This is a genomic window from Streptomyces sp. MA5143a, assembly GCF_900290235.1.
Taxonomy (GTDB): domain Bacteria; phylum Actinomycetota; class Actinomycetes; order Streptomycetales; family Streptomycetaceae; genus Streptomyces.
In genome coordinates, this window is sequence record NZ_OLMK01000013.1 from 1 (window position 1) to 54,482 (window position 54,482).

Genomic DNA, 54,482 nt, shown 5'->3' on the forward strand with positions numbered 1-54,482 from the left:
TTCCCTGTCGGTGGGATTTGCCTTTCGGCTGCCTTTGGGCCTCTCGGTTTCCCTCGCGGCCTTTCGACATTCACTACGTTAGCCGATTCCCCTGGCAACTCATAATTGAGTTCTGCGGACTCGAATCAGGGCATGCCTAATTCGCCCCCGCCGAGGGGTTGTCGTAGGTAGTGGGTGGCCGCTTCCGGCTGCTGGCTGACTGCCGTACCCGGTTCAAGCGGCTCGGGCTACGTTACGGACCGCCCGGAGGCGAGTCAAGTTCGGCGGCGGCGGGGGACATGGGCCCGATACGGGCTCACCGTGGGGTCGTCGGCGATCCAGAAGCGCCAGGGGTGGACGCCTCCGTCGCCCGCGACACCGGTACGGGGACCGTTGCGCACCTGGTCGGAGTGGACAGGTGTGCCGGTCAGGACCGTAAGAGGGGGGTCGTCGGGCGAACAGGCGTCCGTGCCGTCGAGTGCGCGGTCCACGTCCAGGGCGGTGGCCAGGCGGGCCGGCCCTTTGGCCAGTTCCTTGTCATTTCGGGCCGAGATTCGACGTTTGCGAGCCAACTCCGCGCCCTCGATCACCTCGCCGGCGCGCAGCAGGACCGCGCTCGCCCGGCCCTCCGGCCCGCACACCAGGTTCATGCAGTGCCACATGCCGTACGTGAAGTACACGTACACATGGCCGGGTGGACCGAACATCACGCCGTTGCGGGCGGTGCGTCCGCGAAACGCGTGCGAACCGGGGTCATTCTGACCGTCGTAGGCCTCGACCTCGGTGATGCGGAGTGCGATCGGACCGTCCGGGGTGGTGCGCACGAGGACACGTCCGAGGAGGTCCGGGGCGACCTCCAGGACGGGGCGGTCGAAGAACTCTCGGGCCAGGGGCGTACGGTCGGGGGTCGCGATCATGGCGTACGAGCGTAGTCCAGACGGGTGCGGGCCGATGGGTGGCGAGGAAGCGTCCTCCTTGGAAGTGTGGGGACCCGGAACCGGTCACCGTCGGTTCGCGTTTGTAGGGATCAAGGATCCACGCCACACAGAGCGATCCACCCATACAGAACTACAGAGCCACACAGATACACAGGCGTTGCCTGACGGGAGGAACAGACATGGGGTTCAAGCGACTGCTCGCGAGCCTGGGGGCCGGTGGCGCTTCGGTCGAGACGGTGCTGACCGAGGTCAATGTGGTGCCGGGCGGTGTCGTCCAGGGTGAGGTGCGGATCCAGGGCGGTTCCGTGGACCAGCAGATCGAGGCGCTGTCGGTCGGTCTTCAGGCCCGGGTCGAGGTCGAGGGCCAGGACGCCGAGTACAAGCAGGACATCGAGTTCCTGAAGCAGCGTCTCGGGGGTGCCTTCGAGCTGAAGGCGCAGGCGGTGCACGTGGTGCCGTTCGGGCTGGAGATCCCGTGGGAGACGCCGGTCACCACCATCCAGGGCCAGACGCTGCCGGGGATGCACATCGGTGTGACCACGGAACTGGAGATCGCGCGTGCGGTCGACTCCGGTGACCTCGACCCGATCAACGTGCACCCGCTGCCGGCGCAGCAGGCGATCCTGGACGCCTTCATCCAGCTGGGCTTCCGCTTCAAGAACGCGGACATGGAGCGCGGCCACATCCGGGGCACGCGGCAGAAGCTGCCCTTCTACCAGGAGATCGAGTTCTTCCCGCCGCAGCAGTACCACGGGCTGAACCAGGTCGAGCTGAGCTTCGTCGCCGACGAGCGCGAGATGGACGTCGTGCTGGAGATGGACAAGAAGCCGGGGCTGTTCAGTGAGGGCAGCGACTCGTTCCGTTCGTTCCGGGTGGGGCTCCAGGACTACGGGAACACGGACTGGGCCGCCTACCTGAACCAGTGGCTGTCGGAGGTCGGCAGCAAGCGCAGCTGGTTCTAGGCTCTGAACCAACCCACAGGATCCACCAGGAGGTACCGAGGTGACCGAGCCGAAGAGGCCGCCGCTCCCCCACGATTTCCATCCGGTCGTGCCGTCCTTCACGGTCACGAGTAAGGACGTCGAGCCGGGGGCGACGCTCAAGGACGCTCAGGTCTACGCGGGCGGGAACACCTCTCCGCAGCTGCGCTGGGAGGGTTTCCCGCCGGAGACCAAGAGCTTCGCCGTGACCTGCTACGACCCGGACGCCCCCACGGGCAGCGGGTTCTGGCACTGGGTCGTGTTCGACATCCCGGTGTCGGTGACCGAGTTGGCGACCGGTGCGGGGTCGGGGAAGTTCGAGGGACTGCCCGAGGGCGCGGTGCACGCGCGCAACGACTACGGGACACGTGACTTCGGTGGGGCCGCCCCGCCGCCCGGTGACCCGGCGCACCGTTATGTGTTCACGGTGTACGCCGTGGATCAGGAGAAGCTCGGTCCGGATTCCGACGCTTCGCCCGCCGTGGTGGGATTCAACCTTCGTTTCCACACGCTGGCGCGCGCCCAGCTCATCGGGGAGTACGCCGCTGTAGCGGAAAAGTAACGAAGCCGGACGTTCATTGAACGTTTGCCCGCCTCTGGTCTTGGAAGTGATCAGAGGCGGGCATTTTTTATTGCGTTGTCCATCTCGGCGTGCCCGGCCACAGTTGATCCAAGCCTGCCGGGGGGTGGGCTGGTGCACAGGAGGTGGGCTGGGATGCGGGACACGCTGGTACTGAACGCGAGCTTCGAGCCGCTGTCGACGGTGACGCTCAACCGGGCCGTCGTTCTGGTGCTGCAGGACAAGGCCGTCGTCGAGCAGACCCACCCCGAACTGCGCATGCGCGGAGCCGCGGTCGACATACCGGCGCCCCGGGTGATCAGGCTCTGCAGGTACGTGAGGGTGCCGTTCCGAAGACAAGCGCCGTGGTCGCGGCGGGGTGTGCTGGTACGGGACAGGCACAGGTGCGCGTACTGCGGCAGGCGGGCGACGACCGTGGACCATGTGGTGCCGCGGTCCAAGGGTGGCTCCGACAGCTGGCTGAACACGGTCGCGTCGTGCGCGGAGGACAACCACCGCAAGGCGAACAGGACTCCGGACGAGGCGGGGATGCCGCTGCTGCGGCAGCCGTTCGAGCCGACTCCGGCGGACGCGATGCTGCTGTCCCTGGGACATGACGACTTCGACGCGCTGCCGGGCTGGCTGTCGAAGGGTGCCGCGTAACCGGCGTCACCGACTGCCGTCGTACGGCGAACGGGCCCGCCCTTCCTGGTGGAAGGGCGGGCCCGTTCGCCGTGTTCAGTCGATGGCCGGCTTCTCGCGGCGGTCGGCGTTGCCGTCGGCTGGCTTGGGGACGGTGGGGCCGCCGCCCAGGTTGCCGAAGTTGCCCATGGCGCCGGAGAGGCCCTTCAGGGCGTCGCCGATCTCGCTGGGGACGATCCAGAGCTTGTTGGCGTCGCCCTCGGCGATCTTCGGGAGCATCTGGAGGTACTGGTAGGAGAGGAGCTTCTGGTCCGGGTCACCGGCGTGGATGGCCTCGAAGACCGTACGGACGGCCTGGGCCTCGCCCTCGGCGCGCAGGGCGGCGGCCTTGGCCTCACCCTCGGCGCGCAGGATCTGGGACTGCTTCTCACCCTCGGCGGTCAGGATCGCCGCCTGGCGCGTACCTTCGGCGGTGAGGATCGCCGCGCGCTTGTCACGGTCGGCGCGCATCTGCTTCTCCATCGAGTCCTGGATGGAGGTGGGCGGCTCGATCGCCTTGAGCTCGACGCGGTTGACGCGGATGCCCCACTTGCCGGTCGCCTCGTCGAGGACCCCGCGCAGGGCCGCGTTGATCTCCTCGCGGGAGGTCAGGGTCCGCTCCAGGTCCATGCCACCGATGATGTTGCGGAGCGTGGTGACGGTGAGCTGTTCGATCGCCTGGATGTAGCTGGCGACCTCGTAGGTCGCGGCGCGGGCGTCGGTGACCTGGTAGTAGATGACCGTGTCGATGTTCACGACCAGGTTGTCCTGGGTGATCACCGGCTGGGGCGGGAACGGCACGACCTGTTCGCGGAGGTCGATGCGGTTGCGGATGGAGTCGATGAACGGGACCACGATGTTGAGGCCCGCGTTGAGCGTGCGCGTGTAGCGGCCGAAGCGCTCCACGATGGCGGCGCTCGCCTGTGGGATGACCTGGATGGTCTTGATCAGGGCGATGAAGACCAACACCACCAGAATGATCAGGACGATGATGATCGGTTCCATCGTTCGCTCCCCGTGCCCTTCTCCGCCGCGGCGCCTGTGGAAGATCTTATGCCTGTTTGCCTGTTGAGGATCTTGCTCGTCGAGTCTGGCAGAACAGCGCCTGCCAGGTGGGACGTTCGGTGCATTGCGTGATCGCGTCGTGACCGCGTCGTGCGAGGTCACATGACGATCGCGGTGGCTCCTTCGATCTCCACGACGTCGACTTCCTGGCCCACCTCGAAGGTGAGTCCGGAGTCGAGGGAGCGGGCGGACCAGATCTCGCCGCCGAGCTTGATGCGGCCGCCGGAACCGTCGACCCGTTCCAGGACGACGGCGTGCTTGCCCTTCAGGGCGTCGATCCCCGTGGCGAGTTCGGGCCGCCCGGCTCTGTGGCGGGCGGCCACGGGCCGTACGACGGCGATGAGCGCCACGGACACGACGGCGAACACGACCACTTGGAGGACGACACCGCCGCCCAGTCCCGCCGTCACGGCGCCGGCGACGGCGCCCAGGGCGAGCATGCCCAGTTCCGGCATCGCGGTCACGACGAGGGCGATCCCGAGCCCGGCCGCGCCTATCAGCCACCACACCCATGCGTCGATGCTGTCCACATCGTCCATGGTAGGACCGGGATCGCCCCGCCGACAGAGCGCACGGCCGAAGATCGCTTACAGCGGATCCGCCAAGTCGGTCGCGTCCGGCCCGGGTTGTGGAGCGGGGGTGCCCGACCGGCGGATCGGCGGGAGAAGTCGGAGGTCAGGTGAGGGGCAGGCCCTGGGCCGTCCAGCGCTCGCCGACCTGCTCGACGACGAGCGGGAGACCGAAGCAGAGGGAGAGGTTGCGGGAGGTCAGCTCCAGCTCCAGGGGACCCGCCGCGAGAACCTTGCCCTGACGGATCATCAGGACGTGGGTGAAGCCCGGGGGGATCTCCTCGACATGGTGCGTGACCATGATCATGGAGGGGGCGATGGGGTCGCGGGCGAGGCGGCCGAGCCGGCGGACGAGGTCCTCGCGGCCGCCGAGGTCGAGGCCCGCGGCGGGCTCGTCGAGGAGGAGCAGCTCGGGGTCGGCCATCAGGGCGCGGGCGATGAGGGTGCGCTTGCGCTCGCCCTCGGAGAGGGTGCCGAACTTGCGGTCGACGTACTCGGTCATGCCGAGGCGGTCGAGGAAGGCGCGGGCGCGGAGCTCGTCGATCTCCTCGTAGTCCTCGTTCCAGGTGGCCGTCATGCCGTACGCGGCGGTCAGCACGGTCTGCAGGACGGTCTGGCGCTTGGGGAGCTTCTCCGCCATGGCGATGCCGGCCATGCCGATGCGGGGGCGCAGTTCGAAGACGTCGACCCGGCCGAGGGTCTCGCCGAGGATCGTGGCGGTGCCCTTGCTGGGGTAGAGGTAGCTGGACGCGACGTTGAGGAGGGTGGTCTTGCCCGCGCCGTTCGGGCCGAGGATGGCCCAGCGCTCGCCCTCCTTGACCGACCAGGAGACCTGGTCCACCAGAGCCCGGCCCTCGCGGACCACGGATACGTCCTCCAGCTCCAGAACATCGCTCATGAGCGCGCTGTCTCCCCTTGCAGTGTCGGCCTGTCTCGGCTGTCGCGTACGCCTGTGGTTGGAGCCACCGCCGGGTGGGCGCAGCCCTCAGGGAAATCTACGCCACCGGTCGGGCCGTCCATTCCATCGGTCGGTCCTTAGGGTGGGGGCATGCTCTCGGAACCACGTTCAGGACGCCTTGCCGCATGGGGAAACGCCCTTCTTGCCGGACTTGTCTCACCGGATGACGCGGTGCTCGCGATCGTCGGGGAGGACGCGGTGCATCGGGTGGAGGGGTTGCCCGGTGAGTCGGGGCCCGTCGGGCTGACGCTCGCGCTGGGGCGGTTGCGGGCGCTGGGGGTGACGGGGTTGCGGGTGGCCCTGCCCGCGCCGGGGCATCCGTTGGGGCTCAGTGGGCCGCCGGAGTTCAACAAGCGGGCGCTGGAGGCGGAGGAGGCCGTGGTGTGCCACGGGGGTGCGCTGGGTCTGGTGCCTGAGGTGTACACGGCCGGGCCCTCGGGCGACGAGCACGTCGAGGTGGTCTGGCACTGCTTGGAGGTGCGGGAGGCTCCGCCCGCCGATGTGCCGTCCCTCGGGGAGGCCGAACGGGAGCTGGCGGAGGCGCTGCGGGACGCGACGGCCGTGCTGTCCCGGTTGGACGTGGCGGCGTCGGGTCCGGTGGCGGAGGCGGCGATCGACGCGTACCGGGCGCGGGCCGAGCGGGGGCGTGAGGTGCTCGCGCCCGGGTATCCGCCGCGGGCCGTGCGGGTGCTGGAGCTGGCGCAGCGGGTGGGGCTGCTGATCTCGCTGGCGTACGAGAACGGGCACGGGGGTGCGGTGAGCGCGTCCGAGATGGGCTCCCGGGTGGCCGCGTTGCGACCGGTGGAGCGGACGGCCCGGCGGGCGCAGGTGGCGGCGTACAACGCGTTCGTGGAGGAGCGGGAGCGAGGGTAGTGCGGACATGGCTGACCGGCCTTCCGGAGGGGTCCGGAAGGCCGGTGGTCACTGGTGCTCCGGGGCGGAACGTCAGTGGTTGACACCCAGGTTGCCGAAGGCCGGGTTCAGGACGCCCACGACGTTGACGCTGTTGCCGACCACGTTGACCGGGATGTCGACGGGGGCCTGGATGAGGTTCCCCGAGATGACGCCCGGCGAGCCGACGGCCTTGCCGCCCGCGTGCGCCCCGCCGTCGGTGGCGGAGGCCATGCCCGCACCGGCGGCGACGAGGCCACCGGCCACCATCGTGACAGCGGCGGCCTTCTTCAGGTTCTTCACTTCTGAGCCCTTCCTCGCGATCACTGCGGCGGTCGCACGCAGCACGCACTGAAGAACGGCGGGGCCCCGCCGAGGATGCGCCATCCGGGGGACATACACCCGACGGTATGAATCTCAGATCGGAGGGGAACCTTCCGGGTTTCCGGACAATCGGCACATCATCCGGTCACACCGTGGCGCACCGCCCACAGCGCGGCCTGGGTCCGGTCCGCCAGGTCGAGCTTCATCAGGATGTTGGAGACGTGGGTCTTGACCGTCTTCTCGGACAGGACCAGGGCGCGGGCGATCTCCCGGTTGGAGCGGCCGTCGGCGATCAGACCGAGCACCTCCCGCTCCCGCTCGGTGAGCGAACCGCCTCTCCCCTGACCGGAGTTGGCCTCCTCCTGGGAGAGGAGCACCCCGGCGACCTCCGGCTGGAGCAGGATGTGTCCGGCGTGCACGGAGCGGATGGCGCCGGCGAGGGCGTCGGGGTCCACGTCCTTGTAGACGTACCCGGCGGCGCCGGCGCGCAGGGCCGGGACGACGGTGCGCTGCTCGGTGAAGCTGGTGACGATGAGCACGCGCGCGGGGTTGTCGAGTTCGCGGAGTCTGCGGAGCGCGTCGATGCCGTCCATGCCCGGCATCTTGACGTCCATGAGGACGACGTCGGGCCGGAGCTCCTCCGCGCGGGCGACGCCCTCGGCGCCGTCGGCGGCCTCCCCCACGACCTCTATGTCGTCCTGCACCTCGAGGAAGGTGCGCAGGCCCCGGCGGACCACCTGGTGGTCGTCGACGAGCAGCACCTTGATTGCGTCAGCCACCGGGGACCTCCATCTCGATCGTGGTGCCCTTGCCGGGCGCCGATTCCACGGTCAGGGTGCCGCCGACCCCGCTCGCCCGGTCACGCATGGAGACGAGGCCGAGGTGGCGTCCCGCGCGGCGTATGGCCTGCGGGTCGAAGCCGGTGCCGTCGTCGGTGATCCGCAGCACCGCGCCGGTGCCCCGGCGCTCCAGGGCGACGTCGACGTGCTCGGCGCCCGAGTGGCGCAGGGCGTTGTGCAGGGCCTCCTGGGCGACGCGGAGCATGGCCTCCTCCTGGGCCGCCGGCAGCGCGCGGGCGCCGCGGGCGGAGAAGGTGACGCGGGCCGTGTGGGCGCGGTCGAGGACGTGGACCTGGGTGCGCAGGGTGGCGGCCAGGCCGTCCTCGTCCAGCCCGGCGGGGCGCAGTTCGACGACGGCGGCGCGCAGCTCGTCCGCGGCCTCGGCGGCGAGGGCGGCCACCTGCTGGAGCTCGCCCTTGGCGCGTGAGGGGTCGCGGTCGACCAGGGCGGCGGCCGCCTGGGCGGTCAGCCGCAGGGAGAACAGCTTCTGGCTGACCGCGTCGTGCAGCTCGTGGGCGAGGCGGGAGCGTTCCTCGGCGATGGTCAGCTCGCGGCTGCGCTCGTAGAGGCGGGCGTTGGTCAGGGCGATCGCGGCGTGCTGGGCGAGGATCGACAGCAGTTCCTCGTCGTCCTCGGTGAAACCGCAGCCGCCCTCCGGGCGGGGGCAGCGCTTGTTGGCGAGGAAGAGGGCACCGATGACCTCGTCGCCGTCGCGGATGGGCAGGCCGAGGAAGTCGACCAGGTTGGGGTGGGCGGTGGGCCAGCCCTCGAAGCGCGGGTCCTCGCGGACGTCTGCGAGGCGCTCGGGGGTGGCCTCGTGGAGCATCGCGGCGAGGATGCCGTGCTGGCGCGGGAGGGGGCCGATGGCCTTCCACTGCGCGTCGGTGACGCCGTCGACGACGAACTGGGCGAAGCCGCCGTGGTCGTCGGGGACGCCGAGGGCGGCGTACTCGGCGTCGAGCAGCTCTCGGGCGGAGGCGACGATCGTCTTCAGGACGTCCCTCATCTCCAGGTGTCTGCTCATGGCCAGCAGCGCGGAACTCACCGCCGCGAGGCCCGACCGGGGACCTTGACTCATGAGCTCACCGTACCGGCGGGTCCAACAGCGCGGATCGGACCGCGGGCGGCGCCGCCCCGGCCGTCGGACCTAGGTTCCGGGCCTACGACCGGTCCTAGGTCCCGGGGCCCCGACCGGTGGCCTAGGGCGAAGGGCCTTGGCGTACCGGGGCCCGCGTACGAGGCGGTGGGGAGGGCCGGGTTCCTACGTTGGGATCACCGCCGACCGGAGCGGGAGGCGGCGGGCGACGAGGGGACGATGTCATGCCGGTGGCGATCATCACGGGGGCTTCCAAGGGCCTGGGACGGGCGCTGGGGGAAGCGCTGGCCGCACGGGGATGGGACCTGGTGCTCGACGCGCGGACCGAGGAGGTCCTGCGGGGCACGGCGAAGGAGCTGGTGGCGCACGGGACGCGGGTCGAGGCGCTGGCGGGGGATGTGACGGACGCGGCGCACCGGTCCGCGCTGGTCGCGGCGGCCCGTGCGCTGGGCGGGCTGGACCTGCTGGTGAACAACGCGAGCGCGCTGGGCGCCGAGCCGCTCGTCCGGCTGGAGGAGCTGGCCCTGGAGGGGCTGCGGTGGGCCCTTGAGGTGAATGTGGTCGCGGCGCTGGGGCTGGTCCAGGAGGCGCTGCCGCTGCTGCGGGCGTCCGGCGCGGGCACGGTGATCGACGTCAGCTCGGACGCGGCGGCGGAGGCGTACGAGACGTGGGGCGGGTACGGGGCGTCGAAGGCGGCGCTGGACCATCTGTCGGCGGTGCTGGCGGTTGAGGAGCCGGGGCTGCGGGTGTGGGCGGTGGATCCCGGGGACATGGGCACCGATCTGTACGCGGCGGCGGTGCCGGACGACGACGGTCCGCGGCCGCGTCCGGAGAGTGTGGTGCCGGCGTTCCTGCGGCTGATCGAGAGGCGGCCCGCCAGCGGCCGGTACGGGGCGCCGTCCCTGCTGGAGGCGTGATGGCGACGGCGCTGAAGGTGCCCGGGAACCGGTCGGCGCGGGTGCCGGTCGAGCAGCGCGGGCCGGGGCTCGACCGGGACTCCGTACGGCTGCTGGTGTCGCACGGTACGGAGGTGTCGCACCACGCGTTCGTGGAGCTGCCCCGGCTGCTGCGGGCCGGGGACCTGCTGGTGGTGAACACGTCGTCGACGTTGGCGGCGGCCGTCGACGGAATGATCGGGCACACGCGCGTGGTGGTGCATTTCTCCACGCGGGGCGATGACGGGCGGTGGGCCGTAGAGCTGCGGGACCCCGACGGCAGGGGCACCACGCGCGCGCGTGCGGGTGGTCCCGCGGGGGCGGCGGTGCGGCTTCCCGGGGGTGCGGGGCTGGTTCTGGAGGAGGCGCTGAGCGGGCGGGGCGGGCGGCTGTGGTGGGCGCGGGTGTCGTCGCCGGACGTCCTGGGGCTGCTGCGGGAGCACGGGAGGCCCATCCGGTACTCCTACACGGAGCGGGACCAGCCGCTGTCCGTGTACCAGACGGTGTTCGCGCTGCCGTCCGAGGACGGGGAGGGCAGCGCGGAGATGCCGAGTGCGGCGCGGCCCTTCACTCCGCGGCTGGTGGCGGAGCTGGTGAGCCGGGGGGTGCAGTTCGCGCCCGTCACCCTGCACACGGGGGTCGCGTCGGCGGAGGCGCACGAGCCGCCGTATCCGGAGCGGTTCGCGGTGCCGGAGGCGTCGGCGCGGCTGATCAACGCGGTCGGGGCGGGCGACGGGCGGGTGGTCGCGGTGGGGACGACGGCCGTGCGGGCCGTGGAGTCCGCGGCCGGCGCCGACGGTGTCGTACGGGCCGGTGGGGGGTGGACGGACCTGGTGGTCACTCCGGAGCGGGGGGTGCGGGTGGTCGACGGGCTGGTGACCGGGCTGCACGAGCCGGAGGCGTCGCATGTGCTGATGCTGGAGGCGGTCGCGGGGCGGGCGGCGGTGGAGCGGGCGTACGACGAGGCGCTGGCGGGGGACTACCTGTGGCACGAGTTCGGCGACGTGCATCTCATTCTTCCTCCGGAGATACCTCACCCTGCGCATTGCGACAGCAACTGCATGTGAAGACACGGCGTCGCCGATGTGAGGCCGGGCATAGGGTCCACATCACGTACGAAGCTGCCTAGGAGATGGATACGCCCGGTTTGAACGGGACAGACGGGCTGTTCTGTCCCGTTTTGCCGCTTCCGCGTCCACTAAGCAGCATCGTACGTCACACCTTTGCCACCGGATTTTGCGGCCGCTAAGAATTGCTTTCGTCGCTCGGCGCCGTGGGTTTCCGCCCACGGCGCTTGTGCTGGAAACGCAAGGTCCCCACCCGGCCGAGAGCGACCTCCGCGCTATTCGAAGAGGTCCATCACTCATGTCGCTGAACGCCAAGAACCCCGGTAACCGTCCCGTGCTGTCCAAGGCCCACAAGCTCTCGTTCGCCGGAGTGGCCGCCGTCGGCGCCGCCGCCGTCGCGTTCTCGCTGGTGCCGGCCGAGGCTCAGACCGCCACGAAGACGGTTTCCGCGGCGCCGGTGGCGTTCAGCCAGAACCCGGTCCAGACGGTCAAGGCGAGCGTCGTCGACCAGGCGGCCGACGCCGGGAAGAAGGCCGCCGTGGTCGCCGCGCAGCAGAAGGCCGCGCAGGAGCGTGCGAAGAAGGAGGCCGCGAGCCGGTCCGCCAAGCGCGTCGCGCAGGTCAAGGCCGCCGCTGCCAAGAGCTACCCGAACAACCTCGACGGCTGGATCCGCGAGGCCCTCGACATCATGAAGAAGCACAAGATCCCGGGCACGTACCAGGGTCTGCACAAGAACATCATGCGGGAGTCCTCGGGCAACCCGAGGGCCATCAACAACTGGGACATCAACGCCCAGAACGGCGTCCCGTCGATCGGTCTGCTCCAGGTCATCAAGCCGACCTTCGACGCCTACCACGTCCCGGGCACCGCGTGGAGCCAGTACGACCCGGTCGCCAACCTGACGGCCGCCGCGAACTACGCGGCCGACCGCTACGGGTCGATCGACAACGTCAACAGCGCTTACTGAGGTCGGCGCGGACCCCGGTGAAGCGTCGAAGGGCGGCACCCCCTGGTGGGGTGCCGCCCTTCGGCGTGTGTGCCGGTGCCCTCGGTTACTTCCGCATGACCTCGGGCTCGTGGCGGCGCAGGAAGCGGGCCACGAGGATGCCGCAGACGACGCCGATCAGGACCAGGGCGACCATGTCGAAGGCGTAGACGCCGGCCGTGTGGTCCCACAGCGGGTCCGTGTCGCCGGCCTCCTTGGGCGGGCTGATGTTGTTGAAGTCCAGCGTGGCACCGGCGGCGGCGACCGCCCAGCGCGACGGCATCAGGTACGAGAACTCGTTGACGCCGGGGCTGCCGTGCAGGGCGAAGAGGCACCCGGTGAAGACGACCTGGACGATCGCGAACATCACCAGAAGCGGCATGGTCTTCTCGGCGGTCTTCACCAGCGAGGAGATGACCAGGCCGAACATCATCGACGTGAAGCCGAGGCCCATGATCGGGATGGAGAGTTCGAGCATCACGGCGACCTTGCCCTCGCCGAGGATCAGGGCCTCGTCGGGGATGGTCCGGCTGGCGAAGCCGATCGCGCCGACCATGGCGCCCTGGAGGACGGTGACCGTGCCGAGGACGATGACCTTCGACATCAGGTACGCCGAGCGCGACAGACCGGTCGCCCGCTCCCGCTCGTAGATCACCCGTTCCTTGATCAGCTCACGGACGGAGTTGGCGGCGCCCGCGAAGCACGCGCCGACCGCGAGGATCAGCAGCACCGTGGTGGCGGTGCCGTTCGGGATGGGCAGGTTGGTCGCCGGGTTCACCTTTCTGACCAGCAGGTCCTTGTCCGGGTCGATGAGCAGGCTCACCGCGCCGAGGACGGCCGGCAGGATCACCGTCAGCGCCAGGAAGCCCTTGTCCGACACGATCACCGCGAGGTAGCGGCGGACGAGGGTGCCGAGCTGGGAGAACCAGCTCTGCGGCTTCGGCGGGCGCATCGACTGCGGCGGCGGCATGTGCACCGACTGCGGGGCGACGGCGTCGATGTCCGCGGCGTACATCTGGTAGTGCTGCGAGCCCTTCCAGCGGCCCGCCCAGTCGTAGTCGCGGTAGTTCTCGAAGGCGGAGAAGACGTCGGCCCAGGTCTCGTAGCCGAAGAAGTTCAGGGCCTCCTCGGGCGGGCCGAAGTACGCCACCGAGCCGCCCGGCGCCATGACCAGCAGCTTGTCGCAGATCGCGAGCTCGGCCACCGAGTGGGTGACCACGAGGACCGTGCGGCCGTCGTCGGCGAGGCCGCGCAGCAGCTGCATGACGTCGCGGTCCATGCCCGGGTCGAGGCCGGAGGTCGGCTCGTCCAGGAAGATCAGCGACGGCTTGGTCAGCAGCTCCAGGGCGACCGAGACGCGCTTGCGCTGGCCGCCGGAGAGGGACGTGACCTTCTTGTCCTTGTGGATGTCGAGCTTCAGCTCGCGCAGCACCTCGTCGATGCGGGCCTCGCGCTCGGCGGCCGTGGTGTCGGCCGGGAAGCGGAGCTTGGCCGCGTACTTGAGGGCCTTCTTGACGGTCAGCTCCTTGTGCAGGATGTCGTCCTGCGGGACCAGACCGATGCGCTGGCGCAGCTCGGCGAACTGCTTGTACAGGTTCCGGTTGTCGTAGAGGACGTCGCCCTGGTTGGCGGGGCGGTAGCCCGTGAGCGCCTTGAGCAGGGTGGACTTGCCGGAGCCGGAGGGGCCGATGACCGCGATGAGCGACTTCTCCGGGACGCCGAAGGAGACGTCCTTGAGGATCTGCTTGCCGCCGTCGACGGTGACCGTCAGATGGCGCGCGGAGAAGGAGACCTCACCGGTGTCGACGAACTCCTCGAGACGGTCCCCGATGATGCGGAACGTCGAGTGGCCGACGCCGACGATGTCGTTCGGACCGAGGAGTGCCGTGCCGCCCTTGGCGATCGGCATACCGTTGACGAACGTGCCGTTGTGGGACCCGAGGTCACGGATCTCGAAGCGGCCGTCGGGCGTCGCGTGGAACTCGGCGTGGTTCCGGGAGACCTGGAGGTCGGAGACGACCAGGTCGTTCTCCAGGGCACGACCGATGCGCATCACCCGGCCGAGGGCCAGCTGGTGGAACGTGGTCGGGCTGCGGTCGCCGTACACCGGCGGCGCCCCCGCGCCACCACCGGGGCCCTGCTGCGGATGGCCCTGCTGATGCGGGACCTGGGGCTGCTGCGGCTGTTGCCAGCCCGCCTGCGGTGCCTGCTGCTGCGGCGCCTGCTGGGCGGCGTATCCGGCGCTCGCGCCCTGCGCGGCGTACGGCTGCTGCTGCGGCTGCGACACCGCCGCGGCCGTGCCGGAGAGGCTGACTCTCGGGCCGTCGGTCGCGTTGCCCAGGTGCACGGCCGAGCCGGGGCCGATCTCCAACTGGTGGATCCGCTGGCCCTGCACGAATGTGCCGTTGGTGCTGCCGTGGTCCTCGATCACCCAACTACGGCCGCTGAAGCTGATCGTGGCGTGGCGCCAGGAGACCCTGGCGTCGTCGAACACGATATCCCCCTGCGGATCACGTCCGAGGGTGTATGCCCTGGACGGATCGAGCGTCCAGGTTTGTCCGTTCAATTCCAGTACGAGTTCCGGCACTCCATGCCCCACTGAGTTGTCCCCCGAGTTACCCCCATCACAGGGAGTCTAGGGATGTCGAACATCGGGGGGAACTATTTCAGGCTCGACCCCTTGACCGAAAGTCGGGCCTTGTGAAGAGAACGTACGGGGGCGTCGCCCCGTCCCGTTGACGGGGTTGAAACCGGGCCGGAGAGTGGTAATCCCACGCGAGGGGGACATCAGCGGTGCAACGCCGCGATGCGGATCGGGGGGTCCGACCATGAGCAACCGGAGTGCCGGCCAGGGCGGGAGCGTGCGCTGGGGGGACGTCGTGTTCTCCGCGATCGCCGCCGTGAGCTGGTCGTTGATCGGCATGGCGGGCACGGCGGCGCTCGGTCTGCATCTGCTGGGGGCCGACTCCGCGGGTGAACTCGGGCCCATGACCGCGGCGCTCGTGGCGCTCGGTGCGGGTGGGTCGGTGACCCCGTCCGGCGATGTGTCCGTCTTTGGCCTGGAAGGAGCCCGGGCCACGACCGCCATCGAGATCACGCCACTGGGTGTCGGCCTCGTGGGGGCGCTCCTGCTGGCCTGGTTCTTCCTGCGCTCGTTGCGCGGCGCGGGAGTTGTCCTCACCGCGGCCGAACTCCTCGCGCGTGTGGGCGCGGTGGTCGTCCTCTTCGCGGCACTGATGGGCGGCCTGGCCTACGCCGGCCAGGCCGTGATCACCCTGGACGGCGGCGACCTGGGCCTCGACGAGTTGCCCGGCGGCGGTGACCTCGGCGGCGTCGAGATCCCCGGGCTCGGCGACATCCGGGACATCGGCGGCGGGCTGCTCCCGGACCGGCTCGGCGACCTCGCCGGCGCCGACGCGCAGGTGGGGTTCACCGTCGACGCGGCGCCCACGGTGCTGGGCGGCCTGCTGTGGTGCCTCGGGGTGCTGCTGGTCGCCCTGCTGGCCTCGCGCCACACTCCCCTGCCGCGCGGCCTGGAGGCCGTGCACCGGGTGGCGCGGCCCGCCGTGTCCGCGGTGGTGACCGTGCTGCTGGTGGCGGTCGCGGCGGGGCTCGCGGCGGCGGCGTACGCGGCGGCCGGCGACCCCCACCCGAGGCGGATCGCGGGCGCGGCCCTGCTCGGAGCGCCCAACGGCGTCTGGCTCGGCGTGCCCCTCGGCCTCTTCGTCCCCTGGGACGGCAGGGCCACGGGAGCGCTCGCGAACCTGCTGCCCGACCCGCTCGACGCCCTGCTGCGCGTCGACGCGAACGAACCCGTCACCCTCGGCCGCCTGGCCGAACTGGACTCCAGGGTGTGGCTGTTGGGCGTGGCGGCCGCCCTGACGATGCTGTACGCGGGCGCGCTGACCGCCGTGCGTACGCCTTTCGCCGGGCGGGTGTCTCCCCCGACCGCCGGGGCCGCGGATGGTGCGGGTGCACGAGGCGGGGGCGCGCTCGGGTTCGCGGGGCACTGCGCACTTCGGCTGGGCGTCGCGACGGCGGTGGCACTCCCCCTTCTTGTGCTGCTGACGGAGGTGTCGGTGGACGCCTCGCTGGCCGTGCTCGGCATCGACGCGTTCGGCGCGGGGATCGAGCTGCACGGGCGGGCGGCGACGGCTCTCGTGCTGGGCGCGGTGTGGGGTGCGGGCGCGGGCGCCGCCGGGGCGCTGCTGGCGTGCGCCACGGGCGCGGCGGGGCGGCGGGCCGCTCCGCAGGCCCTCGGTGCGGGGCGGGCCCCGGCCGCCGGGTCTCCCTCGTTGGTCTCCCCGTGGGGCCCGTACACGCCGGGTACGCCGTACCGGCCGCCGAACCCGGACACCAACCCTTATCTGCGGGTGCCGGAGGAGCTGCTGCGGCCCGGGCAGGGCGAGGGGCGACAGGACCAGGGTGGGGGGCGAGGAGAGGGGCGGGGGGCTCCGGAGGGGCCGGGATCGGGTGGGAGCGGGCGGAGGGCTGCCGGGCGGGGCGAGGAGGACAGCCGCACGGGAGGTGGGCGAGGGGCGCCCGGGGAGGGCCGGGGTGCGGGGAGCGGCGGTCCGGGGCCCGACGGGCGACGGCCGCCCGATGTGTACGGCGCGCCCACCGTGGCGAGGCGGTTCACGCCGCCGCCTCGCCGACCGGGCATGGGGACAGGGACAGGGTCGGGCGTGGGAGCGGGGTCCGGGTCGGGCGCCGGTAGCCGTTCGGGGTCGGGTAGCGGTTCGGGGGCCGGGCGGTGGCCGGCTCCGCCGCCGCCACCGGACGACGGGCCCCCTCCGCCTCCACCGCCTCCACCGCCCCCTCCGCCTCCACCGCCCCCTCCGGCGCCGGGGGCGGGGCCGCGGGGTCGATGAGAGGCTCCGCGCGGAGGGCTCCCGCGGCTGTGGAAGGGGGGATTCCGGTGCCGCCCCCGCGCTTCGTACACGATCCGGGCCCCCTTCAGCCGCTGGTAACCCAGAGTTCTCCGTCCGCTGGGCGGACCTCAGGGGCGCAAGGCGGGGGGTCCCGGATACGGTTGGACCATCATGAGCGCTTCGCAGACCTCCTCTGACGTCCCCACTCTCCTCGTCAAGATCTTCGGCAAGGACAGGCCGGGCATCACCGCCGGGCTGTTCGACACCCTGGCCGCGTACGCAGTCGACGTGGTCGACATCGAGCAGGTCGTCACCCGTGGCCGCATCGTGCTGTGCGCCCTGGTGACCGTGCCGCCGGCCGGTCAGGAGGGCGATCTGCGGGCCACCGTCCACGGCTGGGCGGAGTCCATGAAGATGCAGGCGGAGATCATCTCCGGCCTGGGCGACAACCGGCCCCGCGGTCTCGGCCGCTCGCACGTCACCGTGCTGGGACACCCGCTGACCGCCGAGTCCACGGCCCGGATCGCCGCACGGATCACCGCGACCGGCGGCAACATCGACCGTATCTTCCGGCTCGCCAAGTACCCGGTGACGGCGGTGGAGTTCGCCGTGTCGGGCACCGAGCCGGAGACGCTGCGGACGGCGCTGGTGACCGAGTCGGTGACACTCGGCGTGGATGTCGCCGTGGTCGCGGCGGGGCTGCACCGGCGGGCCCAGCGGCTGGTGGTCATGGACGTGGACTCCACGCTCATCCAGGACGAGGTGATCGAACTCTTCGCGGCGCACGCCGGGTGCGAGAAGGAGGTCGCCGAGGTGACGGCGGCCGCGATGCGCGGTGAGCTGGACTTCGAGCAGTCGCTGCACGCGCGTGTGGCGCTGCTGGAGGGGCTCGACGCCTCGGTGGTGGACAAGGTACGCAGCGAGGTGCGGCTCACGCCGGGGGCGCGCACCCTGATCCGCACGCTGAAGCGGCTCGGTTTCCAGGTCGGTGTCGTCTCGGGTGGCTTCACCCAGGTCACGGACGATCTGAAGGACCGGCTGGGGCTGGACTTCGCGCAGGCCAACACCTTGGAGATCGTCGACGGCAAGCTGACCGGCAGGGTCGTCGGGGAGATCGTGGACCGCGCGGGCAAGGCGCGGCTGCTGCGCCGGTTCGCCGCCGAGGCGGGGGTGCCGCTGGCGCAGACCGTGGCGATCGGCGACGGGGCGAACGACCTCGACATGCTCAACGCGGCCGGTCTCGGCGTCGCCTTCAACGCAAAGCCGGTCGTACGGGAGGCCGCGCACACCGCGGTGAACTTCCCGTTTCTCGACACCGTGCTCTACCTCCTGGGTGTCACACGGGAAGAGGTCGAGGCGGCGGACACCCACGACGAGCAGTGAGCGCCGGCGGCGGCGTGTGACGACGCGGGAAGGCCCGGCAGCGCTGCGCTGCCGGGCCTTCGTCGTGCCGAATGCCGTGCGGGCGTGCCCAGGGTGCCCCTGGTGCCGGGGTGGCCTGGCCGGTTACTCCGTGGGCGCCCAGTAGTCGACGAGGGTGCCGACGCCCGGTTCCAGGCTCTTCCAGGAACCCTCGAAGGAGATGACGGCGTAGGCGGCGGCCGGGAAGTCGCGTCGGCTCATGCGCTCGCGGGCGTCGCCCTCGGCCTGGCCGGCGAGGATCTCGGCGAGCGCCTGGACGCCGGGGTTGTGGCCGACCAGGAGGACGGTCTGCGCGTCGTCCGGGGTCTCGTTGAGCAGGGCGATCAGATCGCCGGGAGAGGCCTCGTAGATCCGCTCCTCGTAGACGGTTTTCGGTCGCTCGGGCAGCTCGTGGACGGCCAGCTTCCAGGTCTCACGGGTCCGGACGGCGGTGGAGCAGAGGGCAAGGTCGAAGGAGATGCCGCTGTCGGCGAGCTTGCGTCCGGCGACGGCGGCGTCCATTCGGCCCCGGTCGGCGAGGGGCCGCTCATGGTCGGACACCTGTGGCCAGTCGGCTTTCGCATGCCGGAAGAGGACAATCCTGCGGGGTTCTGCGACGCTCATGGGTCCCAGCTTCGCACGAAACAGGCCATGGGGCGCAGGGAGTTGAAGTGCGGATATCCGCGACCTGTGTTCGTGCCGCCGTGGGCTCGGCCGAGCGTCACGGGACGAGGGCCGTCAGGAGCCTCTGTATGCGCTCGAAGACGTGGGCGACCAGCGGGTCGCCGCTCGCGGCGTGGGCGTCCGCGGGGTCGAGGATCAGCAGCAGGAGGGTGACGAAGCCGAGGGCGGGCAGGGCGAGGGCCCACCAGGGGAGGCGGATGTCCATGCCGCCCGTGGGCGCCGGGGCCACCGGGTGGGGTCGCGTGTGCGTACGGGCCGACATGCCGCCTCCGAGGTCTTCGCGTCGTCGGTGGCCGCTCCTCCGTAGGGTCCTCGCGAGTCCCCCGCGGCCACACTTCGAAGCTACGGAATCCGGGCGGCACGGCCTATCCGGTGATCCACCCACTTCACCCTGAGACTCACCCCCTAGGGGATGGGGGGTTAGCCCCACCATGAGGGTCGCGCGTGGTGACGTTGTGGCGCGCGGCCTGGCAAACTCCCGGCGCTGGGCGGCACCGCGGCCCGCCGGGGCGTGGAGCCCTCGGCGTCGGCCGCCCGGGGGTCACGGGGAGGCGATCGCCGCGATGATGCCGATGACGATGAAGATGGCGAGGAACGAGCCGAAGACCACGAGCATCTTCTTCTGGCCGTTCTGGGGATTCGGGTCGAGCACGGGCATGCGCCCAGTCTCGCACCCCGCCCCTCCGCGCGGCGCAGGGGGTGGGCCGGACGCCCTCTCCCCGCTGCCCGTCGGTCCGCCGCCTCAGCAGGCCGTCGCGGCCGTCTCGTCCTCGATCATGCGGTCGCGGCCCGCCAGGGCGCCCACCGCTATCTGCGGGACCATCAGGGCCGCCATGAGGGCCAGGGGCAGGCCCCAGCCGCCGCTGTGCTGGTAGAGGACGCCGACGAGGAGCGGGCCCGGGATCGAGATCAGGTAGCCCGTGCTCTGCGCGAACGCGGACAGCTTGGCGACGCCCTCTCCGGTCCGGGCCCGCATACCGACCAGGGTGAGCGCCAGCGGGAAGGAGCAGTTGGAGACGCCGAGCAGCAGCGCCCACACCCAGGCGCCGCCGGCCGGGGCGAGGTACAGACCGGCGTACGAGAGGAGCCCGCAGAGGCCGAGGGCGACCGCGATGGGCCCCTGGTGGGGCAGCCGGGTGGCGAGCCGGGGGATCACGAAGGCCAGCGGTACGCCCATCACCATCGTCACGGCGAGCAGTACACCGGCCGTGTCCGCGGGGACCCCGGCGTCCCGGAAGATCTGCGGCATCCAGCCCATCGTGATGTAGGCGGCGGTCGCCTGGAGCCCGAAGAACACGGCGAGCGCCCAGGCGGTACGGCTCCGTGTGACACGCGGCGCGGCACCGTCGTCCGGCACGGCCCCGGGCTCCCCGGGTACCTCCCGGCGCGCGGGGCCCGCGCCCACGACCGCGTCCCGACGCGCGGGCCCCGAGCCGCCGGCCGCGTCCCGTCCGACACCCTCGGCCGCACGCCCCGCGCCCCGCGTGCCCCCTGTCCGTACGAACGGCAGCCACGGCAGTACCGCCACCGCCGCGAGGGTCGCCCAGGCGGTGAGGCCGGTCTGCCAGGTGCCGCCGAGCGCCTCCGTCAGGGGGACGGTGACAGCTGCGGCGGCGGAGGTGCCGAGGGCGAGGGCCATGGAGTACAGGCCGGTCATGGAGCCCACCCGGTCGGGGAACCAGCTCTTGACGATGACCGGCATGAGGACGTTGCTGACGGCGATGCCCATCAGGGCCAGGGCGCTGGCGGCCACGAATCCGGCGGTGGTGCCGGCGTAGGGCCGGACGACCAGCCCGGTGGCGATCGCGGCCATGCCGGCGCACACCACGGCGGCGGGACCGAAGCGGCGGGCCAGCCGTGGGGCGAGACTCCCGAACACGGCGAAGCAGAGGGGCGGCACGGAGGTGAGGAGTCCGGCGACGCTGCCGCTCATGCCGAGTCCGTCGCGCACCTCTTCGAGAAGGGCGCCGAGGCTGGTGATGGCGGGCCGGAGGTTGAGGGCGGTCAGAACGATGCCCAGGATCATCAGCCGGGTCGTCCACGCGCGCGTGCCCGGTCGCACCCGTGCGCCGGGCGACTCGATCCGGTCGGGTGTGCGGGTGGACACGGACGTCGTCCTCAGGGTTTCCTCGCTCGCCATGCCTTACATCATAGAATCATAGGATGATTGGTTGTCGAGTCTCTCGACGGGGCGGCCACGCCCTTCGTCCCGGACCGTGCGAAGGTGTGTCATGCCCTTGAGTCATCCCCGCCGTTCGGCGCTGTCCGAGCAGGTCATCGCGGCGCTGCGGAACCAGATCACCTCGGGTGAGTGGCCGGTCGGCTCCCGCATCCCGACCGAGCCGGAGCTGGTCGAGCAGCTGGGCGTCGCCCGGAACACGGTCCGTGAGGCCGTCCGTGCCCTCGCGCACAACGGTCTGCTGGACATCCGCCAGGGCTCCGGCACCTTCGTCGTCGCGACGAGCGAGCTGGCGGGGGTCATGCACCGCCGCTTCGCGGACGCCGACCCCCGGCACATCGCCGAGCTGCGTTCCGCCCTCGAGTCGAGCGCCGCGAAGCTGGCGGCCGAGCGGCGCACCGAGAAGGACCTGAAGCAACTGGACGCGCTCCTCGCCCGACGCGAGGAGGCTTGGGCCTCCGGCGACGCGGAGACCTTCGTGTCGGCCGACACGACCTTCCACCTGGCCGTGGTGGCCGCGTCCCACAACGACGTCGTCACCGCCGTCTACGCGGACCTGGGCGAGGTCCTGCGGGACTGGCTGCGCGACGACGTCGGCGCGGAGCTGACGCCGGAGGCCTACATGGACCACGCCCGGCTCGTGGACGCCATCCGCGCGGGCGACGCGGAGTCCGCGGCGACGGAGGCGGCCGGCTATCCGTTCCACTGCCGCCCCTGACGGGTCAGCCGTCCGCGCCCCTGGCGGGTCAGCCGTCCCCGCCCCCGAGGGGTCGGTCGTCCGGCCGCTGGTGGCTGAACCACACGGCGCGGACCTCCTTCCAGCAGCGCCCGGTGAACCGCACGGTCCGCGCGGGACCCGTCTCGACGGGGGCGCCGTCACTGTCGATGTCCCACCAGCGCGCGCACTCGATGTGCAGGCGGACCCGATCGGGGTCCGGGTACGGGTTGAAGCAGTACCCGACCACCCGGGAGCCGACGACCGTGTAGTTGCAGGCCGCCCCGAAAGGGTCGGGACGGTCGGCCGTCACACGCGCGTGCCGTGGTCCGGTCAGGTTCCGGGTCTCCACGCGCGCGTTCGGGATCGCTTCGTACGGAAGGGACAGTACGAGAGCCAGGGCGACGGCCACGGGGGCGGAGCTGCGGGACAGACGCACAAGGGAGACCTCCTCGGCCGAGCGGCTGGGCGGTGTACGTCCAGCGTGCGCGGCACCCGGCCGGGGCGGCCCGTCGGATGGGCCGAACGGGGGATGCGCGAAGGGCCCGTGTCCGGGTGGACACGGGCCCTCGACCCGACCGTCAGGCCACGGGTGGCGTCACGCGCCGATCGCGTGCAGCCCGCCGTCGACGTGGATGATCTCGCCGGTGGTCTTCGGGAACCAGTCGCTGAGCAGGGCGACGACACCGCGGCCGGCCGGCTCCGGGTCCTTGAGGTCCCACTCCAGGGGCGAACGGTGGTCCCACACGGCGGCCAGCTCACCGAAGCCCGGGATGGACTTGGCGGCCATGGAGGCGAGGGGGCCGGCGGAGACCAGGTTGCAGCGGATGTTCTGCTTGCCCAGGTCACGTGCGACGTAACGGCTCGTGGCCTCCAGGGCGGCCTTGGCCGGGCCCATCCAGTCGTACTGCGGCCAGGCGAACTTCGCGTCGAAGGTGAGGCCGACGACCGAACCGCCGTTCTGCATCAGCGGCAGGCAGGCCATCGTCAGCGACTTCAGCGAGTACGCCGAGACGTGCATGGCGGTCGCGACGGACTCGAACGGCGTGTTGAGGAAGTTGCCGCCGAGCGCGTCCTGCGGGGCGAAGCCGATGGAGTGGACGACGCCGTCGAGGCCGCCGAGCTCCTCACCGACGACGTCGGCCAGGCGCCCGAGGTGCTCCTCGTTGGTGACGTCGAGCTCGATGACCTTGGTGGGCTTCGGGAGCTTCTTGGCGATGCGCTCGGTCAGCGTGGGCCGGGGGAAGGCGGTGAGAATGATCTCCGCGCCCTGCTCCTGGGCCAGCTTGGCGGTGTGGAAGGCGATGGAGGACTCCATCAGCACACCGGTGATCAGGACGCGCTTGCCCTCGAGGATTCCGCTCATGGTGATCAGTGACCCATTCCCAGTCCGCCGTCTACGGGGATGACGGCTCCAGTGATGTACGAGGCGTCGTCCGAGGCGAGGAACCGCACCGTCGCGGCGATCTCTTCGGGCTGCGCGTACCGGCCGAGCGGCACCTGCGAGACGATGCCCGCGCGCTGCTCGTCGGTGAGGATCTTGGTCATGTCGGTGTCGACGAAACCGGGCGCGACGACGTTGAAGGTGATGTCGCGCGAGCCCAGCTCACGGGCGAGGGACCGCGCGAAACCGACCAGCGCGGCCTTGGAGGCGGCGTAGTTGGCCTGGCCGGGCGAGCCGTAGAGGCCCACGACCGACGAGATCAGCACGACGCGGCCCTTCTTGGCGCGCAGCATGCCGCGGTTGGCGCGCTTGACGACACGGAAGGTGCCGGTGAGGTTGGTGTCGATGACCGAGGTGAAGTCCTCCTCGGACATCCGCATCAGGAGCTGGTCCTTGGTGACGCCGGCGTTGGCGACGAGGACCTGGACCGGACCGTGCTCGGCCTCGATCTCCTTGTAGGCCTGCTCCACCTGCTCGGAGTCGGTGATGTCGCACTTGACCGCGAGGCAGCCCAACTCCGCGAGGGCGGCCGGCGGCTCGCCCGAGCGGTATGTGTAGGCGACCTTGTCGCCGTTCTCGGCGAACGCGCGGGCGATGGCGAGGCCGATGCCCCGGTTGCCTCCGGTGACGAGAACCGAGCGGCTCAACGGATCACCCTTTCCATAGCGGTCTGCACACCTGCCCGATTGCCTGGACGCAGGCGCCTTCCTCGAAAACCTATCGGTCGGGCCCGTCGCGCGGGCATTCGGGCACTGACAGTGGCGTGAGGGAGTCACTGTGGGGTCCCTACAGAAAACCATCGGGGGCGGCGCGGAAAGATGTGGTCCGGGTGCCCGCGGGCGCGACATGATCGGAACCGACAGGCCACGACAGCAGGGAGACCTCGGTGCCTCATTCCATCGACGAAGCCTTCACGGCACTGCCGCTAAGGGCCCTGGCCGACGCCGCGCTCGCACGCGCGCGTGCGCTCGGGGCCGAGCACGCGGACTTCCGGTTCGAGCGGGTGCGCAGCGCGTCCTGGCGGCTGCGGGACGCCAAGCCCGCCGGGTCGTCGGACACGACCGACCTCGGGTACGCGGTGCGCGTGGTGCACGGCGGGACCTGGGGGTTCGCCTCCGGGGTGGATCTGACGATGGACGCCGCCGCGAAGGTCGCCTCGCAGGCGGTGGCGATGGCGAAGCTGTCGGCGAAGGTCATCGAGGCGGCAGGGTCGGACGAGCGGGTCGAACTGGCGGACGAGCCGGTGCACGCGGAGAAGACGTGGATCTCCTCGTACGGGATCGACCCGTTCACCGTCCCCGACGAGGAGAAGTCCGCGCTGCTCACGGACTGGAGCGCGCGGCTGCTGGCGGCCGCCGGGGTCAACCACGTGGACGCCTCGCTGCTCACCGTGCACGAGAACAAGTTCTACGCGGACACCGCGGGCACCGTGACCACGCAGCAGCGGGTCCGGCTGCACCCGTCGCTGACCGCCGTGTCCGTCGACGAGTCCAGCGGTGAGTTCGACTCGATGCGGACCCTGGCGCCGCCGGTCGGCCGGGGCTGGGAGTATCTGACGGGCACCGGCTGGGACTGGGACGACGAGCTGGCGCGGATCCCCGAGCTGCTCGCCGAGAAGATGCGGGCACCGAGCGTCGAGGCGGGCCTCTACGACCTCGTCGTCGACCCGTCGAACCTGTGGCTGACCATCCACGAGTCCATCGGTCACGCCACCGAGCTGGACCGCGCGCTCGGCTACGAGGCCGCCTACGCCGGCACGTCCTTCGCCACCTTCGACAAGCTCGGCAAGCTGCGGTACGGCTCCGAGCGGATGAACGTCACCGGTGACCGCACCGCCGAACACGGCCTCGCGACCATCGGGTACGACGACGAGGGGGTGAAGTGCCAGAGCTGGGACCTCGTCAAGGACGGCACCCTCGTCGGCTACCAGCTCGACCGCCGTATCGCCAGGCTGACCGGCCTCGGCCGCTCCAACGGCTGCGCCTACGCCGACTCCCCCGGGCACGTCCCGGTCCAGCGCATGGCCAACGTGTCGCTCCAGCCGGATCCTGCCGGGCTGTCCACGGAGGACCTGATCGGCGGTGTCGACCGCGGTATCTACGTCGTCGGGGACCGGTCGTGGTCCATCGACATGCAGCGGTACAACTTCCAGTTCACCGGTCAGCGGTTCTTCAGGATCGAGAACGGGCGGATCACCGGGCAGCTGCGGGACGTCGCCTACCAGGCCACGACGACCGACTTCTGGGGTTCCATGGCGGCCGTGGGCGGGCCGCAGACGTATGTCCTCGGCGGTGCCTTCAACTGCGGCAAGGCCCAGCCGGGCCAGGTCGCCGCGGTCTCGCACGGCTGCCCCTCCGCCCTGTTCAAGGGCGTCAACATTCTGAACACCACGCAGGAGGCAGGTCGATGAGCGCGCCCGTCAACAAGGCACACAAGCCGCACGAGATCGTCGAGCGTGCTCTCGAACTGTCCCGGGCCGACGGGTGCGTGGTCATCGCCGACGAGTACTCGACGGCCAACCTGCGCTGGGCGGGCAACGCGCTGACCACGAACGGGGTCACGCGGGGGCGGTCGGTGACCGTCGTCGCCACGGTCGACGGCAAGGAGGGCACCGCCTCCGGGGTCGTGTCCCGCTCGGCCGTCACCGCCGAGGAACTGGAGCCGCTGGTACGGGCCGCCGAGGAGGCCGCGCGCGGGGCCGGGCCCGCCGAGGACGCCCAGCCGCTCGTCACGGGCGTGCAGCCGTCCCCCGACTTCACGGAGCCGCCCGCGGAGACCTCCTCCGCGGTGTTCGCCGACTTCGCCCCGGCGCTCGGCGAGTCCTTCGCACGCGCGCGTGCGGGCGGCCGCGAGCTGTACGGCTTCGCCAACCACGAGCTGGTCACCAGCTATCTGGGCACCTCGACGGGGCTGCGCCTGCGGCACGACCAGCCGAACGGCACGCTGGAGCTCAACGCCAAGTCCCCGGACCGTACGCGCTCGGCGTGGGCGGGCCGCTCCACGCGGGACTTCAAGGACGTCGACCCGGCGGCCCTGGACGCGGAGCTGGCCGTACGGCTCGGGTGGGCCGAGCGGCGGATCGAGCTGCCCGCCGGACGGTACGAGACGCTGCTGCCGCCGACGGCGGTGGCCGACCTGCTGATCTACCAGATGTGGTCGGCGTCGGCGCGGGACGCCGCCGAGGGCCGGACCGTGTTCAGCAAGCCCGGTGGCGGCACCCGGATCGGCGAGCGGCTCACCGACCTGCCGCTGTCGCTGCGCAGCGACCCCTTCGAGCCGGGGCTGGAGTCGGCGCCCTTCGTGCTCGCCCACTCCTCCGGCGGCGACAGCTCCGTGTTCGACAACGGGCTGCCGCTGGAGGCGACCGACTGGATCCGCGAGGGCGAGATCGCGCATCTGCCCACCACCCGGCACAGCGCGGGCCTGACCGGTCTGCCGGTGGTGCCCGCCATCGGCAACCTCATCCTCGACGGCGGTGAGGACCGCTCCCTGGAGGAGATGGTCGCGAACACCGCACGCGGGCTGCTGCTGACCTGCCTGTGGTACATCCGCGAGGTCGACCCGGCGACGCTGCTGCTGACCGGGCTGACCCGCGACGGCGTCTACCTCGTGGAGAACGGCGAGGTGACGGGCGAGGTCAACAACTTCCGGTTCAACGAGTCGCCGGTGGACCTGCTCGGGCGGGCCACCGAGGCGGGGCGCACGGAGAAGACCCTGCCGAGGGAGTGGAGCGACTACTTCACCAGGGCGGCCACCCCCGCGCTGCGGGTGCCGGATTTCAATATGAGCTCTGTCAGCCAGGGCGTATAACCTCGTAGTCGTTCGTGGTCGGCCGCCCCTCGGCCGCCGGCCACCATCCGAAGATCATCGAGGAGACACGAGAACCGTGACGGACATCGTCGACGAGCTGAAGTGGCGGGGGCTGTTCTCCCTGTCCACCGACGAGGACGCTTTGCGCAAGGCTCTCGCGGACGGTCCCGTCACGTTCTATTGCGGTTTCGACCCGACCGCGCCGTCCCTGCACGTCGGGCACCTGGTGCAGGTGCTCACCGTGCGCCGGCTCCAGCAGGCCGGTCACCGGCCGCTGGCGCTGGTGGGCGGTGCGACGGGTCTGATCGGCGACCCCCGCCCCACGGCGGAGCGCACGCTCAACGACCCGGAGACGGTGGCCGGCTGGGTCGGCAGGCTGCGCGCCCAGATCGAGCCGTTCCTGTCCTTCGAGGGTGAGAACGCGGCCGTCATGGTCAACAACCTCGACTGGACCGAGGGGCTGTCCGCGATCGAGTTCCTGCGGGACATCGGCAAGCACTTCCGCGTCAACAAGATGCTGACGAAGGACTCCGTGGCCCGCCGCCTGGAGTCCGACCAGGGCATCAGCTACACCGAGTTCAGCTACCAGATCCTCCAGGGCATGGACTTCCTCCAGCTCTACCGGAGGTACGGCTGCACGCTCCAGCAGGGCGGCAGCGACCAGTGGGGCAACCTCACGGCCGGCCTGGACCTGATCCACCGGCTGGAGCCGGGCGCCGAGGTGCACGCGCTGGCGACGCCGCTGATGACCAAGGCGGACGGCACCAAGTTCGGCAAGACCGAGGGCGGCGCCGTCTGGCTCGACCCGGAGATGACGACGCCGTACGCGTTCTACCAGTTCTGGCTGAACGTGGACGACCGGGACATCACCCGGTACATGCGCATCCTGTCCTTCAGGTCCCGTGCGGAGCTGGAGGAGCTGGAGCGGCAGACGGAGGAGCGGCCGCAGGCCCGTGCCGCGCAGCGCGCGCTGGCCGAGGAGCTGACGACGCTGGTGCACGGGGCCGATCAGACGGCCGCGGTGATCGCCGCGTCGAAGGCGCTGTTCGGCCAGGGTGAGCTGGCGGAGCTGGACGAGCGGACGCTGGCCGCGGCCCTGTCCGAGGTGCCGCACGTCAAGGTGGCCGAGCTGGCGCCGGTCGTGGACCTCTTCGCCGAGGTCGGCCTGGTGCCCAGCAAGTCCGCGGGGCGGCGCACTGTGAAGGAGGGCGGGGCGTACGTGAACAACGTGAAGGTCACCGCCGAGGACGCCGTGCCGACGGCGGAGGACCTCATCCACGGGCGGTGGCTGGTGCTGCGGCGTGGGAAGAAGAACCTGGCCGCCGTCGAGGTGACCGGGGCCTGAAGCTGAGGGGCGTGGGGGCGGAGCGACCGCGGGGTCGCTCGGCCTTCACGCCCCTTTTCGCGCGGCGGGCGTCTCTCAGGCTTGGTGTTTCCTCTTGCCCACCGTCGACATGTAGAGGCTGTCACCCAGGTACACGATGGCCACCGCGGCGACCACCTGGAAGATGTGGCGGCTCCAGTCGATGCCCTTGGTCTCCTCGACACCGAAGCCCCGCGCGATGGCGTTGCCGACGACGGCGCCCAGCATGCCGAAGATCGTCGTCAGCCAGAGCGGGCTGTGCTGCTTGCCCGGAATGATCGCCTTGGCCAGCAGGCCCAGCACGAGGCCCACGATGATCGCCCACAACCAGCCCATGGCTGCCTCCTCGTACGGCTCGACGTGAGCTGTACGGCCAGTGTCGGCCCGCCTCCTCTACGCCGCATGTCGGGCGGTGCCCTACGCGGGGCGGCGCATTTCGTCCCGTCCTGTCGGCAGGAGACCCGGTCTCCCAGGCGGCGCAGGCGCGGCGTACCGTGGACAGGGACCGGCCCGCCGTGCACCGTGCGGGACCGGCAGGACAACGGGCCGGGGAGCGTCCGATACAGGCGGGTGGTGGAACGCGATGCGGAAGCAGAGCAATGTCGAGGTCTTCCGGATCACCGGCGCCCGGCAGGGACTCGCCGACGACGTCCGGGGCAGGCAGCGGCGCTATGTCATCTCGATGTCGGTCCGCACGCTCGCGGTGATCGCCGCGGCGGTCCTCTGGAACGTCGAACGGCACGTCGCGATCGTCGCACTGGTGCTCGGAATGGTCCTGCCGTACATCGCCGTGGTGATCGCCAACGCGGGCCGGGAGAACGCACCCTCGCTGCCGTCGACGTTCATCGCCCCGCCGGTGCGGCCGATGATCACGCCGCCCCCCGCCGAGGGGTCCGCGGAATCCTTCTCGGAAGACGACCCGGCGGACTCCGCGGGCCGTCACCGCAGTGAGCCGCGCGAGCGGGCCTGAGCACCGGGGAGCCGCTCGAAGCGGAATCCCTCCGACCACGAACCTCAAGAAAAGCTCAGATCAATCATGTAGTTCCTGTGCCGGGCAGAGGCTTACCCGTGACATACTTCGTACGCGCTCCGCATCCCCCGTCGGAGCGACAGACCGACGCCGGGCAGCTCCCCCCGTGGCTGCTCGGCGTCGCCTTTTGTGCGACTAGGGTCGACGGGTGAACATCCTCAATGTCCCCGGTTCCGAACCCACCTCTCCCGTGTGCTCAGCCAAGGGCTGTCGTGCCGACGCGGTCTGGGTGCTCGCCTGGAACAACCCCAAGCTGCACACGCCGGAGCGGCGCAAGACCTGGCTCGCGTGCGAGGAGCACCGGGAGCATCTGTCCCAGTTCCTCGGTGTGCGCGGGTTCCTCAAGGACGTCGTCACGCTGAAGGAGTGGGAGGACCGCGCCTCGTAGGCGCGGAGCGCTCATCCTCCGATCGCGGACATCGGTCGGTCGGGCTGGACGAAGGACGGGTCGTCCAGGCCGGCGCCCGCCTTCTTGCCCCAGGTCGCCAGACGCCAGATGCGGGCGATCTCCTCGTCGGGGGCACCCGAGCGCAGAGCCGCCCGGAGGTCGGTCTCCTCGCGGGCGAACAGACAGGTGCGGACCTGGCCGTCCGCGGTGAGGCGGGTGCGGTCGCAGGCGGAGCAGAACGGGCGGGTGACGGAGGCGATGACGCCCACCCGGTGCGGGCCTCCGTCGACGAGCCAGCGCTCCGCCGGGGCCGAGCCGCGCTCCTCCTGGCCCTCGGGGGTCAGGTCGAAGCGGGTGCGCAGGGAGGTGAGGATGTCGCCGGCGGTGACCATGCCGTCGCGCTTCCAGCCGTGCTGCGCGTCCAGCGGCATCTGCTCGATGAAACGCAGCTCGTAGTCGTGCTCGACGGCCCAGGCGAGCAGGTCCGGGGCCTCGTCGTCGTTGAGGCCGGGCATCAGGACCGAGTTGACCTTGACGGGGGTCAGGCCCGCCTCGCGGGCCGCTTCGAGGCCCTCCAGGACGTCCTTGTGGCGGTCCCGCCGGGTGAGGGTCTTGAAGACGTCGGGGCGCAGGGTGTCCAGGGAGACGTTCACCCGGTCCAGGCCCACCGCCTTCAGGGCCGTCGCCGTGCGCCTCAGGCCGATGCCGTTGGTGGTGAGGGACATCTGAGGGCGGGGCTCCAGCGCCGCCACGCGCTCCACGATGCCGACCAGGCCGGGGCGCAGCAGCGGCTCACCGCCGGTGAAGCGGACCTCGGTGATGCCGAGGGAGGTGACGGCTATGTCGATGAGGCGGACGATCTCGTCGTCCGTGAGCAGGTCGGGCTTGGCGAGCCACTGCAACCCCTCCTCGGGCATGCAGTAGGTGCAGCGCAGATTGCACCGGTCGGTCAGCGAGACCCTGAGGTCGGTGGCCACTCGGCCATAGGTGTCGATGAGCACGTGGGCCCCCTCCCGCGCCGGATCAGTCGTTCCCTGACACCTGCGAGCCTACGTGACACCCGTGAGGACATCACAGGCCCGATCCCACGAGACACGGCGAGGGGCCGCCGTAGATCCCTACGACGACCCCTTCGCGACGCGGGCGCGCACGCGCGGTGCGGTGGCTCCCGGCGGGGCTAGTGCGCGCCGGTGCCGGTGAGGGAGCGGACCTCCAGCTCGGCGTACTTGGCCTCGTCGGGCTTCTCCTTGGAGAGCACGGTGCCGAGGAAGCCCATGAGGAAGCCGAAGGGGATGGAGATGATGCCGGGGTTCTTCAGCGGGAACCAGTGGAAGTCGGCGTCCGGGAACATCGCCTTCGGGTCGCCGGAGACGACGGGCGAGAACAGCACCAGGCCGACGGCGACGATCAGACCGCCGTAGATCGACCACAGCGCGCCCTGGGTGGTGAACCGCTTCCAGAAGAGGCTGTAGAGGATGGTCGGCAGGTTGGCGGAGGCAGCGACCGCGAAGGCGAGGGCGACCAGGCCGGCCACGTTCAGGTCGCGGGCGAGGGCGCCGAGGCCGATGGAGACGATGCCGATGAAGACGGTCGCCCAGCGGGCCGCGCGGACCTCCTCGGCGCCGGACGCCTTCCCCTTGCGGATGACGTTGGCGTAGATGTCGTGCGCGAAGGACGACGACGAGGCGAGGGTGAGGCCGGCGACCACGGCGAGGATCGTCGCGAAGGCGACCGCCGAGATCGTCGCGAGCAGGATCGCGCCCCAGGCCGAGTCGACGCCGCCCAGATGCAGGGCGAGCAGGGGTGCGGCCGTGTTGCCCGACGGGTTGGAGGCGATGATCTCCTTCTGGTCGATCAGCGCGGCGGCGCCGAAGCCGAGGGCGATGGTCATCAGGTAGAAGCCGCCGATGATGCCGATGGCCCAGTTGACGGACTTACGGGCGGCCTTGGCGTTGGGCACCGTGTAGAAGCGGATCAGGATGTGCGGCAGGCCGGCGGTGCCGAGGACGAGGGCGATGCCGAGGGAGATGAAGTCCAGCTTGGAGGTGCCGGTCGCGCCGTACTGGAGGCCGGGCTCCAGGAAGGCGGCGCCCTTGCCGCTGTTCTCGGCGGCGGTGCCGAGCAGATCGGAGATGTTGAAGTTGAACTTCAGCAGCACCAGGAACGTAATGAGGAGCGTGCCACCGATCAGCAGCACGGCCTTCACCATCTGAACCCAGGTGGTGCCCTTCATTCCGCCGATGGAGACGTAGACGATCATCAGGACGCCGACGAGGGCGACGATCAGGATCTTGCCGGCGTCGGAGGTGATGCCGAGGAGCAGGGAGACGAGGACGCCAGCGCCCGCCATCTGGGCCAGCAGATAGAAGATCGACACGACGATCGTGGACGTGCCGGCGGCGGTGCGCACGGGGCGCTGGCGCATGCGGTACGCGAGGACGTCGCCCATGGTGTAGCGGCCGGAGTTCCGCAGGGGCTCGGCGACCAGGAGCAGGGCGACCAGCCAGGCGACCAGGAAGCCGATGGAGTAGAGGAAGCCGTCGTAGCCGAAGAGGGCGATCGCGCCCGCGATGCCGAGGAACGACGCGGCGGACATGTAGTCGCCGGAGACGGCGAGGCCGTTCTGGAAGGCACTGAACTGGCGGCCGCCCGCGTAGAAGTCGGCGGCGTCCTTGGTCTGGCGGCCGGCCCAGACGGTGATGGCGAGCGTCGCGAGGACGAACAGCCCGAACAGGGTGATGATGAGCGGCCGGTGCTCGCTGGCCTCGTTGGCCGCGAGGACTGTCTGCTGAACGGGGCTCATGCGCCGCCCTCCATCCGGGACTTGATCGCCTCGGCCTTGGGGTCGAGCTTCGCGGCGGCGTGCCGCGAGTACCACCAGGCGATGAGGAACGTGGTGACGAACTGGGCGATGCCGAGGACGAAGGCGATGTTGACGTTGCCGAGGAGCCTGGTCCCCATGAAGTCGCCGGCGTAGTTGGAGAGCAGGACGTACAGCAGGTACCAGGCGATGAAGGCGACGGTCAGCGGGAAGGCGAACGACCGGTAGGAGCGGCGCAGTTCACCGAACTCGGCGCTCTCCTGGACCGCGGTGAACTCCTCGGCCGAGGGGAGATGGTGTTCTGCCTTCGCGGGGGGCGGTGCGTCGGTTGCCACGGAGTCTCCTCGCGTATCCGCCGCGGTCGCGACGGTGGATGGGGACGATTTCGCCGTCGGATCGGGGGACGGGTCGATTACGGACATCTGGTCGGCTCTGTTCCTAGCGGTGATGGGGCGCACGATCGTGCTCGGGCTCCCTGCTCAACGTCACGGCGGCACGAGAGGACCGGTTCAACCGTCTGTCGTTCTTTCGAAAATCGATTCGGCGACGGATCGACACAGGCGTGTCGATAAGGGATACCCCTCTACTTCGCCCGGGGTCTCCTCAAGTCATTGCTGGCCAGGGACGGCGGGGGATAGCTTCGGGGCGCACCACCAAGTCATGTACCTGCCCAGGCACTCGTGTGCCCTGGGCCGGTTTCTTTGAGGATGATGTGGAGACCCCATGGCTCATCTGCGCTCCAGCCGTCGGCTCGCGCTCGCGGTACCGGTCGCTCTCTCGCTGACCGCCTCACTTGGCTTCCTGCCGGGTGTCGCCTCGGCGGCGCCGCTCGCCGCACCCGCCACCGCGACCGCGACCGTGGAGGGCCCGAACCTCTCGTACGTCGTGAACACCCGCACCGACCGGCGCACCATCGCCTCGGTGGAGAGGGCGATCGCCGCGGCGGGCGGCAAGGTCGTCGTCACGTACGACCGGATCGGTGTGATCGTCGTCCACTCGACCAACCCCGAGTTCGGCGCGACGATGCGTGCGACGCGCGGTGTGCAGTCGGCCGGTCTCACCCGTACCGCGCCGCTGGCGCCCGCGGGGACGACGGACGAGGGCGCCGTCGACTTCCTGACGGACGCGGAGGCCGCGAAGGTGAAGGCCGCCTCGGCCGACATCCCCGACGCCGAGCCCCTCGAGGCCGACCAGTGGGACCTGCGCTCGATCGGCGCCGACAAGGCCGCGAAGATCAACGACGGCAGCAGGAGGGTCACGGTCGCCGTCATCGACACCGGCGTCGACGACACCCACCCGGACCTCGCGCCGAACTTCTCCAAGTCCCAGTCGGCGAACTGCGACGGGGGTGTCGCGGACACCAGCGAGGGCGCCTGGCGGCCGTACACCGTGGACGACTACCACGGCACGCACGTGGCCGGTGAGATCGCCGCGGCCCGCAACGGCATAGGTGTCGCCGGTGTGGCTCCTGGCGTCAAGGTCTCCGCCATCAACGTGACCGACAGGAAGAGCGGTCTGTTCTACGCGGAGAGCGTCGTCTGCGCGTTCGTGTTCGCCGCCGACCACGGCGTGGAGATCACGAACAACAGCTACTACGTCGACCCGTGGCTCTACAACTGCATGGAGGACCCGGACCAGAAGGCCATCGTCGACGCGGTCAACCGGGCCCAGCTGTACGCCCAGAAGAAGGGCACGCTGAACCTGGCGTCGGCGGGCAACTCCAACCACGACCTGGCCTCCGACGCGATCGCGGACGCCACCAGCCCCAACGACACCACTCCGGTCCCGCGCACGATCGACCCGAGCGAGTGCTTCGACGTGCCCACCCAGCTGCCGGGTGCCGTCACGGTGAGCGCGACGGGCGTGAAGAACGAGAAGTCGTACTACTCGACGTACGGCAACGGCGTGGTCGACATCGCGGCGCCGGGCGGCGACCGCCGTTACCAGCTGCCGGACACCCCGTCGAAGGACGGCCGCATCCTGTCCACGATGCCGGAGGGCAAGTACGGCTTCCTCCAGGGCACGTCGATGGCGGCGCCGCACGCCTCCGCCGTGGCCGCGCTGCTGAAGTCCACGCACCCGTGGGCGTCCCCGAAGCAGTTGCAGTGGCTGATGAAGGCCCAGGCCGACAAGCAGGCCTGCCCGACGACGTACGACCAGAACGGCGACGGCACGCCGGACGCCGTCTGTGAGGGCGGTCCCCGCGCCAACGGCTTCTACGGGCACGGCATCGTCAACGCCCTGAAGGCCGTCAAGTAACCCAGCACCGGGGCGGACCGGCACCCCGAGGGGAACGGTTCCCGCACAGCTCGTACCGCTCATCACGCGAAACGAACTGGAGACAGCATGACAGCGCTCAGTAAGCGCTCGCGTCGCCTGGCGGCGATCCCCCTGGGGATGGCCCTGGCGACGGCGGTGGTCGTCGTACCCGGCGCCACGGCCTCGGCGGCAGAGGTGACCGCCGGGGCCGCGGCCGACGCGACACAGCTCAGCTACGTGGTCAACGTCCGCCCCGGTCACGGACCGTCCGCCAAGGTGAAGAAGGCCATCACCGAGGCGGGCGGCACGATCGTGACGTCGTACGACAGGATCGGCGTCATCGTCGTCCACTCGGCGAACGCCGACTTCGCGCCCGCGATCCGCCGGGTGCGCGGCGTGGAGTCGGCCGGTGCCACACGCACCGCGCCGCTGCCCGCGCAGTCCACCACCGATGTCGGCACCCCCAAGGTGCTGTCCGCCGAGGAGATCGCGGCCGCCGACGCGGCGGAGGGTAAGGACCCGCTGGAGTCGTTGCAGTGGGACCTGCCGGCCATCAAGGCGGACAAGGCCCACGAGGTGTCCCTGGGCAGCCCGGACGTCACGGTCGCCGTCATCGACACCGGCGTCGACGACACCCACCCGGACATCGCGCCGAACTTCGACCGCAAGGCGTCGGTCAACTGTGTCTCGGGCAAGCCCGACACGACCGACGGCGCCTGGCGGCCGGGGCCCACGGAGAGCCCACACGGCACGCATGTGGCCGGAGAGATCGCCGCCGCCAAGAACGGCGTCGGCGTCACCGGTGTGGCACCGGGCGTGAAGGTGTCCGGCATCAAGGTGTCCACGACGGCCGGTTTCTTCTACACGGAGGCCGTGGTCTGCGGCTTCATGTGGGCCGCCGAGCACGGCGTGGACGTCACGAACAACAGCTATTACACCGACCCCTGGTACTTCAACTGCAAGAACGACCCGGACCAGAAGGCGCTCGTCGAGGCCATCACCCGGGCGTCGCGGTACGCGGAGAAGAAGGGCACGGTCAACGTCGCGGCGGCCGGCAACGAGAACTACGACCTCTCGGCCGACGAGATCACCGACCCGACGTCGCCGAACGACACGACGCCGGCGGACCGGGTGATCGACCCGTCGAAGTGCCTGGACATCCCGACCCAGCTGCCCGGTGTCGTCACGGTCGCCGCGACCGGCGCGAAGGGCGTCAAGTCGTCGTTCTCCAACCACGGTCTGGGCGTCATCGACATCGCCGCGCCCGGCGGCGACTCGACCCGTCTGCAGACCCCCGCGCCGCCCGCCACCAGCGGCCTCATCCTGGGCCCGCTGCCCGGCGGCCGGTGGGGGTACATGGCGGGCACGTCGATGGCGTCCCCGCACGTCGCGGGTGTCGCCGCCCTCATCAAGTCGACGCACCCGTACGCTCCGGCGCCGCTCGTGAAGGCCCTGCTGTACGCGCAGGCCGACGCGACCCCGTGCACGGACCCGTACGACCTCGACGGTGACGGCAAGGCCGACGCGGTGTGCGAGGGGCCGAAGAACTACAACGGCTTCTACGGCTTCGGCACGGCGGACGCGCTGGACGCGGTCACCAAGTAGAAGGTCACCAACGAAAGGTCAGCAAGGCGAAGCTCTCCTCCGGGGAGCGTCAGGGCCGGGCGGTCGGGTACCGCCCGGCCCTTCCGCTAGCTGCCCCGATACCCGTGTTGATCCCGTCAACACCGCACAGTGGGCCCATGACAGACATGGGTGCGGGCATGAGCGGGGGCAGAGGTGCGGGCATGGACGTGAGCCTGGCGTCGGCGTGGGCGGCGCTGGGCGGCGAACCCGGCCTGCTGCCACGGGTGTCGACGGTCGTACGGGAGGAGGCGCTGCCCGCGCGCCTCCCGGTACGGGAGCTGGCGCGGGCCTGTGCGGGCGTGTGCGCGCTGGCCGCCGCCGAGCTGGGCGCGCTGCGGGCCGGGCTCACGGAGGTGCCCCGCGTACGGGTGGACGACGGGGCGGTGGCCACGGCCTTCGTCAGCGAGCGGCATCTGCTGATCGACGGGCGGGCACCGGTCGCCTTCGCGCCGCTGTCGCGTTTCTGGCGCACGGCGGACGGCTGGGTGCGGACGCACGCCAACTACCCGCACCACCGGGAGCGCCTGCTGTCCGCGCTGGGGCTGCCCGAGGGTGACGCGGCCGCCGTCGGGGCGGCGCTCGCCGAACGGTCGTCGCTGGAGATCGAGGAGACGGTGTACGCGGCCGGGGGTCTCGCGGTCGCGCTGCGGACGCCGGAACAGTGGGCGGCGCACGACCAGGCCGCGGCGGTGGCGGCCGGGCCGCTCGTCGAGCACGACCGGGCGGACACGGCGGCGGATCTGGCGGTGGCCGCGGTTTCGGTCTCGTCAGGTGGGGCTCCGCTGTTGCCCGCCGCCGGCGTCCGGGTCCTGGACCTGACCCGGGTGATCGCGGGCCCGGTGGCCACCCGCACGCTCGCCCTGCTGGGCGCGGACGTGCTGCGCGTCGACCCGCCGGGGACGCCCGAACTCCCCGACCAGCACATCGACACCGGCTTCGGGAAGCGGTCGACGGCACTGGATCTGACCCGCGCCGCCGACCGGCGCGACTTCGAGGAGCTGTTGGCCGGCGCGGACGTCGTCGTCACCGGGTACCGGCCGGGCGCGCTGGACCGGTTCGGCCTCTCCCCGCAGGCCCTGCTCGCCCGACGCCCCGGCCTCGTCGTGGCGCAGCTGTCGGCGTGGGGTTCGTACGGGCCGTGGGCGGGGCGACGGGGCTTCGACAGCCTCGTCCAGGTGGCGACCGGGATCGCCGTGGTCGAGGGTTCGGCGGAGCGTCCGGGCGCGCTGCCCGCGCAGGCCCTCGACCACGGAACGGGGTATCTGCTGGCGGCGGCCGTGCTGCGGTCGCTCACCGAGGGGTCGGCGGACGGTCATGGGCGGGTCGTCCGGCTGTCGTTGGCGCGGACGGCGGCGTGGCTCCTGGAGAGTGCGGCGCGGCGTGGGGAGGCGCCGCAAGGAGAGGCGCGGCGTGGTGGTGGCGGTGGCGGTGGGAGCGAGGCGTTCGACGCGGCGGAGGGCCGGCTCGCCGAGCGGGACAGTCCCGTCGGACGGCTGCGGTACGCGCTGCCGCCGGTGTCCTTCGAGGGCGGACCCGGTGACTGGGCTCGGCCGCCGGGGCCCTGGGGAGTGGACGGGGCGAGGTGGGGGTGAGGCGCCCGGTGCGGACAGCGGTGGTGTGAGGGCGCGAGGAGACGGCGCGCGTCTGAGGCGGGCGCCGCCCTGGTGCTTCTCTGCGCGTGCGCCGTCCTGAGAGAGCGGCCGCCTCGGGTCGTACGGATGGGTGGAATGTCGAACTGCCGGAGGTTTTCCGGCACTTGCCCAGTTCCGGTGCGACCGGGGGACTTTTCGGGGGTGAGCCTGACGAGACGGAGAGCGGAGGAGAGCGGGGCGGAGGAGACAGGGCGGTTGCCCTCCGCGGGCGCCGGGGAACGGCCCTCCGGTGGAGCCGGAGAACGGCCTTGCGGGTCGCGGTCCGTGGGGTGGATGCCGATGGGGGCCGGTCGGGCGGTCGGGCTGCTTCTCCTGGTGGCCGTGGGCGCGCTCATCCCGCTGTTCGGGCCACGACTCGCACTGGACGGCACCGGTGAGGCGGTGGCTCCCGGGGCGGGCGGGATCGCTCTTCTGCGGACCGTACTGCTGGCCGCGCTGTGCGTACCGGCAGGCGAGCTGTTCGTCGTGTGGCTGGCCCGACGGGTGCCCGGCGGCCCCCCACAGATGCCGCAGGGCTGGGCGGCGGGGGCGGCGACCGCCGGTTGCGTGGCCGCGCTGGGGCTGGCCTCGGTGGTGGCGACCGGCAACCTGGTGCCGGACTCCCCCGCCGACATCGACGTCGGCGGCCTCTACGCCACGCGGGACGGCCGGCTCGCCCTGCTGGAGGTCAACGCGTTCGCGGCGGTGGCCCCGTGCGCCCGGTCCCGCCGCCCGCTCACCCAGGTGGTGCCGCTGACGGCGATCGGCGTCGCGGAGGCGTTGCGGGCGCACCCCACCGTCGAGGACGGCCCGCTCGTCGGCACGGCCCTGACGTTCGCCCATCTGCTGTGCGCGGCCCTGTGGGCGGGCGGGTTGCTGTCCGTCCTGCGCACCCTGGGCACGCGCGCGTGGCGCGCGACGGCGGGGGCGGGCGCGGCGCTGCTGGGCCTGTACGCGCGCGTGGCCGCCGTTCTGCTGGCCGCCGTGACCGCCACCGGGTCGTGGAGCACGCTCCGGCGGATGCCGCCGGGCACGGTCCTCGACCAGCTGACGCAGACGGCGTACGGGCGGGCCCTGCTCGCCAAGGTGCTCCTCATGGCCGCCGTGGCCGCGCTCGCCCTGCGGGCCCGGCTACGGCTGCGCCATGTGACCGACCCGCTGGACGCCTGCGGCCCCGCCCGCGCGGAACTGGTGGTCCTGGGTGCGGTCGTGGCGATGTCGGGCCTGCTCACCGCGCTGCCGGTACCGATCCGCTGGTGAGTGTCGATGCCGGGTGGCAGAGGGTGAGTACCGGCGGTGGGCGAGCGGGCGAGATCGGGCTGCGGGCGACAGCGGGTGCGTACCGGCGGCGGGGTCCACGTCGCTCAGGGCGTCGCCGGAACCGGTCCGCCGCCGGTTGGCGTGGGCAGCGCGGCCTCCGGGGTCCGCAGGACGCCCCGGGCCAGCAGGTACTGGGCGGCGATGTAGGTGAGCATGATCCACAGGTCGGGGCGTGGGAGCTGCGGCCACTCGGCGACCCCGGTCGCGATGAGCATGTCCGACAGCACGAAGAGCGCGCCGCCGGTCCCGGCGACGGCCCCCAGCCGGGCGGCGGAGCACGCCATCGCGGTCAGCAGCGCGCTGTACCCGGCGACGGGCGCACGCAGGTCCGCCGGCAGACCGGGCCACAGGCTCGCCACGGCGACGACGAGGGCGAGCGCGTACCCGGCGGGCAGCCGGAGGGCACGCGCGCGTGACCCCCACTCCCCCACCACGGGCGACCCCTGGTCCGCGGCGCCGTGCGAGGCGCTCGCCCGCCGTGCCCGTTTCCCGAAGAGGACGAGGTAGCAGACGTGGCCCGCCGCGAAGCAGCCCATCCCGGCGAGGAAGGCAGGCTCGGCGTCGGAGAGGAGGAGGACGTCCCCGCCCCAGCCGCAGAGCAGGGCGGCGATCAGCAGCCGCGGGCCACCGTGTGCGTGGACGTACGCGGCGAGCAACGGCATCAGCAGCGGCTTGGCGACCAGGTGCCCGGGGGTGAAGCCGACTGCGAGGGAGCCGAGGTCGACGGCGGTGGCGAGCCCGAAGCCGATGAGGAGGGCCTGTCCGCTCGGCCCTCTCACGCAGCCGTCTCCGTGACGGCCGGCTTCTCCCCGACCGCCGGCTTCTCCCCGACCGCCGGCTTCTCCCCGACCGCCGGCTTCTCCTCGGCGGCCGCGCGCCGCGACGCGGGCCCCCAGCCGGGCCCCCGGAAGACCCGCCCGGCCCGCTCGCTCCAACTCCGCGCCGCCCTGAGGTCCTTGGCGATGGCGACGTACTCGTGTGTGGCGACCCGCAGCGGGTTGTAGGTGCCGATGTTCTTGGTCAGGCCGTAGACCGGCCGCTCGGTCTCGGCGACGAAGGAACCGAACAGCCGGTCCCAGACGATGAGGATGCCGCCGAAGTTACGGTCGAGGTAGCCGCCCTGGGAGGCGTGGTGGACCCGGTGGTGCGAGGGCGTGTTGAACACGAACTCGAACGCCGGGTGCAGCTTGCCGATCCGCTCGGTGTGGATCCAGAACTGGTACACGAGGTTGGCCGACGAGCAGAACGCGAGCGCCGCCGGGTGCACGCCGAGGGCGATGAGCGGGACGTAGAACGGCCAGACGGTCCAGGTGGTCCAGGGCTGCCGCAGCGCGGTGGTGAGGTTGAACTTGCGGCTGGAGTGGTGCACGACGTGGCAGGCCCACAGGATCCGCACGACGTGGTGGCCCCGGTGCGACCAGTAGTAGAAGAAGTCCTGAGCGAGCAGCATCAACGGAACCGTCCACCACAGCACGGGCACACGCAGCGGGGTCAGCTCGTAGATCGCCGTGTAGAGGGCGACGATCGGGATCTTCCAGAGGAAGTCGAACACGAGACTCCCGAGTCCCATGCCGACGCTCGTCGCGGCGTCCTTCGCCTCGTACCCGGCGGCATCCTCGTCCGGATGGAGCCGGTAACTGATCACCTCGATCACGGTGAGCAGCACAAACGCGGGTATCGACCACAGCACGACATCGGGCAGGTTCGGCATGTGGGCACCGTAGAACCGCTGGTGAGCTGGGGCTAGACGTTGTTACTGACAAGTATTCCCGGTGGTACGCGCTTGCTTATTGGCGTCCTCCACCAACCCGGCGTCCGCGCACCGAGCTGCGCGTACCTGGTCGAACAGCTCACCGCGCAGCCTTCGTTCGCGGCCAGGGCCGCGGTGGCACACCCGTCGCTCGGGTCGTACGGAGGGCCTGCCGCGCGACCTGACCGCCGCCCGCCCCGGCCGTGGCCCCGGAATTCGAGCAGCGGTACGCGGAGTTCGTCGCGGCCGGGTCTTCTCTCCTCTGGAGACGCTCCAGGTCATCGATGTGCCCCAGCGGCGCTCGCCGAACTACCGGCTCTTGAACGGCTCGTGCCGTATCGCCGTGGCCCCGTCGACCTGGCGCCTCCGGCCTCCCTGCACCGGCCGCGCGTCCGGATCCTCGACTGTCCGCCGCCCCTCGGCACCGACCTCCTCCCCCGGAACGTCTCACCGTCGAGTAACAAGCTGTCAGTCGTGGCCCGTATCCTCAGGGACCATGCTTGATGACCTTTCGACCGCGGCGTCGCAAGCTCCCTGGCCGGTCGCGTATCCGCAGGGATACGCGGTTGTTGACGTGGAGACGACCGGGCTCGCCCGGGACGACCGGATAATCTCCGCGGCTGTGTACAGACTGGACGCGCGCGGCGAGGTCGAGGACCACTGGTACACGCTGGTCAATCCGGAGCGCGATCCGGGGCCGGTGTGGATCCACGGGCTGACGAGCGACGTGCTCGAAGGGGCGCCACTCTTCCGGGAGATCGCCGAGGAGCTGTCCTCGCGGCTCGCGGACCGCGTGCTCGTCGCGCACAACGCGGTGTTCGACTGGTCGATGCTCGCGCGGGAGTACGCGCGCGCGGAGACCGAGGCGCCGGTGCGGCAGCGGCTGTGCACCATCGCACTGTCGAAGGAGCTGGAACTGCCGCTGCCCAACCACAAGCTGGAGTCGCTCGCGGCGCACTTCGGCGTCGTACAGCAGCGCGCCCACCACGCGTTGGACGACGCGCGGGTGCTCGCGGAGGCGTTCCGGCCCAGTCTGCACGCCGCCGCGAGCCGGGGTGTGCGGTTGCCGCTGCTCGAGTGCCGGCCGCTGACCGAGTGGTCCGCCTCCCCGACGATCGGGCGGCAGGCGTCCGGCGGCTACTCCCCCGGTGGCTACCGGGCGGGCAGTTGGCGGCCCTCGCGCAAGCGGCCCCCGTGCCCGTACCCCAACCCCGGCCGGTACGAAGAGGGCAAACCTCTCAAGCAGGGCATGCGGGTCGCGTTCTCGGGGGACACCTCGGTCGAGCGGGAGCTGCTGGAGGACCGTGCGGTCGAGGCGGGCCTGCATGTGGCGACGAGCCTGTCGCGGGTGACGAGTCTGCTCGTCACCAACGACCCGGACTCCGGCACGTCCAAGACGGTCAAGGCACGGCAGTACGGGACGCCCGTGATCGACGAGGCGGCGTTCGGGCAGCTGCTGCGCGACGTGGAGCCCGCCGTCGAGGAGTGAGACGGGCGTACGGGTGATTGACGGGCGACTCGCCCGTCGTCCGCTCGCCCGTGCCACGTCGGCCCCGCACCCTGTGGCGCATGGCACGTTGCGAAGTCTGCGGAAACGACTACGGCATGACCTTCGAGGTGCACGCGCAGGGCGCGGTGCACGTCTTCGACTGTTTCGCCTGCGCGATCCACCGGATGGCCCCGATCTGCGAGCACTGCCGGGTGCAGATCATCGGCCAGGGAGTCGAGGTCGAGGGCCACTGGTACTGCGGCGCCCATTGCGCGCGGGCCGAGGGGAGGGTGGGCATCGTCGACAAGGTCTGAGCCCGCGGGTGACGGCGGGGCCGGCCCGTCGTCGCCCTGAAGGCAGATGCCGGCCCCCGGCGGGACCCTCCCGTCGGGGGCCGGACCGTGCGAGGTACGGTCAGTGGGTGTACCGCTTCCTGTTGTCCCGGCAGTGGGTGATCCTCACGCTGCTCGCGCTCGTCCTGATCCCGACGATGGTCAGGCTGGGCTTCTGGCAGATGCATCGGTACGAGGAGCGCTCCGCGCGGAACCAGCTCGTCGCCGACGCGCTCGCCGCGAAGCCGGTGCCCGTGGAGCGGTTGACGTCCCCCGGACACACGGTCACCAGCTCCGAGCGCTACCGGACGGTGACCGCGCACGGCCGGTTCGACACCGACGACGAGGTCGTCGTCCGCCGCCGCACCAACGCCGACGACGAGGTCGGCTTCCACGTGCTGACGCCGTTCGTCCTCGACGACGGCAAGGTCCTGCTCGTCAACCGCGGCTGGATCCCCGCGGACGGGCCCAGCCAGACCGCATTCCCCAAGATCCCCGCGCCGCCCGCCGGTGAGGTCACCGTCACCGGGCGGCTGATGCCCGACGAGACGACCGAGGCCAGCGGGATCAAGGACCTCAAGGGACTGCCCGACCGGCAGATCATGCTGATCAACAGCGGGCAGGAGGCCAAGCGCCTCGACGCCCGGGTGCTCGGCGGGTATGTCGCGCAGACGGCGCCCGAGCCCAAGGGCGACACGCCGGAACCCCTCGGCAGCCCCGGCGACGAGAACGCCGCGCTGAACTACGCGTACGCCCTCCAGTGGTGGCTCTTCGCCGCGGCCGTCCCCGTCGGCTACGTCATCCTCGCCCGCCGCGAACGCCGCGACCGTGAGGCGGCGGCGGCCGCCGCCGAGCGGGCGGACGACGAGGAGAAGGAGACGACGCCCTCTCCTGCCTAGTGCTGTGACCGGAAAGGTTTGCCGGGAAGCTCGCGGCGTCCGGTGCCGGGCGTCGCGAGCCGGTGAACCTTTCCGGTCACAGCACTAGCCTCCTCGCCCGGGCAGCCGTGTCAGCGCCCCGTCGCCCTGTCCCGCCAGTAGGTGAACGTCCGCTCCGGCTCCGGCAGCAGGTTCCAGGGGTGGGGGGTCATGTGGCGGCCCAGGCGGCCAAAGACGGGGGCGGCCTCGTCGGGGCGGTGGGCGCGGGTCAGGGCGAAGGCCAGGACGTTGAGGTCGGTGACGGCCTGCGCGTGAGGCGGGGCCGCGGCGTCGAACCAGTTCCGCAGCGCCAGGTCGATCTCGTGGGCCGCCCGCGGTTCGTTCCAGTTGCCGCCCGCTCCCAGCGACCCGATCGGTGTCTCCCCCTGGCGGTGGGCCATGAGTTCCACACGGGCGGCGACGGGGAGCAGGGCGAGCGGTGAGCCGTGCGGGGCGCGGACGGCGGCCTGCCAGGCGAAGTCCATCATGTCGGGGACGGTGCCGTGGCCGCGTGGGGAGAGGTAGCGCAGCAGCCGGTGGTAGGACGTGCGCAGCCAGGGCGCCCGGTTCACCGCCTCCGTCCAGACGGGCACCGCGTCCTTGACCGGTACGGCGCAGGAGTGCATCAGGGCCAGCAGGGCCAGCCAGGGGGCGGGGTCCTCGGGGTACGCCTCGGTGGCGCGGAGGCAGAGGTGTTCGGCGCCGCGGACGGCGGCGTGGTCGTCGGCCGGTGCCCGGTCCGCCTCCACGAAGGCCCGCAGGACGAGGGCGTCGCCGTCGGTCGGGCGGTCGGCGATCCAGCGCTGTGAGACGGCGGCGGGCAGACCCCGGGCCAGTACGGCGATGCGGTGTGTCCGACGGTCCCAGTCCCGGCCGGTGGCGCCCAGCAGCGTGGCGACCGGTTCCCAGACGGGCCGGGTGCGGCCCGCACCGAGACCGTGCAGCTGCCGGGCGGGCCGGAGTTCGGTGAGGGTGGTGTGCAGGGGGTCGTCGTCCAGCGCGGGACGGATCAGCAGGGCGGGGCGGCGTCTCAGCATCGTGGGGCCGGCTCCGGTCGGGGCGGGAAGGTCAGGCAAGGGGGCAAGCGGGGCAAGCGGGCGCGTTGGCGGGTGCGGGTGAATTCGTCGGCGGGTGCGGGTGGGTGGGGGTTTCTCGCGCAGTTCCCCGCGCCCCTGAAATGCGACCGGGGCTGCGCCCCGTGCTTTTCGATGAAGGCTGGGCCGCAGGCCCCTGCCTTCAGGGGCGCGAGGGGCTGCGCGACCAGCCACCCACCCACCCGCACCCGGCACCGAACACCCGCCGGGCGATCCGTCAGCAGCAGCGCCCCTCCGGCCGCTCCTCCCGGCGGCGGGTCCGCAGGACGTCGTACTCCCTGCGGGTCGGGACCGGCGCCCCCGCGTGCCGGCGGCGGTGCCGCTCGCAGTAGCGGTCGTACTCGGCCTCCCCCGTCAGTTCCCGGAGGTACCAGCGCACGGTCCGTGCCCAGTGGCGGACGTCCGGGGCCGTCATCGGCGGGCCCCCACCAGGTCGTCGTCGGACCGCTCGGGCAGGTCGTCGATGCGGGAGACGACGTAGGGCGCCTCGGTCGTCGGGAGCGGGGACGGGGAGCGTACGGCGCGGACGCAGACCACCGCGCAGTTGACGAGGACCGTGAGGACGAGGAGGAGGAAGATCGCCATGATCACGCCGTCGACCGTGTTGTTGAGGACGATGGTGTGCATGTCGTCCATGGTTTTGGCGCCGGGCAGCAGCTCGCCCTCGTCGATGGCGGCCGCGTACTTGTCGCGCAGCGCGAAGAAGCCGATCGCCGGGTTGTCGGAGAAGATCTTCTGCCAGCCGGCGGTGAAGGTGACGGCCACGTCCCAGGCCAGCGGGATACCGGTGACCCAGGCCCAGCGGAGCTTGCCGGACTTGATCAGGACGGTCGTGGTGACGGCGAGGGCGACCGCGGCGAGCAGCTGGTTGGCGATGCCGAAGAGGGGGAACAGCTGCTTGATCCCGCCGAGGGGGTCGGTGACACCGGCGTAGAGGAAGTAGCCCCAGGCGCCGACGACGAGGGCGCTGGTGATCCAGATGCCCGGCTTCCAGGTGACCCGGCCGATCGGCTTCCAGACGTTGCCGAGCATGTCCTGGAGCATGAAGCGGCCCACGCGGGTGCCGGCGTCCACGGTGGTGAGGATGAACAGTGCCTCGAACATGATCGCGAAGTGGTACCAGAAGGCCTTCATCCCGGCGCCGCCGAAGACCCCGGCGAAGATCTCCGACATGCCGACGGCCAGGGTGGGCGCGCCGCCGGAGCGGCCGACGAGGGTCTCCTCCTCGACGGCCTTGGCCGCCGCGGTGAGCTGCTCGGGGGTGATGGTGAAGCCGAGGTTCTTGACCGCCTCGGCGGCGGTGTCGACGGTCGGGCCGAGCAGCGCGGCCGGGGAGTTCATGGCGTAGAAGAGGCCGGGCTCCAGGACGCACGCGGCGATCAGGGCCATCACGGCGACGAAGGACTCCGTGAGCATGGAGCCGTAGCCGATGAGCCGGACCTGGGACTCCTTGCGGATCAGCTTCGGGGTGGTGCCGGAGGAGACCAGGGCGTGGAAGCCGGAGAGGGCGCCGCAGGCGATGGTGATGAAGAGGAACGGGAAGAGGGAGCCGGCGAAGACCGGTCCGGCGCCGGTGTGGGCGAACTCGGTGACCGATTCGGCCCGGAGTTCGGGCGCGGCGATGACCACGCCCACGGCCATCAGGGCGATGGTGCCGACCTTCATGAAGGTGGAGAGGTAGTCGCGGGGGGCGAGCAGCATCCAGACGGGGAGCACGGAGGCGACGAAGCCGTAGCCGACCAGGCAGAAGACCAGGGTCTCGGGGCTCCAGACGAAGTACTCGGCGAGGGAGGAGTCCTGGATCCAGCCGCCGCCGAGGATGGCGAGCAGGAGGAGGGCCACGCCGATGAAGCTGGTCTCGACGACCCGGCCGGGGCGCAGGTAGCGCAGGTAGAAGCCCATGAAGAGGGCGATGGGGATGGTCATGGTGACCGAGAAGGTGCCCCACGCGGACTCGGCGAGGGCGTTGACGACGACCATCGCGAGCACGGCCAGCAGGATGATCATGATGGCGAAGACACCGATCAGGGCGGCGGCTCCGCCCACCTTGCCGATCTCGTCACGGGCCATCTGGCCGAGGCTCTTGCCGTCCCGGCGCATGGAGAGGAACAGGACGATCATGTCCTGGACGGCGCCGGCGAAGATGACGCCCGCGATGATCCAGATGGTGCCCGGCAGATAGCCCATCTGCGCGGCGAGGACGGGGCCGACCAGCGGACCGGCACCCGCTATGGCCGCGAAGTGGTGGCCGAACAGCACCCGCTTGTCGGTGGGGTGGTAGTCGACGCCGTCCTCCAGCCGTTCGGCGGGGGTGGCACGGGTGTCGTCGACCTGGAGGACCCGGCGGGCGATGAACCGGGAGTAGAAGCGGTAGGCGATCGCGTACGAGCCGAGGGCCGCCACGACCAGCCAGACGGCGGAGATCTCCTCGCCCCGGGACAGGGCGAGCACGGCCCAGCCGATGGCGCCCACGAGGGCGACGGTGATCCAGATCGCGAGGGACTTCGGCGACATCCGGGGCTTTTCCGGCACGGTACGACCGGATTCGGGCATGGCTGATGTGGGCATGGCGGCTCCTGACCTCAACGGGTGTGCGGCAAGACAGGCGGAGAGAAGAAAGCGAGAAGGAGGTTGCGGCTCAGCGAGGGCGGTCTCGGCGCCGCTCTCGCTGTCGTTCCGTCAGCGCGTACGCGGCGAGCAGGCAGAGGCCGCATCCCGGCACCCAGGCGAGCTGGTACCAGTAGAAGAACGGCGTCCCGGCCAGTCGCGGCTCGGCACCGGCGTACCAGGGGACCCACAGCAGGCCCGCTGCGGGCGCGAGGAGCAGCACGGCGATCGCGACGCGCCGTAGCCGGTGGTGACCGGTCCGTGGCATGACCTGCGCTCCTCTCCCGCTTCCTGTGGGTCTGTGCAAGAGTTGCCCACCCGCTCGGATCGGTTGACAGCGAATTTCCACGAGATTCCGCGAAATTTCCTCCGGCCCCCGGTCAACCGAAGCGGCGGTCCACGCAACTACCGCGTGAAGGCCCCCGGCGCGCCAAAGGCGGCGCGGCACCCCCGGGACGGTGCGGGGCCAGGCACACCAAGGACGGTGAACCATGGCGGACGCTGCCATGACCGCGACGTTCCTCGCCGTGATCGGCGGAGCGTCGCTGCTCGCCGTGACCGCGCGCCGGCTGCGCCCCACCGACCGGCTGCCGTCCCTGGAGGGGTGGGCGCTGGCCGACCGTTCCCTCGGCCCGGTGTGGACCTGGCTGCTGCTCGGCGGCACCATCTTCACGGCGTACACCTTCACCGCCGTGCCCGGCCTCGCGTACGGCAACGGGGCGCCCGCCTTCTTCGCGGTGCCGTACACGGTGATCGTCTGCCCGCTGGCCTTCGTGCTGCTGACCCGGCTGTGGGAGGTGGCCCGGCGCCACGGCTATGTGACGGCCGGGGACTTCGTGCGCGGCCGGTACGGTTCGGCGCCGCTCGCGCTGGTGGTGGCGCTGACCGGGATCCTCGCCACGATGCCGTATCTGGCGCTTCAGCTGCTCGGCATCCGCGCGGTGCTGACGGCCGGGGGCGTCTACCCGAAGGGCGCGGCCGGTGATCTGGTGATGGTGGCGCTGTTCGCGGGGCTCGCCGTGGCGACGTACCGGCACGGGCTGCGGGCGCCCGCCGTGATCTCGGCGCTGAAGGCGGTGGCCGTCTTCGTGTCGCTGACCGCCGTGTGCTGGCTGGTCCTGCGCCGGTTCGGCGGTCCGGGCCCGGTCTTCGACGGGGCGGCGGAGCGACTCGGCGGACCGGCCCTGCTCCTCTCCCCCGAGCAGCAGCCCGCCTACGCCACGCTCGCGCTGGGCTCGGCGCTCGCCCTGCTGATGTACCCGCACGTCCTGACCGCCGGGTTCGCCGCCGACGGCCCGCGCACCGTCCGCAAGGTCACGGTGGCCCTGCCCGCCTGGACCGGGCTGCTCGCCCTCTTCGGCTTCCTCGGCGTCGCGGCGCTCGCGACCGGGGTGCGCGCACCGGAGGGCGGCGCCGAGGCGGCCGTCCCGATGCTCGTGGACCGGCTCATGCCGGGGCCGCTGGCCGGGCTGGTGTTCGGGGCGATCACCGTGGGCGCGCTGGTCCCGGCGGCGGTGATGTCGATCGCGGCCGCCACCGGCTTCGTCCGCAATGTGTACGTGGAGTACTTCCAGCCCACCGCCACACCGAAGCGGCAGGTGCGGATCGCCAAGGCGGTGTCGCTGACCGCGAAGGTGGGGGCGGTGGCGTTCGTGTTCGGGCTGCGCGACCAGGACGCCATCAACCTCCAGCTGCTGGGCGGGGTGTGGATCCTACAGATCTTCCCGGCGGTGGCGGTCGGCCTCTTCACCGGGCGGCTGCACCCCCGGGCGCTGCTCGCCGGGTGGGCCGTCGGCATGGTGACCGGCACGTTCCTGGTGGTGCGGGAGGGGTTCTCCTCGATCGTGCTGCTGGGCGGCGGCTCACTGGAGATCTACGCCGGTCTGCTCGCCCTCCTGGTGAACCTGACCGTGGCGGTGGCCGCCACCGCGGTCCTCGAACGGCTCGGCGTCCCGCGCGGCGCCGACGCGACCGACCTACCGTCCCGCCTGACCGTCAGGCGGCGCCCCGAGACGGGAGCGAGCAACCCGTGAGACGCAGACACCACACAAGCGTGCCGGTGCCACCGCCGACGGCCCCCGCCGACGGGCCGCGGGGAGGTGGCGGACGGCCCCCGTCGGCCGTCGAACCGCTGGTGCCGCGGCCGGCGCCTCCGGGCGAGCCCCTCGCCCCCGCAGCGAGCGACCCGGTCGACGTGGAGCGCGAGGCCGGTGTCGCCCGGCTGTTCGAGCTGCACTACTCCTCGATGCTGCGGCTCGCGGTCCTGCTGGGAGCCGACGACCCCGAGAACGTGGTGGCCGAGGCGTACTACCAGATCTACCGCAAGTGGCGGCGCCTGAAGGACGCCGAGGCGGCCGAGGCGTATCTGCGCTCCACGGTCTGCAACCTCACCCGGATGCGGATACGGCACCTCCAGGTCGTCCGCAGGCACACGGAGACCCCGCCGGACGAGGCGGTCGCCTCCGCCGAGAGCACGGCCCTGCTCCACGACGACCAACGGGTGCTGATCGGCGCGCTCCAGCAGCTGCCCGCCCGGCAGCGGGAGGCGCTCGTGCTGCGCCACTGGCTGGGGCTGAAGGAGAGCGAGATCGCCGCCGCGATGGGGATCTCCTGCGGCTCGGTCAAGACCCACACCGCGCGCGGCCTCGCCGCCCTGACCCAGGCGATGGAGGCCCGGCGATGAACGACACCACCGGCAACGACACCGGCCGGGACCGCACCGAGCGGGAACTCGAGGAGGCGCTCGCCGCGCTCGCGGGCGGCGTCCACGCGGCCCCCGACGCCTACCGCACGGCCCGCGGAGACTGGCTCCGCCGCGAACGCCGCCGCCGGCTCGTCCTCGCCGTACTGATCATGGTCGTGTTCGCGCTGGCCACCCTGATCGGCCTCTGGGTCCTCAACCAGACCCCGTCGAGCCCCGGCGTGATCTTCTCGGGGGTGGGCGGCACGACGGCGGGCACCGGACCGGGCTGACCGCCGGGGGCCGACGACAGCACCGGGATCCGGCGGGACGCATTCCGCGGGACTGATCATCCCCGGCCCAGGGAACCCGGCTTCCGTGCACCCCCGAATAGAGGACTACGCGCTGATCGGTGACCACCAGACGGCCGCCCTGGTGAGCAACCGGGGCTCGATCGACTGGCTGTGCCTGCCCCGGTTCGACTCGGCGGCCTGCTTCGCCGCACTGCTGGGCACCGAGGAGAACGGCCACTGGCGGATCGCGCCGACCGGCGCCGAAACGTGTACGCGGCGCGCGTACCGCAAGGACACGCTGGTCCTGGACACCGAGTGGGAGACGGACGACGGCGCGGTCCGCGTGACCGACCTGATGCCGCAGCGCGACCGCGCCCCCGACGTCGTCCGCGTCGTCGAGGGCCTGGCGGGCCGGGTGACCGTCCGCTCCACGATCCGCCTCCGCTTCGACTACGGCTCGGCCGTCCCCTGGATGCGCCGGTCCGACGGCCACCGGGTGGCGGTCGCGGGCCCGGACGCGGTCTGGCTGCGCAGCGAGCCCGAGGTGCGCAGCTGGAGCGAGGACCGCGCCACCTACGCCGAGTTCACCGTGGAACCGGGCGAGAAAATCGCGTTCGTCCTCACCTGGCATCCCTCGCACGAGCCACGCCCCCGCCTGGTCGACCCGTACGAGTCGCTGCGCACGAGCGTGCACGACTGGCGGGCCTGGGCGGCGCACTGCCGCTACGACGGGCCGTACCGGGACGAGGTGGTCCGCTCCCTGATCACCCTCAAGGCCCTCACCTACGAACCCACCGGCGGGATCGTCGCGGCCGCCACCACCTCGCTCCCCGAGGAGATCGGCGGGGTGCGCAACTGGGACTACCGCCACTGCTGGCTGCGCGACTCCACCCTCACCCTCGGCGCCCTGCTCGCCTGCGGCTACCAGCAGGAGGCGGAGGCCTGGCGTGACTGGCTGCTGCGCGCGGTCGCCGGCGACCCGGCGGACCTGCGGATCATGTACGGCCTGGCCGGTGAACGGCGCCTGCCCGAGTTCGAACTGCCGTGGCTGACCGGCTACGCGAACTCCCGCCCCGTCCGCATCGGCAACGACGCCATCCAGCAGCGGCAGCTCGACGTGTACGGCGAGGTCATGGACTCCTTGTCCCTGTCCCGGAGTTCGGGCCTGCCCGCGAAGCCCCAGATGTGGCGGATGCAGTGCACCCTGATGGAGTACCTCCGGTCGGTGTGGCGGGAGCCCGACGAGGGGCTGTGGGAGGTGCGCGGGCCGCGCCGGCACTTCACGCACTCCAAGGTGATGTCCTGGGCGGCCGCCGACCGGGCGGTGCGCACCCTGGAGGACGAACCGGAGCTGTCCGGTGACCTCGACGGGTGGCGCGCGCTGCGGGACGAGATCCACCGCGAGGTCTGCGCCCGCGGCTACGACGCCGAACGCAACACGTTCACCCAGTCGTACGGCTCCCGTGAGCTCGACGCGTCACTGCTGCTCATCCCCCGGATGGGGTTCCTGCCGCCGGACGACCCCCGGGTCGTCGGCACCGTCGACGCGATCCGTGAGGAGCTGTGCCACGACGGGTTCGTACGCCGCTACAGCGCCGACCACCTCACCTCGACCGCGTCCGTGGACGGGCTGCCGGGCAGCGAGGGCACCTTCCTGGTGTGTTCGTTCTGGCTCGCCGACGCCCTGCATCTGACCGGCCGCACGAAGGAGGCCCGCGAGCTGTTCGAGCGGCTGCTGGGGCTCACGAACGACGTGGGGCTGCTCGCCGAGGAGTACGACCCGGTCGCGGGCCGGCAGCTGGGGAACTTCCCGCAGGCGTTCAGCCATGTCGGTCTGGTGGGCACCGCCCTCGCCCTGTTCGACGGCGACGAGGCAGGATAGGGCCATGGATCTTGGGCTGAAGGACCGTGTCTACATCGTCACCGGCGCGACCCGCGGGCTGGGCAACGCGGCGGCGCGGGAACTCGTCGCCGACGGCGCGAAGGTCGTCGTGACCGGCCGCGAGGAGGAGAGCGTGGCCGAGGCGGTGGCCGCGCTCGGGCCGAACGCGGTGGGGGTGGCCGCCGACAACGCCGACCCGGAGACCGCCGGCCGTCTCATCGCCGTCGCCCGCGAGCGGTTCGGACGGTTCGACGGCGTCCTCGTCAGCGTGGGCGGCCCCGCGCCCGGTTTCGTCGCGGACAACACGGACGAGCAGTGGACCGCCGCGTTCGAGTCGGTGTTCCTGGGCGCGGTCCGGCTGGCGCGGGCCGCCGCCGAGGAGCTGGGTGAGGGCGGTGTCATCGGGTTCGTGCTGTCCGGTTCGGTGCACGAGCCGATCCCCGGCCTGACGATCTCCAACGGTCTGCGGCCGGGGCTGGCCGGCTTCGCCAAGTCGCTCTCCGACGAGCTGGGGCCGCGCGGGATCCGGGTCGTGGGGCTGCTGCCGGCCCGGATCGACACGGACCGGGTGCGGGAGCTGGACGGGATGTCGGCCGACCCGGAGGCCACGCGCGCCGCGCACGAGTCGCGGATCCCGCTGCGGCGGTACGGGCGGCCGGAGGAGTTCGGGCGGACTGCCGCGTTCCTGCTGTCCCCGGCCGCGTCCTATCTGACGGGCCTCATGCTGCCGGTCGACGGCGGGATGCGCCACGGCTTCTGACTCCCCGTCGCGAGGTGGCGAGTCCTCAGCTCACGCGTTCCGCCCGGTGTTTGACCCCGCGCAGTCTGACCTCCGCCGGCAGCACCGCCAGGCCCGCCGAGTCCTTGGCGTGCGCCACGGCCTCGGTGGTCAGGCGGTGCAGGGTGTCGGCGGGGTGCGCGTGGGGCTGGAGGCGGGCGTGGAGCCGGGCCTCGGGGGCGCCCCGGCGGCCGGTGAGATGGGCGCGGGCCCGTTCGACGCCGTCCAGCCGGGCGGCCTCCGTGGTCAGGACGCCCTCCAGGGCGCGGCCCCGCAGCAGCGCGCCCTCGCCGTCGCCGGTGTCGACGAGGACCTCGGTGAGCCGGTGGCGGCGCAGTACGGCGGTCAGCCACCACAGGGCGAGCAGCACCAGCAGGGCGAGCACGGCGATGACGGTGGGCCACCACCAGCCCTCGTCGCGCCACCGCGTGCGTTCGGCCTGGCTGAGGAGCACGTCGTGCCGCCCGTCGTGGATCCACCAGGAGGGTGGTTCCAGACCGAGCCCGACGGCGAGCACGGCACCCCCGAGCGCGAGGAGCACCAGGCCGACGAGCCCGAGCAGCACCCTGTTCACGGTCCGCAGCATGGTGTCACCCCTTCCGGCCGGGGCGCCGTACGTGCACGGACAGGGCGGGCGGCCGGGCGAGCCCCAGGCCCCGGATGCCGTCGGCGAGCGTGGCGTCGAGGTCTTCCCGGACCTCGTCGAGTTCCCGGAAGTGGGACACCGCGCGGACGTCGACCCGCTTGCGGCCGACGCGGACCCGCACGGACTGCACTCCGGACACCTCCATGGCGCGGTCGCGCAGCACCAGCGCGGCGGCGGCCCGGTACAGACCCGCACGGACGTCGGGGTCGAGGCGGCGCATCGGCAGCACGTCCCGCAGACCGGGGGTGACGGCCAGTACGAGCAGCCAGAGGCCGAGGAGGACGGCGATCCCGGCGCCGGTCAGCACCCAGACGTCGTCGAGGGGGCGTTCGGCGAGTTCCCTGGCCAGGGAGCGGCGCCAGGCCATGGCCGGCCGGTCGGCGCGGACGGCGGCGACGTCGTACAGCAGGAGGCCCGCGCCCGCGAGGAGCAGCAGGGCGAGGATGCCGGCGGGGACGCGGCGCGCGGACCAGAAGCGCCGCTCGCCCCCGTGCCCGTCGTCGACGGCGGGCGGCGGGTCGTAGGCGGCGGCCGACGCGGACTGGTCCGGCCCGTCCGGCCCCTGGCCGGGGGATGTCTCGTCGGTCTTCTCGATGACCGGCAGGC

Annotated in this window: 54 protein-coding genes (1 of these 54 running past the window's edge); 27 read left to right on the forward strand and 27 right to left on the reverse strand. The window is 71.6% G+C overall.

Annotated features, from left to right (window positions below):
- Window positions 1–254: 254 nt before the first annotated feature.
- Window positions 255–896 carry a DNA-3-methyladenine glycosylase gene (locus SMA5143A_RS06360; RefSeq protein ID WP_107461949.1) on the reverse strand — a complete coding sequence of 214 codons (642 nt, stop codon included), beginning with the start codon at window positions 894–896 and terminating at the stop codon, window positions 255–257.
- 200 nt (window positions 897–1,096) lie between these two features.
- Here SMA5143A_RS06360 and SMA5143A_RS06365 point away from each other — a divergent pair, with 200 nt between their 5' ends.
- From SMA5143A_RS06365 to SMA5143A_RS06375, 3 genes are all read left to right on the forward strand, one after another.
- Window positions 1,097–1,879 (forward strand): sporulation protein, encoded by a 783-nt coding sequence (locus SMA5143A_RS06365; protein WP_055517937.1) that lies wholly within the window; start codon window positions 1,097–1,099, stop codon window positions 1,877–1,879.
- 40 nt (window positions 1,880–1,919) lie between these two features.
- Window positions 1,920–2,459: a YbhB/YbcL family Raf kinase inhibitor-like protein gene (locus tag SMA5143A_RS06370; protein WP_107461950.1), complete on the forward strand. Its 540-nt coding sequence runs from the start codon at window positions 1,920–1,922 to the stop codon at window positions 2,457–2,459.
- 153 nt (window positions 2,460–2,612) lie between these two features.
- On the forward strand, window positions 2,613–3,119 hold the full coding sequence (locus SMA5143A_RS06375; RefSeq protein ID WP_107461951.1) for an HNH endonuclease: 507 nt from the start codon (window positions 2,613–2,615) through the stop codon (window positions 3,117–3,119).
- A gap of 75 nt (window positions 3,120–3,194) precedes the next feature.
- Here the strand turns inward: SMA5143A_RS06375 and SMA5143A_RS06380 are convergent, their stop codons facing one another.
- From SMA5143A_RS06380 to SMA5143A_RS06390, 3 genes are all read right to left on the reverse strand, one after another.
- Window positions 3,195–4,142 (reverse strand): SPFH domain-containing protein, encoded by a 948-nt coding sequence (locus SMA5143A_RS06380; protein ID WP_055538597.1) that lies wholly within the window; start codon window positions 4,140–4,142, stop codon window positions 3,195–3,197.
- Between the two features lie 158 nt (window positions 4,143–4,300).
- Window positions 4,301–4,732 (reverse strand): NfeD family protein, encoded by a 432-nt coding sequence (locus tag SMA5143A_RS06385; RefSeq protein WP_055538596.1) that lies wholly within the window; start codon window positions 4,730–4,732, stop codon window positions 4,301–4,303.
- A gap of 145 nt (window positions 4,733–4,877) precedes the next feature.
- The gene (locus tag SMA5143A_RS06390) at window positions 4,878–5,669 is read right to left on the reverse strand and encodes an ABC transporter ATP-binding protein (RefSeq protein ID WP_055538595.1); all 792 of its coding nucleotides are present in this window, start codon (window positions 5,667–5,669) and stop codon (window positions 4,878–4,880) included.
- Window positions 5,670–5,819: 150 nt separating this feature from the next.
- Here SMA5143A_RS06390 and SMA5143A_RS06395 point away from each other — a divergent pair, with 150 nt between their 5' ends.
- Complete coding sequence (locus tag SMA5143A_RS06395) at window positions 5,820–6,602, forward strand: hypothetical protein (RefSeq protein ID WP_099968635.1); 783 nt, start codon at window positions 5,820–5,822, stop codon at window positions 6,600–6,602.
- Between the two features lie 72 nt (window positions 6,603–6,674).
- Here the strand turns inward: SMA5143A_RS06395 and chpE are convergent, their stop codons facing one another.
- The 3 genes from chpE to SMA5143A_RS06410 form a co-directional block, all read right to left on the reverse strand.
- Window positions 6,675–6,923: a chaplin ChpE gene (chpE, locus tag SMA5143A_RS06400; protein ID WP_107461952.1), complete on the reverse strand. Its 249-nt coding sequence runs from the start codon at window positions 6,921–6,923 to the stop codon at window positions 6,675–6,677.
- 158 nt (window positions 6,924–7,081) lie between these two features.
- Complete coding sequence (locus tag SMA5143A_RS06405) at window positions 7,082–7,723, reverse strand: response regulator (protein WP_055517946.1); 642 nt, start codon at window positions 7,721–7,723, stop codon at window positions 7,082–7,084.
- Window positions 7,716–8,861 carry a GAF domain-containing sensor histidine kinase gene (locus tag SMA5143A_RS06410; RefSeq protein ID WP_107461953.1) on the reverse strand — a complete coding sequence of 382 codons (1,146 nt, stop codon included), beginning with the start codon at window positions 8,859–8,861 and terminating at the stop codon, window positions 7,716–7,718. Before SMA5143A_RS06410 ends, SMA5143A_RS06405 begins: the two co-directional genes overlap by 8 nt.
- Before the next feature lie 242 nt (window positions 8,862–9,103).
- Here SMA5143A_RS06410 and SMA5143A_RS06415 point away from each other — a divergent pair, with 242 nt between their 5' ends.
- The 3 genes from SMA5143A_RS06415 to SMA5143A_RS06425 all read left to right on the forward strand — a co-directional run bounded on the left by SMA5143A_RS06415 (window position 9,104) and on the right by SMA5143A_RS06425 (window position 11,848).
- Window positions 9,104–9,796 (forward strand): SDR family NAD(P)-dependent oxidoreductase, encoded by a 693-nt coding sequence (locus SMA5143A_RS06415; protein WP_107461954.1) that lies wholly within the window; start codon window positions 9,104–9,106, stop codon window positions 9,794–9,796.
- Window positions 9,796–10,881, forward strand: a complete 1,086-nt coding sequence (locus tag SMA5143A_RS06420) for an S-adenosylmethionine:tRNA ribosyltransferase-isomerase (protein WP_107461955.1) — start codon at window positions 9,796–9,798, stop codon at window positions 10,879–10,881. The genes SMA5143A_RS06415 and SMA5143A_RS06420 overlap by 1 nt, the downstream gene beginning before the upstream one ends.
- Window positions 10,882–11,179: 298 nt before the next feature.
- Window positions 11,180–11,848 carry a transglycosylase SLT domain-containing protein gene (locus SMA5143A_RS06425; RefSeq protein WP_107461956.1) on the forward strand — a complete coding sequence of 223 codons (669 nt, stop codon included), beginning with the start codon at window positions 11,180–11,182 and terminating at the stop codon, window positions 11,846–11,848.
- A gap of 85 nt (window positions 11,849–11,933) precedes the next feature.
- Here the strand turns inward: SMA5143A_RS06425 and SMA5143A_RS06430 are convergent, their stop codons facing one another.
- Complete coding sequence (locus tag SMA5143A_RS06430; protein ID WP_107461957.1) at window positions 11,934–14,453, reverse strand: ABC transporter ATP-binding protein/permease; 2,520 nt, start codon at window positions 14,451–14,453, stop codon at window positions 11,934–11,936.
- 241 nt (window positions 14,454–14,694) lie between these two features.
- On the opposite strand from SMA5143A_RS06430, the gene SMA5143A_RS42925 reads away from it, so the two are divergent.
- Window positions 14,695–16,737: a streptophobe family protein gene (locus SMA5143A_RS42925; protein ID WP_181361761.1), complete on the forward strand. Its 2,043-nt coding sequence runs from the start codon at window positions 14,695–14,697 to the stop codon at window positions 16,735–16,737.
- Window positions 16,738–16,908: 171 nt separating this feature from the next.
- On the forward strand, window positions 16,909–18,120 hold the full coding sequence (gene serB, locus SMA5143A_RS06440; RefSeq protein ID WP_107461958.1) for a phosphoserine phosphatase SerB: 1,212 nt from the start codon (window positions 16,909–16,911) through the stop codon (window positions 18,118–18,120).
- Window positions 18,121–18,243: 123 nt separating this feature from the next.
- Here the strand turns inward: serB and SMA5143A_RS06445 are convergent, their stop codons facing one another.
- The 4 genes from SMA5143A_RS06445 to SMA5143A_RS06460 form a co-directional block, all read right to left on the reverse strand.
- Window positions 18,244–18,762, reverse strand: coding sequence for a SixA phosphatase family protein (locus SMA5143A_RS06445; RefSeq protein ID WP_107461959.1), 519 nt, complete (start codon window positions 18,760–18,762; stop codon window positions 18,244–18,246).
- 97 nt (window positions 18,763–18,859) lie between these two features.
- The gene (locus SMA5143A_RS06450) at window positions 18,860–19,084 is read right to left on the reverse strand and encodes a hypothetical protein (RefSeq protein ID WP_107461960.1); all 225 of its coding nucleotides are present in this window, start codon (window positions 19,082–19,084) and stop codon (window positions 18,860–18,862) included.
- Between the two features lie 279 nt (window positions 19,085–19,363).
- The gene (locus tag SMA5143A_RS43750) at window positions 19,364–19,480 is read right to left on the reverse strand and encodes an SGM_5486 family transporter-associated protein (RefSeq protein WP_099968646.1); all 117 of its coding nucleotides are present in this window, start codon (window positions 19,478–19,480) and stop codon (window positions 19,364–19,366) included.
- An 84-nt stretch (window positions 19,481–19,564) separates the two neighbouring features.
- Window positions 19,565–20,962 carry a CynX/NimT family MFS transporter gene (locus tag SMA5143A_RS06460; protein WP_107461961.1) on the reverse strand — a complete coding sequence of 466 codons (1,398 nt, stop codon included), beginning with the start codon at window positions 20,960–20,962 and terminating at the stop codon, window positions 19,565–19,567.
- 91 nt (window positions 20,963–21,053) lie between these two features.
- Here SMA5143A_RS06460 and SMA5143A_RS06465 point away from each other — a divergent pair, with 91 nt between their 5' ends.
- A complete protein-coding gene (locus SMA5143A_RS06465) occupies window positions 21,054–21,719 on the forward strand; it encodes a FadR/GntR family transcriptional regulator (RefSeq protein ID WP_107461962.1) in 666 nt (221 codons plus the stop codon).
- Window positions 21,720–21,747: 28 nt separating this feature from the next.
- Here SMA5143A_RS06465 and SMA5143A_RS06470 read toward each other — a convergent pair whose 3' ends face one another.
- The 3 genes from SMA5143A_RS06470 to fabG form a co-directional block, all read right to left on the reverse strand.
- Entirely contained in the window at window positions 21,748–22,155 is a 408-nt protein-coding gene (locus SMA5143A_RS06470; protein WP_107461963.1) for a hypothetical protein, read from the reverse strand.
- Between the two features lie 159 nt (window positions 22,156–22,314).
- Window positions 22,315–23,082, reverse strand: a complete 768-nt coding sequence (gene fabI, locus SMA5143A_RS06475; protein WP_055539939.1) for an enoyl-ACP reductase FabI — start codon at window positions 23,080–23,082, stop codon at window positions 22,315–22,317.
- A gap of 5 nt (window positions 23,083–23,087) precedes the next feature.
- Entirely contained in the window at window positions 23,088–23,807 is a 720-nt protein-coding gene (gene fabG, locus SMA5143A_RS06480; RefSeq protein WP_055515528.1) for a 3-oxoacyl-[acyl-carrier-protein] reductase, read from the reverse strand.
- A gap of 239 nt (window positions 23,808–24,046) precedes the next feature.
- Between fabG and SMA5143A_RS06485 the strand changes: the two genes are divergently transcribed.
- The 3 genes from SMA5143A_RS06485 (at window position 24,047) to tyrS (ending at window position 28,315) form a co-directional block, all read left to right on the forward strand.
- On the forward strand, window positions 24,047–25,570 hold the full coding sequence (locus SMA5143A_RS06485; protein WP_107461964.1) for a TldD/PmbA family protein: 1,524 nt from the start codon (window positions 24,047–24,049) through the stop codon (window positions 25,568–25,570).
- Window positions 25,567–26,970, forward strand: coding sequence for a metallopeptidase TldD-related protein (locus tag SMA5143A_RS06490; protein WP_107461965.1), 1,404 nt, complete (start codon window positions 25,567–25,569; stop codon window positions 26,968–26,970). Before SMA5143A_RS06485 ends, SMA5143A_RS06490 begins: the two co-directional genes overlap by 4 nt.
- A 76-nt stretch (window positions 26,971–27,046) precedes the next feature.
- Window positions 27,047–28,315, forward strand: coding sequence for a tyrosine--tRNA ligase (gene tyrS, locus SMA5143A_RS06495; protein ID WP_107461966.1), 1,269 nt, complete (start codon window positions 27,047–27,049; stop codon window positions 28,313–28,315).
- A 75-nt stretch (window positions 28,316–28,390) separates the two neighbouring features.
- Here tyrS and SMA5143A_RS06500 read toward each other — a convergent pair whose 3' ends face one another.
- Window positions 28,391–28,669, reverse strand: coding sequence for a GlsB/YeaQ/YmgE family stress response membrane protein (locus tag SMA5143A_RS06500; protein ID WP_107461967.1), 279 nt, complete (start codon window positions 28,667–28,669; stop codon window positions 28,391–28,393).
- A 247-nt stretch (window positions 28,670–28,916) separates the two neighbouring features.
- Between SMA5143A_RS06500 and SMA5143A_RS06505 the strand changes: the two genes are divergently transcribed.
- Both SMA5143A_RS06505 and SMA5143A_RS06510 read left to right on the forward strand, forming a co-directional pair.
- Window positions 28,917–29,303, forward strand: coding sequence for a DUF3099 domain-containing protein (locus SMA5143A_RS06505; protein ID WP_099968655.1), 387 nt, complete (start codon window positions 28,917–28,919; stop codon window positions 29,301–29,303).
- A 208-nt stretch (window positions 29,304–29,511) separates the two neighbouring features.
- Window positions 29,512–29,751: a hypothetical protein gene (locus SMA5143A_RS06510; RefSeq protein ID WP_107461968.1), complete on the forward strand. Its 240-nt coding sequence runs from the start codon at window positions 29,512–29,514 to the stop codon at window positions 29,749–29,751.
- Between the two features lie 11 nt (window positions 29,752–29,762).
- Here SMA5143A_RS06510 and moaA read toward each other — a convergent pair whose 3' ends face one another.
- From moaA to SMA5143A_RS06525, 3 genes are all read right to left on the reverse strand, one after another.
- Window positions 29,763–30,752, reverse strand: coding sequence for a GTP 3',8-cyclase MoaA (gene moaA, locus SMA5143A_RS06515; protein ID WP_107461969.1), 990 nt, complete (start codon window positions 30,750–30,752; stop codon window positions 29,763–29,765).
- 176 nt (window positions 30,753–30,928) lie between these two features.
- Window positions 30,929–32,554 (reverse strand): solute symporter family protein, encoded by a 1,626-nt coding sequence (locus SMA5143A_RS06520; protein ID WP_055539948.1) that lies wholly within the window; start codon window positions 32,552–32,554, stop codon window positions 30,929–30,931.
- Complete coding sequence (locus SMA5143A_RS06525; RefSeq protein ID WP_107461970.1) at window positions 32,551–32,907, reverse strand: DUF485 domain-containing protein; 357 nt, start codon at window positions 32,905–32,907, stop codon at window positions 32,551–32,553. Before SMA5143A_RS06525 ends, SMA5143A_RS06520 begins: the two co-directional genes overlap by 4 nt.
- 388 nt (window positions 32,908–33,295) lie before the next feature.
- Here SMA5143A_RS06525 and SMA5143A_RS06530 point away from each other — a divergent pair, with 388 nt between their 5' ends.
- The 4 genes from SMA5143A_RS06530 (at window position 33,296) to SMA5143A_RS06545 (ending at window position 39,348) form a co-directional block, all read left to right on the forward strand.
- Complete coding sequence (locus SMA5143A_RS06530) at window positions 33,296–34,831, forward strand: S8 family serine peptidase (RefSeq protein ID WP_107461971.1); 1,536 nt, start codon at window positions 33,296–33,298, stop codon at window positions 34,829–34,831.
- Window positions 34,832–34,918: 87 nt separating this feature from the next.
- On the forward strand, window positions 34,919–36,436 hold the full coding sequence (locus tag SMA5143A_RS06535; RefSeq protein ID WP_181361762.1) for a S8 family peptidase: 1,518 nt from the start codon (window positions 34,919–34,921) through the stop codon (window positions 36,434–36,436).
- Window positions 36,437–36,582: 146 nt separating this feature from the next.
- Window positions 36,583–38,049: a CoA transferase gene (locus SMA5143A_RS06540; RefSeq protein ID WP_107461973.1), complete on the forward strand. Its 1,467-nt coding sequence runs from the start codon at window positions 36,583–36,585 to the stop codon at window positions 38,047–38,049.
- Between the two features lie 333 nt (window positions 38,050–38,382).
- Window positions 38,383–39,348: a CopD family protein gene (locus SMA5143A_RS06545; protein ID WP_107461974.1), complete on the forward strand. Its 966-nt coding sequence runs from the start codon at window positions 38,383–38,385 to the stop codon at window positions 39,346–39,348.
- 104 nt (window positions 39,349–39,452) lie between these two features.
- Here SMA5143A_RS06545 and SMA5143A_RS06550 read toward each other — a convergent pair whose 3' ends face one another.
- Both SMA5143A_RS06550 and SMA5143A_RS06555 read right to left on the reverse strand, forming a co-directional pair.
- A complete protein-coding gene (locus tag SMA5143A_RS06550; protein ID WP_107461975.1) occupies window positions 39,453–40,187 on the reverse strand; it encodes a lysoplasmalogenase in 735 nt (244 codons plus the stop codon).
- Window positions 40,184–41,119 carry a sterol desaturase family protein gene (locus tag SMA5143A_RS06555; RefSeq protein WP_107461976.1) on the reverse strand — a complete coding sequence of 312 codons (936 nt, stop codon included), beginning with the start codon at window positions 41,117–41,119 and terminating at the stop codon, window positions 40,184–40,186. The genes SMA5143A_RS06550 and SMA5143A_RS06555 overlap by 4 nt, the downstream gene beginning before the upstream one ends.
- 535 nt (window positions 41,120–41,654) lie before the next feature.
- Here SMA5143A_RS06555 and SMA5143A_RS06560 point away from each other — a divergent pair.
- The 3 genes from SMA5143A_RS06560 to SMA5143A_RS06570 all read left to right on the forward strand — a co-directional run bounded on the left by SMA5143A_RS06560 (window position 41,655) and on the right by SMA5143A_RS06570 (window position 43,878).
- Window positions 41,655–42,647, forward strand: coding sequence for a DEDDh family exonuclease (locus SMA5143A_RS06560; protein ID WP_107461977.1), 993 nt, complete (start codon window positions 41,655–41,657; stop codon window positions 42,645–42,647).
- 80 nt (window positions 42,648–42,727) lie between these two features.
- Window positions 42,728–42,961, forward strand: coding sequence for a hypothetical protein (locus SMA5143A_RS06565; RefSeq protein ID WP_079049939.1), 234 nt, complete (start codon window positions 42,728–42,730; stop codon window positions 42,959–42,961).
- A 107-nt stretch (window positions 42,962–43,068) separates the two neighbouring features.
- Entirely contained in the window at window positions 43,069–43,878 is an 810-nt protein-coding gene (locus SMA5143A_RS06570) for an SURF1 family cytochrome oxidase biogenesis protein (RefSeq protein ID WP_107461978.1), read from the forward strand.
- A gap of 110 nt (window positions 43,879–43,988) precedes the next feature.
- Here SMA5143A_RS06570 and SMA5143A_RS06575 read toward each other — a convergent pair whose 3' ends face one another.
- The 4 genes from SMA5143A_RS06575 to SMA5143A_RS06590 all read right to left on the reverse strand — a co-directional run bounded on the left by SMA5143A_RS06575 (window position 43,989) and on the right by SMA5143A_RS06590 (window position 47,865).
- Complete coding sequence (locus tag SMA5143A_RS06575; RefSeq protein ID WP_107461979.1) at window positions 43,989–44,933, reverse strand: hypothetical protein; 945 nt, start codon at window positions 44,931–44,933, stop codon at window positions 43,989–43,991.
- Between the two features lie 274 nt (window positions 44,934–45,207).
- On the reverse strand, window positions 45,208–45,405 hold the full coding sequence (locus SMA5143A_RS06580; RefSeq protein ID WP_107461980.1) for a CstA-like transporter-associated (seleno)protein: 198 nt from the start codon (window positions 45,403–45,405) through the stop codon (window positions 45,208–45,210).
- Window positions 45,402–47,558: a carbon starvation CstA family protein gene (locus tag SMA5143A_RS06585; RefSeq protein WP_107461981.1), complete on the reverse strand. Its 2,157-nt coding sequence runs from the start codon at window positions 47,556–47,558 to the stop codon at window positions 45,402–45,404. Before SMA5143A_RS06585 ends, SMA5143A_RS06580 begins: the two co-directional genes overlap by 4 nt.
- Before the next feature lie 70 nt (window positions 47,559–47,628).
- Entirely contained in the window at window positions 47,629–47,865 is a 237-nt protein-coding gene (locus SMA5143A_RS06590; protein ID WP_107461982.1) for a DUF3311 domain-containing protein, read from the reverse strand.
- 223 nt (window positions 47,866–48,088) lie between these two features.
- Between SMA5143A_RS06590 and SMA5143A_RS06595 the strand changes: the two genes are divergently transcribed.
- From SMA5143A_RS06595 to SMA5143A_RS06615, 5 genes are all read left to right on the forward strand, one after another.
- Window positions 48,089–49,630: a sodium:solute symporter family protein gene (locus SMA5143A_RS06595; protein WP_107461983.1), complete on the forward strand. Its 1,542-nt coding sequence runs from the start codon at window positions 48,089–48,091 to the stop codon at window positions 49,628–49,630.
- Entirely contained in the window at window positions 49,627–50,280 is a 654-nt protein-coding gene (locus SMA5143A_RS06600) for a SigE family RNA polymerase sigma factor (RefSeq protein ID WP_375136464.1), read from the forward strand. The genes SMA5143A_RS06595 and SMA5143A_RS06600 overlap by 4 nt, the downstream gene beginning before the upstream one ends.
- Window positions 50,277–50,570, forward strand: coding sequence for a hypothetical protein (locus tag SMA5143A_RS06605; RefSeq protein WP_055712401.1), 294 nt, complete (start codon window positions 50,277–50,279; stop codon window positions 50,568–50,570). Before SMA5143A_RS06600 ends, SMA5143A_RS06605 begins: the two co-directional genes overlap by 4 nt.
- An 85-nt stretch (window positions 50,571–50,655) precedes the next feature.
- Window positions 50,656–52,452 (forward strand): glycoside hydrolase family 15 protein, encoded by a 1,797-nt coding sequence (locus tag SMA5143A_RS06610; protein ID WP_107461984.1) that lies wholly within the window; start codon window positions 50,656–50,658, stop codon window positions 52,450–52,452.
- Between the two features lie 4 nt (window positions 52,453–52,456).
- Window positions 52,457–53,212: an SDR family oxidoreductase gene (locus tag SMA5143A_RS06615; protein WP_055518372.1), complete on the forward strand. Its 756-nt coding sequence runs from the start codon at window positions 52,457–52,459 to the stop codon at window positions 53,210–53,212.
- Between the two features lie 25 nt (window positions 53,213–53,237).
- On the opposite strand, the gene amaP is transcribed toward SMA5143A_RS06615, so the two are convergent.
- Window positions 53,238–53,816, reverse strand: a complete 579-nt coding sequence (gene amaP, locus SMA5143A_RS06620; RefSeq protein WP_107461985.1) for an alkaline shock response membrane anchor protein AmaP — start codon at window positions 53,814–53,816, stop codon at window positions 53,238–53,240.
- A 4-nt stretch (window positions 53,817–53,820) separates the two neighbouring features.
- Window positions 53,821–54,482, reverse strand: the 3' portion of a protein-coding gene (locus SMA5143A_RS06625; RefSeq protein WP_107461986.1) for a DUF6286 domain-containing protein. It continues 37 nt past the right edge of the window; the window shows 662 of its 699 coding nt (coding positions 38–699); the start codon falls outside the window, past its right edge; it ends in the stop codon at window positions 53,821–53,823.

Excerpts from the sequence above, each read along its gene's own strand:
- SMA5143A_RS06590 (WP_107461982.1), bottom strand. The coding sequence starts at position 47,865 with ATGCCACGGACCGGTCACCACCGGCTACGGCGCGTCGCGATCGCCGTG.
- SMA5143A_RS42925 (WP_181361761.1), top strand. The coding sequence starts at position 14,695 with ATGAGCAACCGGAGTGCCGGCCAGGGCGGGAGCGTGCGCTGGGGGGAC.
- SMA5143A_RS06530 (WP_107461971.1), top strand. The coding sequence starts at position 33,296 with ATGGCTCATCTGCGCTCCAGCCGTCGGCTCGCGCTCGCGGTACCGGTC.
- SMA5143A_RS06360 (WP_107461949.1), bottom strand. The coding sequence starts at position 896 with ATGATCGCGACCCCCGACCGTACGCCCCTGGCCCGAGAGTTCTTCGAC.
- SMA5143A_RS06390 (WP_055538595.1), bottom strand. The coding sequence starts at position 5,669 with ATGAGCGATGTTCTGGAGCTGGAGGACGTATCCGTGGTCCGCGAGGGC.
- SMA5143A_RS06615 (WP_055518372.1), top strand. The coding sequence starts at position 52,457 with ATGGATCTTGGGCTGAAGGACCGTGTCTACATCGTCACCGGCGCGACC.
- SMA5143A_RS06415 (WP_107461954.1), top strand. The coding sequence starts at position 9,104 with ATGCCGGTGGCGATCATCACGGGGGCTTCCAAGGGCCTGGGACGGGCG.
- SMA5143A_RS06560 (WP_107461977.1), top strand. The coding sequence starts at position 41,655 with ATGCTTGATGACCTTTCGACCGCGGCGTCGCAAGCTCCCTGGCCGGTC.
- SMA5143A_RS06580 (WP_107461980.1), bottom strand. The coding sequence starts at position 45,405 with ATGACGGCCCCGGACGTCCGCCACTGGGCACGGACCGTGCGCTGGTAC.
- fabI (WP_055539939.1), bottom strand. The coding sequence starts at position 23,082 with ATGAGCGGAATCCTCGAGGGCAAGCGCGTCCTGATCACCGGTGTGCTG.
- SMA5143A_RS06465 (WP_107461962.1), top strand. The coding sequence starts at position 21,054 with ATGCCCTTGAGTCATCCCCGCCGTTCGGCGCTGTCCGAGCAGGTCATC.
- SMA5143A_RS06505 (WP_099968655.1), top strand. The coding sequence starts at position 28,917 with ATGCGGAAGCAGAGCAATGTCGAGGTCTTCCGGATCACCGGCGCCCGG.
- SMA5143A_RS06420 (WP_107461955.1), top strand. The coding sequence starts at position 9,796 with ATGGCGACGGCGCTGAAGGTGCCCGGGAACCGGTCGGCGCGGGTGCCG.
- SMA5143A_RS06545 (WP_107461974.1), top strand. The coding sequence starts at position 38,383 with ATGCCGATGGGGGCCGGTCGGGCGGTCGGGCTGCTTCTCCTGGTGGCC.
- SMA5143A_RS06585 (WP_107461981.1), bottom strand. The coding sequence starts at position 47,558 with ATGCCCACATCAGCCATGCCCGAATCCGGTCGTACCGTGCCGGAAAAG.
- SMA5143A_RS06605 (WP_055712401.1), top strand. The coding sequence starts at position 50,277 with ATGAACGACACCACCGGCAACGACACCGGCCGGGACCGCACCGAGCGG.
- SMA5143A_RS06375 (WP_107461951.1), top strand. The coding sequence starts at position 2,613 with ATGCGGGACACGCTGGTACTGAACGCGAGCTTCGAGCCGCTGTCGACG.
- SMA5143A_RS06520 (WP_055539948.1), bottom strand. The coding sequence starts at position 32,554 with ATGAGCCCCGTTCAGCAGACAGTCCTCGCGGCCAACGAGGCCAGCGAG.
- SMA5143A_RS06540 (WP_107461973.1), top strand. The coding sequence starts at position 36,583 with ATGGGTGCGGGCATGAGCGGGGGCAGAGGTGCGGGCATGGACGTGAGC.
- SMA5143A_RS06575 (WP_107461979.1), bottom strand. The coding sequence starts at position 44,933 with ATGCTGAGACGCCGCCCCGCCCTGCTGATCCGTCCCGCGCTGGACGAC.
- serB (WP_107461958.1), top strand. The coding sequence starts at position 16,909 with ATGAGCGCTTCGCAGACCTCCTCTGACGTCCCCACTCTCCTCGTCAAG.
- SMA5143A_RS06565 (WP_079049939.1), top strand. The coding sequence starts at position 42,728 with ATGGCACGTTGCGAAGTCTGCGGAAACGACTACGGCATGACCTTCGAG.
- SMA5143A_RS06445 (WP_107461959.1), bottom strand. The coding sequence starts at position 18,762 with ATGAGCGTCGCAGAACCCCGCAGGATTGTCCTCTTCCGGCATGCGAAA.
- SMA5143A_RS06535 (WP_181361762.1), top strand. The coding sequence starts at position 34,919 with ATGACAGCGCTCAGTAAGCGCTCGCGTCGCCTGGCGGCGATCCCCCTG.
- SMA5143A_RS06490 (WP_107461965.1), top strand. The coding sequence starts at position 25,567 with ATGAGCGCGCCCGTCAACAAGGCACACAAGCCGCACGAGATCGTCGAG.
- SMA5143A_RS06395 (WP_099968635.1), top strand. The coding sequence starts at position 5,820 with ATGCTCTCGGAACCACGTTCAGGACGCCTTGCCGCATGGGGAAACGCC.
- amaP (WP_107461985.1), bottom strand. The coding sequence starts at position 53,816 with ATGCTGCGGACCGTGAACAGGGTGCTGCTCGGGCTCGTCGGCCTGGTG.
- SMA5143A_RS06425 (WP_107461956.1), top strand. The coding sequence starts at position 11,180 with ATGTCGCTGAACGCCAAGAACCCCGGTAACCGTCCCGTGCTGTCCAAG.
- SMA5143A_RS06380 (WP_055538597.1), bottom strand. The coding sequence starts at position 4,142 with ATGGAACCGATCATCATCGTCCTGATCATTCTGGTGGTGTTGGTCTTC.
- SMA5143A_RS06450 (WP_107461960.1), bottom strand. The coding sequence starts at position 19,084 with ATGTCGGCCCGTACGCACACGCGACCCCACCCGGTGGCCCCGGCGCCC.
- SMA5143A_RS06365 (WP_055517937.1), top strand. The coding sequence starts at position 1,097 with ATGGGGTTCAAGCGACTGCTCGCGAGCCTGGGGGCCGGTGGCGCTTCG.
- SMA5143A_RS43750 (WP_099968646.1), bottom strand. The coding sequence starts at position 19,480 with ATGCCCGTGCTCGACCCGAATCCCCAGAACGGCCAGAAGAAGATGCTC.
- SMA5143A_RS06500 (WP_107461967.1), bottom strand. The coding sequence starts at position 28,669 with ATGGGCTGGTTGTGGGCGATCATCGTGGGCCTCGTGCTGGGCCTGCTG.
- SMA5143A_RS06460 (WP_107461961.1), bottom strand. The coding sequence starts at position 20,962 with ATGGCGAGCGAGGAAACCCTGAGGACGACGTCCGTGTCCACCCGCACA.
- SMA5143A_RS06595 (WP_107461983.1), top strand. The coding sequence starts at position 48,089 with ATGGCGGACGCTGCCATGACCGCGACGTTCCTCGCCGTGATCGGCGGA.
- SMA5143A_RS06555 (WP_107461976.1), bottom strand. The coding sequence starts at position 41,119 with ATGCCGAACCTGCCCGATGTCGTGCTGTGGTCGATACCCGCGTTTGTG.
- SMA5143A_RS06410 (WP_107461953.1), bottom strand. The coding sequence starts at position 8,861 with ATGAGTCAAGGTCCCCGGTCGGGCCTCGCGGCGGTGAGTTCCGCGCTG.